This window comes from Promicromonospora sp. NPDC050880 (assembly GCF_044456525.1).
Classification (GTDB): domain Bacteria; phylum Actinomycetota; class Actinomycetes; order Actinomycetales; family Cellulomonadaceae; genus Promicromonospora.
In genome coordinates this window covers 54,178-110,300 of the sequence record NZ_JBITFV010000011.1, presented here as the reverse complement: position 1 = coordinate 110,300, position 56,123 = coordinate 54,178, and the positions used below count along the sequence as shown (strand labels likewise).

The window sequence follows — 56,123 nt, the reverse complement described above, 5'->3', positions numbered from 1 at the left end:
CCGCCACCGTCCGGACGGCGGCGGGCCTGGCCGCCGACGAGCGGCCCGACGGCGCCTGGCACGCCGAGTGGCCCGCCCTGCGCGACCTCGCCCGGCACGCCGTCGCGGCGTCCCGGCTGGGTGCCGAGCTCCTCGACGGGCTGGAGGTCGACGCCGAGGCCGCCGCCCGCACCCTGCGCGCGGCCCTGCCCGACGCCCACGGCGTGGGGCTGGCTCCCGCCCTCGTGGACCGGGTGCTCGCCGCCGCCGACGACCGCACGGAGGAACCATGACCGCCGACCCCGCGCTCGGGGTGGTCCCGTTCGCGCTCACCGACGCCGCCCGGCCGCTCCTCGTGCTCGGCCCCTCGCTCGGCACGAGCGTCACGGCCCTGTGGCAGGACGTCGTCCCGCTGCTGCCGGACGTCGACGTCGTGGGCTGGGACCTGCCCGGTCACGGCTCGGCGCCTGCACCCGACCCCGGAGGCCTTGCCGGGCTCACCGTGCCGGACCTCGCGCGCGCCGTGCTCGACGTGGTCGCGCGGGCGCAGGCCGAGCGCGGTGACGTCGGCGCGCCGTTCTGGTACGCGGGCGTGTCCGTGGGCGGCGCCGTGGGGCTGCACCTGCTGCTCGACGCGCCCGGCCGGCTGCACGGCGCCGCCCTGATCTGCACCGCCGCGTCGTTCGGGGAGCCAGGGCCGTGGCTCGACCGGGCCCGGCTCGTGGAGTCCGCGGGAACGCCCACCCAGGTCGAGGGGTCGGCCCGGCGATGGTTCGGCCCCGGGTTCGTCGAGCGGGAGCCGCGGGTCGTGCTGCGCCTGCTGGGCAGCCTCCAGACGGCCGACCGGTTCGGGTACGGGGCCGTGTGCCGGGCGCTGGCCGCCTGGGACGTGCGACCCGGGCTCGCCGGGGCGGGCGGGCACGTGTCGTCCGTCCCCGTGTCGTCCGTGCCGGTGGTGACGATCGCGGGGGAGCACGACCTGCCCGCGCCGCCCGCCGCACTGGCGGAGATCGCCCGGGGCGTGGGCGCCGTCCGCTCCGAGGTGCTCGACGGCGTGGCGCACCTCGCGCCCGCCGAGGCGCCCGCGCGCGTGGCCGAGCTGGTGCGGGATCTCGTGACGGCGGGGGTGGCACGATGAGCGGGGACACCGGACACGGCACCGGGGCCGAGCGAGCCGAGGCAGGCATGCGGGTGCGCCGTGAGGTGCTCGGCGACGCGCACGTGGACCGCGCGACCGAGCGCACCACCGACTTCACCGCCGACTTCCAGGACCTCATCACCCGGTATGCCTGGGGCGAGATCTGGACGCGGCCGGGCCTGGACCGGCGCTCCCGCTCGATGATCACGCTCACGGCCCTGGTGGCGGGCGGGCACTGGGGCGAGCTCGCGATGCACGTGCGCGCCGCCCTGCGCAACGGCCTGTCCGTCGACGAGCTGCGCGAGGTGCTGCTCCAGAGCGCGATCTACTGCTCGGTGCCGAGCGCCAACCACGCGTTCGCCGTCGCCCAGGACGTGCTGCGTGAGGAGGGGCTGCTCTGAGCGCCGGACGGACGGACCCGGGCCGCGCGGGGGTCGGCGGCGGGCTGGTGCTCGTGGGCGTGCTCGCGATCGCGGCCAACCTGCGTGCCGCCATCACCGTGGTGGGCCCGGTCGCGGACGACGTCGCGGCCGACCTCGACCTGTCCTCGACCGAGGTGTCCCTCCTGGTGTCGCTGCCGTTGTTGTGCTTCGGCGCGTTCGCGCTGGTGGCGCCCCGGTTCCTGGCGCGCTGGGGGATCGAGGCGACCGCCGTCGTCGCGCTCACCGCGCTCGGGGTCGGCATCGTGGCCCGCTCCGTGCCGCTGCCCGGCGCGCTCTGGGCGGGCACCGTGCTGCTCGGCGCGGGCGTCGCCACCCTGAACGTCGCCCTGCCCGCCCTGGTCAAGCGGGACTTCCCGCACCGGGTCGGGCGCCTGACGGGCGCGTACTCGGCGACGCAGTCGGCGTTCGCCGCGATCTCCACGGTGGTCGCGGTGCCGCTGGCGGGGACGCAGCCGGAGGGATGGCGGATCGCGTTCGGGGTGTGGGTGGGCACGACCCTGGTGGCGCTGGGCGTGATGGTGCCACGGTGGCGCGCCGCCCGCGGGCTGCCGGTGCGGGGCGGTGCGGGCTCGTCCGGGGAGCTGGGCCGGGCGCCGGACGGACCGGGCACGGAGTCCGGCGCACCGCCGAGGAGGGGCCCCGCGCCCTGGCGCACCCTGCTGGGCTGGCAGGTGGCCGGCTACATGGGTCTCCAGTCGACGTTCTACTACTCGGTGGTCACGTGGTGGCCCTCGGTCGAGACCGGCGCGGGCTTCACGCCGGGCGCGGCGGGTGCGCACCAGGGCCTGCTGCAGGTGACCGGCATCCTCGCGTCACTGCTCGCGGGGCGGCTCATCGACCGCAGCCGGGCGCGCGGGCAGAGCGGTCTCGCGGTGGCGTTCTCCGGGGTGTCGGCCGTCGCGGTCGTGGGCGAGCTGCTCGCGCCCGGCTGGTGGCCGGTCTGGATCGTGCTGCTCGGGATGGGCACCGCCGCGGCGTTCGTCACCGCCCTCTCGCTGTTCGGCCTGCGCACCGAGCACCACGCCCAGGCCGGGGCACTGTCGGGCATGGCCCAGGCGTTCGGCTACGGCCTCGCGGCGCTGGGCCCGCTCGTGATCGGCACCCTCCACGACGCGACGGCGGGCTGGACCGTCCCGCTCGTGGTGCTGCTGGCGATGAAGGTCCCGGAGGTGCTGGCCGGCGCGCTGGCGGGTCGGCGGCGCACGATCGCCTAGATGGTTGGTCCCGGTCAGGTGGGGTGGGTCCAGGTGAGGTCGGGCTGCTGGGGCCTGGTTGATGTTCGGCCGGGCGTCCGGGTCGGTGGCCGGTGTCGTGGCCGGTGTCGTGACCGGCGGGGTGGTGGGCTGGGTCGGTAGGCGATCGCGCCGTGGTGGTGGGTGGTGTGGCAGCCGATGGTGTAGCGGCTGCGGGGGATGCGGCCGGGTGCTGGGCCGGTCATGCCGACCGCGGGGGTCCATTCCAGGGCAGGGGTGCGATCGCGAGCCATGGCGGGGTTCTGGGCGTGGTCGGTCGACCCGGCCGTGGGTGGGTTCTGGGCGTGGTCGGTCTGCCTCTGGTCGGCTTGGGTCTGGTTGGTCTGCCTCTGGTCGGTCTGGGGCTGGTCGGTCTGGGCCTGGTCGGTCTGGGGCTGGTTGGTCTGCCTCTGGTCGGTCTGGGGCTGGTCGGTCTGGGCCTGGTCGGTCTGGGTCTGGTCTGTCCCGGTGGATGGCGACGGGTCGCTGTCTGCGGGCGCGCCGGCATCACGCGCCCGACCTGTGTTCCGCTCTCGGTCTGGTTCGGTGTCGTTGATCCTGGCCGGCATCCCACCCCGGTCGGTGCGCAGGGGTGTCGGTGGCTTGGGTGCTACCGAGAGGTGGGTGTGTCCGGTCGGGGTGGTGGTCTCCACGGCGTGGCGTCCGTCGTGCTGGGTGCTCTTCTGTACCCAGCCGGGTGCCTGCTTGGCATGATTGCACCGAGCGCACAGGCCTTGACCGTTGTCCAGGCTGGTAGGGCCGCCCTGGGCGTGCGGGGTGATGTGGTCCAGGTGCCGGATCGGCGCATCACACCACAACGTGGCGCACACACCCTGGCCCCGGGCGCGTAGCAAGCCCGCCAGGCCTTGGGGGTGGAACCGGGAGGTGGAGGTCGTGGCCACCAGGCGACCGTGTGGGTCGGTGTAGATGCTGCGCAACCACGCCGCGTTCGTGTCGATCGCGTGCGCGACCAGGTTGCGGGCCGCCGGGGCCGGGACCACACCCCCACCCACCGCAGCACCCTCGGTGATCACGCCAGGCTGGGTGCCACCGGCCAGGAGCGTGTCGTCGGAGACCAGGAGGTTGATCGCCACCGGCACATCCGCCGCCCGACCCGGGCCACGCCCGGTGACCCGCTCGATCAGGGTGTCTGCCATGATCTGACCGGTCCCACGCTCGTCCCCACCCGCCTTCGTGGCCTCGGCGTGGTGCTTGAGGTGGGCGTAGGCCTGTACTCCCTGCCCCATCGGCACCAGAGCGGTCAGGTAGACCATCAGGTCCGGGGCCGGGCGGATCGAGACCCGCCGCTGCGACACCGCACGAGCGTTGCGGTTCACGCACGCGTGCACATCCAGGCTCGCGGCGAGCTCCTTGATCCGGGCCACCAACCGCCGCGTCCCCATCCCTACCAAAGCATCCAGACGCGCGGGGCCGCAGACCTGCTCGTCGATCACGGCACGGTGCTCCACCGACAGGTGCGACGTCTCCCGCACCAACAACGTGGCCCGCCACTGCGAGAGCACCCCCGTCTGCAACGCCGCGAACGTGTGCGGCATCTGCATCACCCACACCCGGGACGTGTTGAGGAACCCGGCCCCGGCGTGCGGGGACACCCGCAACGCCGCACCCACCTGGCACGACACACCACGACCCTGACGCTCCACCCGAACACCCTGCGCAGCCTCCTCAGCCCGCGTCGCCTCGTCCAGGGCGACCACCAGGCGGGCCTGCGTCGCAGTCACCGCAGCCTTCACCGCCTCCAACTCACCCAACACATCCACCCACCCCGCCTGCACCTCCCGCGAGACCAAGCCCGACCCAGACGTGTCAGAGGCACCCGGCAGAATCATCCCCGCCAGCGCCTCCCGCACCACCCGCACACCCGCGGCCCCGATGCCTGCACCAATCTCACCGAGCAGGGGCGCACCAGACACCCCGGCATCACCGGGCAGCGCACCACCAGGCAGCCCACCACCGACAGGCTGCCCGCCCGCCAATCCCGGCACCCCACCCGATCGCGTCATGCCACCAACCTATCGTACACCCGTTCGATACGCGCGCCGAGTCCGGGGGCTCTGCCGACAGCAGAACCCGACGTCAGCCGTCGTGGTGGTCGTGGGTCTCGATCTCCCCGGTCAGGGCGGCGACGGGTGCAGCGCAGGCCTCACCGCGCCACGCCTCCACCCCCTCGCGGACCGCGAAGCCGGCGATCATCAGCGCGGCCACGGCGTCGGCCCATGTCCAGCCCAGCAGGCCGTTGAGCAGCAGCCCCGCGAGCAGTGCCGCGGACAGGTAGGCGCAGATCAGGGTCTGCTTCGAGTCGGCCACTGCGCTGGCCGAGCCGAGCTCGCGGCCGGTGCGCCGCTCGAACCAGCTCAGGAACGGCATCACCAGCAGGCTGACGGCGGCGAGCGCGATGCCCACGGGGCTGTGCTCCGGCTCGCGCAGCCCGGTCAGGGACAGGGTGGCGTCCACGGTCACCCACGCGGCCAGGCCGAAGAAGGACACGGCGATGACCCGCAGCGCCGTCCGCTCGCGTGTCTCCGGATCGGGTGCGGCGAACTGCCAGGCGACCGCGGCCGCCGACAGCACCTCGACCACCGAGTCCAGGCCGAACCCGACCAGAGCGGCCGACGACGCCACGCTGCCGGCCGCCAGGGCGACGACCGCCTCGACGGTGTTGTACGCGATGGTGGCGCCCACGACCCACCGGATCTGGCGGCGCAGCACCAGCACGCGGGCGGAGGCGAGCGCGGCGGTCACGCGCCCGCTCCAGGGCCGCAGCACAGCGGGACGTCGCAGTGCTCGTCCCGGCACGGGGCGCCGTCGTCCACCGCGAGCACCGTCTCGACCAGCACGCCGATGGCCCGGGTGAGGTGCGGGTCGGCGATCTCGTACCGGGTCTGCCGGCCCTCCGGGGTGGCGACCACGATGCCGCAGCCTCGCAGGCAGGCCAGGTGGTTCGACACGTTCGTGCGCGTCAGGTCCAGGTCGCGGGCCAGCTGCGCGGGGTAGCCGGGCTCCTCGATGAGGCTCAGGAGGATCCGGGACCGGGTGGGGTCGGCCATGGCCCGGCCGAGGCGGTTGAGCACGTCCAGCCGCGAGGATATGGTCAGCATGTGCTGACCATACAGTGATCACTGACCTATGGCGAGGCCGCCCGCGACGGCTCCGCGGCGAACGGCAGCGGGTCGAACACGCCGAACCGCGCACGGAACTCGCTCGCCCGCCCGGGCCACAGCAGCGTGAGCCGGCCCGACCGTTCGTCGACGTACCAGCTCCGGCAGCCGCCCCGCAGCCACACCGTCCCCGCGGCCAGCCGGTCCACCTCGCGGGTGTAGGCGACCTCGGCCGCCGCCGAGACCTCCAGCGGGCCGCCGGTCGCGTCCAGGTGGTCGAGCGCACCGAGCACGTAGCCGATCTGCGCCTCGATCACCTCCAGCGCCGAGTGGTGCCCCAGCCCCGCGTTGGGGCCGTCCAGCACGAACAGGTTCGGGAACCCGTGCACCACCGTGGAGGCGTGGCTCGTCATGCCGTCCGCCCAGTGCTCGGCCAGCGTGCGCCCGTCGCGACCCGTCACCAGGTCCGCGAACGGCGGGCGTGTGGTCTCGAACCCCGTGGCCAGCACCAGCACGTCCACCTCGTACCGCGCGCCCGACGCCGAGACGACCGTCGACCCCTCGACCGCCACCGGGGCGCTGGGCTCCAGCGTGACGTGCGGCCGCTGGAGGGTCGGGTACCAGTCGTCGCTGAACAGCGCGCGCTTGCAGCCCACGGCGTAGTCCGGGGTGAGCAGCGCCCGCAGGGCCGGGTCCGGCACCTGGGCGTGCAGGTGCGCCCGGGCCTGCTCGCGCAGCACCGCCTCGGCGGCGCTCCCCGCCACGCGCGCGTCGAACAGGTGCTCCGCCTCCTCCGCGAGCGCCGCCCGGTCGGGCGGGGCCTCGCCGGGCGCGTACGCGCGGTCGCCGCGCGGCAGCACCCACGGCGGCGTGCGCTGCAGCACGACGACGGACGCCGCCCGCTCGGCCACCTCGGGCACGAGCTGCACGGCGCTGGCGCCGGTGCCGACCACGCCGACCCGCAGCCCGTCCAGCGACCGGGCGTCCCAGCGCGCGGAGTGGAACATGCGGCCGGGGAACGTGCCGAGCCCCGGGATGTCGGGCACGCGGGGCTCGCTGAGCCGCCCGACGGCGGTGACCAGCACCCGAGCCGTCAGCGGCCCGCGGGACGTGGACAGGTGCCAGGCGGCGGCGTCGTCGTCCCAGCGGGCGGCCGTGAGGCCGGTGCCCAGGCGCAGGTGCGGGCCCAGGCCCTCGGAGCGGGCCACGTCGCGGACGTACCGGTGGATCTCGGCGCCCGGTGCGAACACCCGTGACCAGGCGGGCTGGGGCAGGAACGAGTAGGAGTACAGCGCGCTCGGGATGTCGCACGCGACACCGGGGTAGACGTTGTCGCGCCAGGTGCCGCCCACGTCGTCGGCCCGTTCCAGGACGGTGAAGCCGGGGCGTCCGGCGCGCCGGAGGCGGGCGCCGAGCCCGACGCCGGCCAGGCCCGCGCCCACGATCGCCACGTCGACGTCGGGGCCCGGGCCCTCGGGGTGGGCCGTGCCGCTGTGCTCCGGGTGCGCCGTCGTCACCTCACCTGCTCGTACGTGGTGGTGCGCTGGCGGACGGGGCGGCCGAGCTCGGCGGCCAGTCGGGTCACGTCGGCGACCGTGAGCTCGCGGCCCTGTTCGGGGCCGGCGTCGGGGTCGAGCACGCCGTCGAGGAGCACGCCGCCCAGGTCGTCGGCACCGCCCGCGAGCACGCGTTGTGCCCCGCGCATGCCGAGCTTGGTCCAGGCCGCCTGCACGTGGTCGATGCGGCCGGCGAGCAGGAGGCGCGCCACGGCGTGCAGGGCGCGGCTCTCGCGCGGGGTCGCGACGCGGGCGCCGGGCACCGGCACGGGGGACTCCGTGGGGAGCCACGGCATGGGGATCAGCTCGGTGAAGCCGCCGGTCGCGTCCTGGACGCGCGCCAGGGTGCGCAGGTGCCGCACCTGGTCGCGGGCCGACTCGACGTGGCCGTACACGATCGTCGCCGTCGAGCGCAGGCCCGCGGTGTGTGCCGCGGCGACGAGCTCGACCCAGCGGTCCGCCGGGATGTCGGTGCCGCCGGTGAGCAGGTCGCGGACCCGGTCGTCGAGGATGCGCGCGCCGGTGCCCGGCACGGTGTCGACGCCGGCCGCCCGCAGCTCGGCCAGCCAGTCCGCGAGCGGCAGGCCGGCGCGGGCGGCGCCGTCGGCGAGCTCGGCGGGGCGGAAGGCGTGCAGGTGCAGGCCGGGGCCGCCGCGCTTCACGGCGCGGGCCAGGTCGAGGTAGGCGTCGGCGCCCTGGTCGGCGGGCGGCACTCCCTGCGCGCACACCTCCGTGGCGCCCAGCGCGACGGCCTCGGCCGCGAGCTCGGCGACCCGCTCGGGCGGCAGGCCCAGCGACGCGTCGATGTTGCGGTTCACGGCGTAGGTCACGGCGTCGCCCACCCGCTCGCGGCGCACCTGGTCGGCGAGCGCGGTGAGGTCCTCGAGGTCGGCGCCGTCGGCCCCGAGCAGCTCGACCCAGGCGGCGTCGTCCGCCCCACGGGGGTCACTCCGGACGTCGCTCAACAACGCCCCCAACCGCCTGCCTCCGTCGAGTGCTGGGAATTCGCCCTTGTGGGGCGCGGAGGAGGGGAACTCGCCCAGGAGGGCGTCGTGGCGGGCCAGGCCGTAGTCGTCCGCCTGGGCCAGGACGCGGTCGCGGAGGCGGTCGTCGATCCAGTCGGCGCCGGCGCGGGCCTCGCGCAGGTAGTGCGGATGGGTGGTCAGGCGCTCGCGCAGCGCGTAGCCGCCCTCGGCCGTGAGCCGGGCCAGGTCCTCGATGTGCGGCCAGGGCCGTTCGGGGTTCACGTGGTCCGGGGTGAGCGGGCTGACGCCGCCCCAGTCGTCGATGCCGGCGCGCACCAGGAGCTGGAGCTCGGCGGCGTCGGTCAGGTTCGGCGGGGCCTGCACGCGCATCCCCGGGCCGAGCAGGACCCGGGTGACGGCGACGGCGGCCGCGTACTCCTGCGTCCCCAGGTCGGCGGCGCCCATCATGGCGGTGGCCGACTTGGCGCGGAAGTTCTGCACGATCACCTCCTGCACGTGACCGTGCCGGGCGTGCGCGTCGCGCAGGGCCAGGATCGAGTCCACGCGCTCGGCGTAGTTCTCGCCGATGCCCAGCAGCACGCCGGTGGTGAACGGGATGCGGGATCGGCCCGCGTCCTCGATCACGCGCAGCCGTAGGGCCGGGTCCTTGTCGGGGGACCCGAAGTGGGCCTCGCCCTTCTCGGTCCACAGCCGCGACGAGGTGGTCTCCAGCATCATGCCCATCGACGGGCCGACCGGCTTGAGGCGCTGCAGCTCCGCCCACGACATGACGCCGGGGTTGAGGTGGGGGAGCAGGCCCGTCTCGTCGAGGATGAGGCGGGCCATGTGCCCCACGTAGTCGAGCGTCGAGGCGTAGCCGTGGTCGTCGAGCCACTGCCGGGCCACCGGCCAGCGGTTCTCCGGCCGGTCGCCGAGGGTGAGCAGGGCCTCCTTGCAGCCCAGCGCGGCGCCCTGCCGGGCGACCTCCAGCACCTCGTCGGCCGACATGTACGGCGAGATGCCCGCCTTGGCGAGCTTGCCCGGCGTCTGCACGAAGATGCAGTAGTGGCAGCGGTCCTGGCACAGGTGCGTCAGCGGCACGAACACCTTGCGGGAGTACGTGATGACGCCGGGCCGGCCCGCGCCCCGCAGACCCTCGTCCCGGAGCGCCCCGGCCACGGCGAGGAGCCGGTCCAGGTCGGTGTCGCGCGCGTGCAGCAGCAGCTCGGCGTCGGCGCGACCGGGCGGCGCGCCCCCGCCGTCCTCCAGTCGGCCGAGCGCCCCCGCCAGGACGCCGGGTTCCGGGGGAGGTGGCTGGTCGGCGTCGCGGGAGGGAACACGCAGGGACAGCGGAACGGTCATCAGCCCACCTCGGGTACGGGAACCGGATCGTGAGGGTCCGGAGGGGACGAGGCGACACTACGTCATCGGGCGGGGCGTCCACGGGGGCGCCCGGGAACCGGCGCCCCCGCCCGACGACGGCGACCTCACCGCAGCAGGCTCTCCAGCCCGGCCGGCGTGACGGTGTGCGCGGGCGCGAAGTCCGGGCCCGCCAGGTACTCCAGCAGGCCCCGCCGGAACTGGCGTGCCGCGAGACGGTCCCCGCCCGGGTCGAGGTTCAGCGAGCTGACCATGATCCTGCCGCGGCCGAGCCGGGCCTCGACCAGCGCGCCGAGCCGGCGTGCCTCGAACCAGGTGTCGATCGGCTGCACCACGGGGCGCAGCGCCGGCGGCAGGCCGTCGAGCAGCATCGCCCGGGCGCCGTGCAGCAGCTCCCACCACTGCCAGTCCGTCCAGCCGTCCGTGGGGAAGTGCCGGAACACCGGGTGCTCCGGGTCGTGCAGGATCCCGAGGGTGTGCGGCGCCTGGCCCCCGGTCCATGCGGTGTTCCAGAAGGCCGGGGTGAAGCCGAGGGCCACGTCGTTGCCGATGTCCTGCGGCGCCACCTCCAGCAGCACGGTCGCGCCGTCCGTGGCACGCCGGACGGCCTCGTCGAGGCGTCCGGTGACCACCACCCCGTCCGGCACGGCGACGTGCTCGTCCGGCGGGTACACCCACAGACCCCAGTCGTTCTCGAACCGGTCGCCGGACGCGTCCTCCACGGTGACCACGAGGGTCAGCCGCGCGGCCCCGGAGGCGGGCGGGGGCACCTGCACCGGCGCGAACCGGGTGTCGTTGCCGACCGGGATCGTCGTCCCCTCGGCGATCGTCCCGGCCGCGAGCTGCGCCCCGCCGTCGTCGAGGACGCTCCAGCGCACGTCGGCCTCCAGAGGTCCGGCGCCGAAGTGCGCGACCTGCACCTCGAACCGGATCTGCTCGTCGGCGGACCACACCCGCCGCGGCAGGCGCGCCAGGGGCACGGTGGGACCGCAGAAACGGGCGAACTCCTCGGCGGTCGCGTACCCCTTCGACTCCCAGAACGGGTTGAGCACACCGACCAGCGCCGTGCCCTGGCCGGGGAAGTCGCTGAGCCCGAGCAGGTGGAACCCGCCGAACCCCGCCGTGCGCAGGGCTGCCTCGACGTCCTCCTTGTAGCAGAGGGTCTGCAGCTTGCCCGAGGCGTGCAGGAACGCCTCCGCCTGGTCGCCCATCCCTGCCTCGTCCAGGAAGTCGGCGAAGATGCCGAAGTTGCGGGCCTCCATCAGACCCGTGTACCGCACCCGCTCGCCGAGGTCGGGGTAGGCGCACCACTGGCCGATCTCGTGGCTGACGATCGGGCGGGGCCGCGACCGTACCCATTCGGCGTAGTCGGACTCCGTCTCGGGCGGGCGTCCGTTCAGGCGGGAGGCCAGGCCCTCGCCCCAGCGGTGCGCGCGCGGGTCAGGGATGTTGTCGTAGTCGTTCTCGGCCAGGGCGGGCCAGCCCGCCCCGCTCGTGTACAGGCGTCGGGGGTCGTAGGTGCGCCAGGTGGTGACCCAGGAGGCCAGGAGCTCCGCGTCCCGGCCGCCGGGCTCGTTCCCGTGCGCCATCATGACGAACGACGGGTGGTTGCCGTAGGCGTCGAGGATGCGCCGGGTCTCGTCGAACAGGAAGGCGTCGACCGGCCCGCCCTCTCCGAGCGCGGCCCCCTGGTTGGCCCAGACCGGGCCCTCGACCTGGAGGTAGAAGCCGGCCTCGTCCGCCGCCGTGAACGCCGCCTCCGGCGGGCACCAGGAGTGGAACCGGAGCAGGTTCAGGCCGTGCGCCCGGCAGACGGCGATGACCCGGCGCCAGGACGCGACGTCGGTCGGCGGGTACCCCGTCAGGGGGAAGACGCACGACTCGAGGGTGCCGCGCACGAAGGTCCGGCGGCCGTTGACGGTCACCTGCGTGCCGTCCACGCCGACCTCCCGCAGCCCGAACACGGTGCGCGCCACGTCCCGGTGCTGCTGCCCGTGCACGTCGGCGACCAGCTCGACGGTGAGCTCGTACAGCGCCGGCTCGAACTCGTCCCACGTGACCGCGCCGGCCCCCAGCTCCAGGAGCACGTCCACGTGGGCGCCGCCGGCGGTCAGCCCGCGCTCGCCCAGGTCCCGGCTGTGCTCCGCCTCGAAGGCGGCGGTCGCCGGACCGGCCTCGTGCGTGCCGGCCACGTTGAACCGCCGCGCCGAGACCCGCACGGTCCCCGTGCCCGCACCGGCCGTGCCGGCCGCGATGTCGACCTTCACGAGCGCGGACCGGGCGGCGACGTCGGGCACCACGCGGACCCGCCGGACCGTGACCGCCGGCACCGCGGTGAGCGACAGCTCGCCGATGATCCCGTTCCAGTTGCCCTGGGTGTGGTCCGAGACGCTGTGGGCGTTCGGCCCGACGTCGACGACGGTCCGGTTGTCGACGCGGACGGTCAGCCGGTGCCGGCCCGGTGCGAGCCGGCCCAGGTCGAAGCGGTGCGGGGTCGTGAGGCTGCGCGCCGAGCCGACCTCGTGGTCGTCCAGCCACACGGTCGACTCCCAGTGCACCCGCTCCAGGTGCAGCACGACGTCACGAGCCGCCCAGTGCTCCGGGACCAGCACCTCCCGCTGGAACCACGCCGCGCCGCGGTAGTACACCCGCGGCTGCAGCCAGAACGGCACCGAGACGGCGCCCGGCTCGCGGTAGGGGGCGTAGCGGTCGTCGGTGAAGTAGGAGCGGTCCACGATGCTGCCGGTCCACGGGGTGTCCACGCCGACCGGGTCGCCGATGCCCTGGTGCTGGAGGGAGCCGGGCAGCTCGGCCGTCGCGGGGGTGCCGGGCAGACCGTGCCGGAACCACTGGTCGAGGTGCCCGACGCCCTCGGGGTCCAGGGCGTAGGCCCAGCGGCCGGCCAGGTCGAGGGACCACCGTTCGTCGGGGCGGTCGTCGGGGCGTGGCGTGGCGGACTCAACGGTGAGCATGGCTCGACACTAGGTCGGCCCCGGGCTCCGCTGAAGGGACGAACCCACGCACTTGCCTGGACGGATCCACGGTCCGGGGCGGGGTGATGTCGGCCGGACGGGCTTGCCCGCGGTCCCGGCCCGGAGTACCTGTGGGGCATGGCAGAACGGCTCACGACGGCCGACGCCGCGAACATCCTGCTGGACACGCCGGAACACGTGAACGCGTTCCTGCTGGCCGCCGTCCTCGCACCGGGCGGCCCGGTCGGGGCCGACGGCGAGGTGGACCTCAGCGCCCTGCGGTCGGTGCTGGCCGGCCGGCTCCCCGCGGAGCCGAGGCTCGCGCGGCGCGTCCGCCGTGCCGGGCGGGCGTTCGTGTGGGAGCCGGTGCCGGTCGATCTGACCCGGCAGGTGCGCCGCCTGCCGGCCGTAGACGGCCGGCAGGGGCTCGAGGCGTTGTGCGCGCGGCTGGTCGTCACCCCGCTCCCGCTCGACCGGCCGCCGTGGGAGCTGCTCGTCGTGGCCGGTGTCGCGCCAGGGCGCGCGGGCGTCGTGATCCGCGTGCACCACGCACTGGCCGACGGCGTGGAGGCGATCCGGCTGGCGCGGGCCCTGCTGGACCCGGAGGAGACCACTCCGCGGCGTCCGGACGCGCGGACGACGTCGGCGGGACGCGTGGCCGGTGATGCGGAACCGCTGGTGCGCCGGTGGCGGAGGGTGCGTGCGGTCGCCGGCGGTGCCGCGCGCACGGCGGCGGTCCTGCGTCGCGCGGTGCCGCGCACCGCGCTGCTCGGCCCGGTCGGACCACGGCGGGCGGTGGCCTTCGTCGACGTGCGGCTGGACGCGGTCGCGGCCGGGGCCGCGACGGCGGGTGCGACGGTCAACGATGCGCTGCTCGCCGCCGCCGGGGTGGCGGCGAGGTCGGCGCTGGCCGCCCGTGGCGAGGTGGCGCCGCGGACCCTGCCCGCCAGCGTGCCGGTGGCGCTCCCGGACCGGGGACGGTCCGGCAACGCAGTCGGTGTCATGCTCGTCCCGCTGGAGGTGGACGATGCCGGCACGGCGCAACGGCTGCGCCGGGTGGCCGCGCTGACCCGGGCCGGCAAGGACCGGGCGCGGGCGCGCGGCGTGCACGAGCTCACCCGGACCCGGCTCGGTACGCGGCTGTTCGTGCGGCTCGCGCGCCACCAGCGGCTGATCGCCCTGTTCGTGACGAACGTGCGCGGCCCGCGGCGCCCGCTCGCCCTGGCCGGTGCTCCGCTGGAGCACGTCTGGCCCGTGGCCTCGCTCGGGGGGAACGTGCGCCTCGGCATCGCGGCCGTCTCGTACGACGGCGTGCTGCGCTGCGCGGTGCACTGCGACGCGGACGCGCTGCCCGTCGCGCCGGTGGCACGGGCACTGGGGGAGGAGCTGACGCGGATCGCGGCGCTGACCTGAGCGCCGATGAGTCCGCCGCGCCGGCGCGGTCGACCACTGCGGGATCCCACACAGGAACGAGGCAGGCACATGCGCACGCTGATCTACGGCATGAACATCTCGCTGGACGGCTACGTCGCCGCACCCGGGGACGACATCGGCTGGAGCGTCCCGAGCGACGAGCTGTTCGGCTGGTGGCTCGAGCAGGAGGAGGCGAGCAGCCTGACGCTCTACGGGCGCAGGCTGTGGGAGACGATGAGCTCCCACTGGCCGACCGGCGACCAGCACCCGGGGGCGACCCCGGCCGAGGCCAGGTTCGCGCAGAACTGGCGGGACACGCCGAAGGTGGTGTTCTCCTCGACGCTCACCGAGGTCGGCTGGAACGCCCGCCTGGTGCCCGGTGACGCGGTCGCCGAGATCGCCCGGCTCAAGGCGGAGGACGGCGGGCCGATGACCATCGGCGGCGCGACGCTCGCCGGCGCGGCCGTACGGGCCGGGCTGATCGACGAGTACGTCCTGGCCGTCCACCCGGTCCTGCTGGGCGGCGGCCAGCGGTTCTTCACCCCGCTGGACGGCCGGACCGACCTGAGGCTGACGGAGACGCGGACGTTCCTGGGCGGCGTGCTGGCGACCCGCTACGAGGTGCCTCGCTGACGGCAGCGCCCGCGATCACCGCTGCCGCGAGCCACGTCCGGTGGCGTCAGCGCCGCCGCAGCCCGTCGAGCACGATGTGCAGGGGCCGGTGCGCACGCCGGTCCCACTCGTCCTGGTCCAGCCGGGAGAGGTAGCCGATCAGCACGATCACGTCGCCGGCGTCCACGTCCTCGCGGATCTGGCCGGCAGCCTTGCCCGCGTCCAGCAGCAGGGTGATCGCGTCGCCGATGGGCCCGAGGCTGTGGTGCGTCAGGTCGCGCCAGACCGAGGCCTCCACGGCGGCCAGGACGCCGCGCTTGACGCGCGCGTACTCGGCGACGCGGTCGAACCAGCGCGCGAGGGCGTCGACGGGTTCGGCCTCCTCCAGGAGCTGCGGGGCGAGGCCGACCAGGTCGTCGACCTCCTGCCGGTAGACCTCGACCAGCAGCGCCTCGCGCGTGGGGAAGTGCCGGTAGAGGGTGCCCTGCCCGACGCCGGCCTCCTTGGCGATCGCGTTGAGCCGCAGGTCCGTGGTGCCGGAGGCGGCGACCTCGCGCCGTGCGACCTCGATGATGCGGGCGCGGTTCTCCACCGCGTCCTTGCGGACGGTCCTGGTCATGGGCTCCCCGGCTGCTCGACAAACGGACACGTGTCCGTTACGGTCGTGGAAACGGACACGTGTCCACGATAGCGTCGAGGAGCAGGACATGAAGCAGAGCACGGCCCCGGGCGGGGCGGGAATCGCGGGCAAGGTCGTCGCGATCACGGGCGCCAGCAGCGGCATCGGTGAGGCCACCGCACTCCTGCTGGCCGAGCGCGGCGCGAGCGTGGTGCTCGGAGCCCGGCGGACCGACCGGCTGGACGACGTCGTGGGCCGGATCCGCGCCGGCGGCGGCCGGGCCGTCTCGCGTGCGGTCGACGTGACCCGGCGTGCGGACCTGGAGGGGCTGGTAGGGCAGGCCGTCGAGGAGTTCGGGCGGCTCGACGTGCTGGTCGGCAACGCCGGCATCAGCAGGCTCAGCCCGGTGGCCGACCTCGACGTCGACGGGTGGCAGGCCATGATCGACGTCAACCTGAACGGCGTGCTGAACGGGATCGCGGCCGCCCTGCCGGTCTTCCGGCGGCAGGGTGCGGGACACCTGGTGACCACGGTCTCGACGTCGGGCCTGAAGATCGTGCCGACCCAGGCGCTCTACGCCGCCACCAAGAACGCGGTGCGCACCCTGCTCGAAGGGCTGCGCCAGGAGTCCACCGACGGGGTGCTGCGGACCACTGCCGTCTCGCCGGGCTATGTGCGCACGGAGCTCGTCGACTCGATGGACATGCTCCCGGAGGTGCGCGACGAGGTGCGTCGCACCATGGCCGAGCTCGGCATCGACCCTGCGGCGGTCGCGCGGGCGATCGCGTTCGCCGTCGAACAGCCGCACGACGTCGAGATCGGCGAGATCGTGGTGCGGCCTACGCGCCAGGGCTGACCGCGTCGACCGCCGAGCGCATTCTTGACCGATTGGTCCACCATCCTTATGGTGGACCAATCGGTCAAGAACTAGCGGGAGGCAGGAAGCACATGGGAACGCTCGACGGCAAGGTGGCGATCGTGACGGGTGGGTCGCGGGGGATCGGGGCCGCGTCGGCGCTGGCGCTCGCGGACGAGGGGGCCGACGTCGCGATCAGCTACTCCTCCTCGGCGGAGCGGGCCGAGGCCGTCGTCGCCGACCTGACCGCGAAGGGCGTGCGTGCGGCCGCGTTCCGGGCCGACCAGGCGGACGCGGGACAGGCGGCCGGTCTGGTCCGCCGCGTGGCCGAGCGGTTCGGCAGGCTGGACGTCCTGGTCAACAACGCGGCCGCGAGCGGTGGCGGACTGGTCGGCAGCGAGCCCGTCGACCAGGCCGCCATCGACCGGCAGCTCGTCGTCAACTACACCAGCGTCGTGGCGGCTGTCGAGGCCGCGCTCCCGCTGTTGCCCGACGGCGGGCGCATCGTCAGCATCAGCACGGGTGCGGCAGCTCGTGCCGGCTTCCCCGGCATGGCGTACTACGCGGGCACGAAGTCGGCCCTGGAGGGCTTCAGCCGCGGTGCGGCACGCGATCTGGCGCACCGCGGCATCACCGTGAACGTGATCCAGCCCGGTTTCATCGACACCGAGGGCAACCCGGCCGACGGCCCCGGCGCGGCGATCTTCCTGCCGACGACCGCCCTGGGACGGTACGGCAGGCCGGAGGAGATCGCCGCGGGGGTCGTCTTCCTCGCCAGCCCGCAGGCGTCCTACGTCACCGGTGCGGTGCTGCGGATCGACGGAGGCTACGGCGCGTGACGACGCGCCGTCGGGTCGCGGTCAGCAGATGACGGCCGAGGTGTGCACCCATCCGGTGGTGCGCACCTTGGTCCGCTCGTCCATCCACTCGACCTTGGCGCTCGCGCCCACGCTCGTGCCGCACGGCACCGGGAGCGCCCTGGTCGCGATCCACTCGTAGGTCTCGTCCCAGCCGCTGTCCCCGTCGGTCGAGACGGTCGTGCCGGCCGGCGGGTTCCCGTCGCGCACGTAGGAGTAGCTGACCTGCAGCATCCGGACGCTGTAGTCGCCGGGGCGGTCCGCGTCGTCCCTGCCCGACCCGCGGGCGTACACCGTGCCGTCGGAGTTCCTGCGCAGTGACACGCACCGGTCGACGAGGTCGCCCACGCAGTTCTTCGACTCGTAGGTCCACGCCGACGCCGGAGCAGCCGTGACCAGCCCCACCGTCGCCGTCAGCACGAGCCCCAGCGCCATCCCCATGATCCGTCGCATCATCGCCAGTCCCCTGTCCGTGCCGGGACCTGTTCCCGGCGCCGCCTCGACGCTAACCGACCGGGGCTCCGCCGTCCTGCAGGAACCTGCAACGACCGGGATGGTGCGGCAGGCACACGGTGAACGTGGTCCCGGCCGGTCCGGGTTCGCCCGTCGTCGCGGAGCGCACGTCGATGCTCCCGTCGTGGGCGGCGACGATCGACTCGGCGATGGCGAGCCCGAGGCCGGTTGACCCGCCCGCGCGGTTGCGCGCGGTGTCGCCGCGCGTGAAGCGACGGAAGAGCGTGCCGCGCAGCTCCGCCGGGATGCCGGGGCCGTCGTCGGTGACGGTGAGCCGGACGGCGTCGCCGGTGCGCCCGAGCCGCACGTCCACGTGGGTGCCGGCCGGGGTGTGGGTGCGCGCGTTGGCGAGCAGGTTCGCGAGGACCTGCTGGAGCCGGGCCTCGTCGCCGGTCACGAGCAGGTCGCCCGCCGCGTCGGCCGGCCCGTCCGGCAGGTGCAGCGTCCAGGTGTGGTCCGGGCCCGCCACGTGCGCGTCCATGACGGCGCCGACGGCAAGGGCCGCGAGGTCGACGGCAGCACGGTCGAGCCGGCGTCCGGCGTCGAGCCGCGCCAGCAGCAGCAGGTCCTCGACGAGGGCCGTCATGCGCACCGCCTCGGACTCGATGCGGTCCAGCGAGCGGGCCGCGGTGGGCGGGAGCTCCTCGGCGGACCGGTGCACGAGCTCGGCATAGCCGCGGATCGAGGTCAGGGGCGTGCGCAGCTCGTGGCTCGCGTCCGCGACGAAACCGCGCACCTGCGTCTCGGAGTCGTGCCGGGCCTGGAGCGAGGTCTCCACGTTCTGGAGCATGCGGTTCAGGGCGGCGCCGACCTGCCCGACCTCGGTCCGCTCGTCGGTGAGGTTCTCGGGGACACGGGGGATGGTGCCGATCGCGCCCCGGGACAGCTCGAGCTCGGAGACCTGGCGCGCGGCGTCCGCGACGCCGTCGAGGGGGCGCAGGGAGCGACGCACGAGCCACGCGCCGACGACGACGGCGGCCAGCACCGCCGCGACACCCAGGGCGGTCTCGACCAGGACGTAGCTCCGCACGGTCGCGTCCACGGTGCTCGTGCTCGCGGCGACGACGACCGGCTGCCCGTCGTCGGTGGTGCGGTGCACCGCACGGAACGAACCGAGGCCACCGAGCTGTACGTCGTGCGCGCGCCCGTCGGCGGGCACCGCGAGGAGCTCGGCCACCTGTCCGTCGTCGAGGTCCTCCCGGTCCAGGGAGGTGGTGACGTGGTCGGCGAGCACGGGCTCGCCGTCGAGGTAGCGCACGACCACGCTCCCGGGGCTCAGGCCGGGCGGGAACGCGGGCGGCGTGCCGTCGTCCGGGCGCGGGGGCACGGGTGCCTCGTCTCCGGCCGGCGGCCGCGCGGGCCCACGAGAGAGCGCCTGGCTCGCCTGGTCCAGGTCGCCGTCGAGCCGGTCCACGAGCTGCGAGCGCAGGCCCGCCGTCGAGGCCACCGCGAGGGCGACGGTCACGGCCAGCACGACGGTCGCGAGCACGAGTACCAGCCGTCGTCGCAGGGTGACGGCTCGTCGTGGCCGCGGGGCGTCAGCCACGAGCCGCCCGCGCGCCGTGGGCCGGCCGGAGCGTGTACCCGACCCCGCGCAGCGTGTGGATCATGGGCTCGCGCCCCCGGTCGATCTTGCGGCGCAGGTAGGACACGTACAGCTCGACGATGTTCGCCTGCCCGCCGAAGTCGTAGTGCCACACGTGGTCGAGGATCTGCGCCTTGGACAGGACCCGGCGCGGGTTGCGCATCAGGTAGCGCAGCAGCTCGAACTCGGTGGCCGTGAGCCGGATCTCCGCGCCCGCGCGCCGCACCTCGTACGCGTCCTCGTCGAGCTCCAGGTCGCCGACGACGATGACGGCGCTCTGGGCGTCGGTGGTCGCGCCGCGCCGGCGCAGCAGGCCGCGCAGCCGGGCGACCACCTCCTCCAGGCTGAAGGGCTTGGTGACGTAGTCGTCGCCGCCCGCGGTCAGCCCCGCGACGCGGTCCTCGACCGCGTCCCGCGCCGTGAGGAACAGCACCGGCATCCGGTCGTCCAGGGCACGCAGCCGCCGCAGCACGGTGAACCCGTCCGTGTCCGGGAGCATGATGTCGAGCACGACGGCGTCCGGGCCGGTCGCGCGTGCCGTGCGAACCGCCGAGATGCCGTCGTGAGCCGCCGAGACGTCCATGCCCTCCAGGCGCAGCGCGGACGTGAGCAGCTCGGTGAGGTTGGGCTCGTCGTCCACCACGAGCACCCGGACCGGTGAGCCGTCGGGCCGGCTGAGGCGGGGCTGGTGGGGGTGGCCGGCGGCCGGGCTGGTCGTGGTCATCGACCCACGATGTCCCCGCGACCGGTGACCATCCTGTGCCGCGCCTGTGCGTTGCCTATGACTCCGGACACGGCTCCGGACACGGCCCCGGACACGGCTCCGGCACGCACATGAGATGCATAGGCCGGCCACAGTTTCACCCGGGGGTCGGCCGCGAACGATCGTCGGCATGAACTCATCGCTCTCCTCCGACGCCGGTCCCCGGCCGGCTCCCGACGTCACCGACCTGCCGCCCGGTGCACCCGTGCTCGACCTCGTGATCCCCGTCTACAACGAGGAACGCGGGCTCGAGCGTGCGGTGCGTGCCGCCCACGCCTACCTGACCACCCGCTTCCCCTACCCGGCGCGGATCACCGTGGTCGACAACGCCTCGACCGACGGCACCCTCGCTGTCGCGCAGCGCCTCCTGGCGGAGCTCGACGGCGTCCACGTGCTCCACCTGGACGCCAAGGGCCGCGGCCGTGCGCTGCACACCGCCTGGCTCGCCTCCGACGCGCAGGTGCTCGCCTACATGGACGTCGACCTGTCGACCGACCTGTCGGCCCTGCTGCCCCTGGTCGCCCCCCTGGTCTCCGGCCACTCGCACCTCGCGATCGGCACCCGGCTGGCCCGCGGCTCGCGCACCGTGCGCGGACCGCGGCGCGAGATCATCTCCCGCGGGTACAACATGCTGCTGCGCGGCACGCTGGCCGCCCGGTTCACCGACGCGCAGTGCGGTTTCAAGGCCATCCGGGCCGACGCCGCCCGTGCGCTGCTGCCGCTGGTCGCCGACACGCAGTGGTTCTTCGACACCGAGCTGCTGGTGCTGGCCGAGCGGGCGGGCCTGCGCATCCACGAGGTGCCCGTCGACTGGGTGGACGACCCGGACAGCCGGGTCGACATCGTCGCCACCGCGCTGGCGGACCTCCGGGGCATCGCGCGCCTGGCCCGCGACCTGGTCTCGGGGCGGCTGCCGCTCGCCGAGGTGCGCGCGCACCTGCCCGGCGCCGTCTGGGCACCGGGCGCCGGGCCCGATGCCGGGGCCGCGCTCGAACCCCGCCGCGCCCTGCTGCTGCACCAGCTCGTCCGGTTCGGCCTCGTCGGGGTCGCCAGCACCGTCGCCTACGTGCTGCTCTACCTGCTGCTCGCGGGCGTCACCGGGCCCCAGGCGGCCAACTTCACCGCCCTGGTGCTCACGGCCGTCGCCAACACGGCGGCCAACCGCCGCGTCACGTTCGGGGTGCGCGGTCCGGACCGGCTCGGCACCCACCACGGGCAAGGGCTGGTCGTCTTCGGCCTGGCCTGGATGCTGACCGCCGGGTCCCTGTGGCTGCTCCACACCGTCTCGCCCGGCACCGGCCGTGCCGTCGAGCTGGCCGTGCTCGTCGCGGCGAACCTCGTCGCGACCCTCCTGCGGTTCGTGCTGCTGCGCGTGTGGGTCTTCCGGCCGCGCGCCGCAGCTGTCCCGGCCGGCACCGGGCCGGCTCCGTCCGCCCTACCGGCCGACCGCGCGTCCGCACCGGCACCGACCACCGCGGGACCCGCCCGGACCGGCGCGCCCGCCCCCGCCTCCGAAGGGAACCCCTCATGACCACCCCAGCACACGTCGCCCCGGCGCTCGCCGGCCCCGGCGTCCCCGTCCTCGTCCGCCCGCCCGCGGACGCCGCCCCCGAGGCGCCGGACCACGCGACCCGGGCGCGCTGGGAGCGCCCCGCGCTGCTCGGTCTTCTGCTCGTCACGGCGCTGCTCTACCTGTGGGGGCTGTCGGCCTCCGGCTGGGCCAACTCGTTCTACTCCGCGGCCGTGCAGGCCGGTTCCGAGTCGTGGACGGCCTTCCTCTACGGGGCGTCCGACGCCGCCGGGGCCATCACCGTGGACAAGCCACCCGCCTCGCTGTGGGTCATGGCGCTGTCGGTGCGGCTGTTCGGGCTCTCGTCGTGGTCGATCCTGGTGCCGCAGGCGCTGATGGGCGTGGCCACCGTCGGCGTCCTGTATGCGACGGTGCACCGCGCGTTCTCCGCCCGGGCCGCCCTGCTCGCGGGCGCCGTCCTCGCCCTGACCCCGGTCGCGGCCCTGATGTTCCGCTTCAACAACCCCGACGCGCTCCTGCTGCTCCTGCTCACCGGCGCCGTGGCGGCCGTGCTGCGCGCGGTCGAGGGACCCCGCACCACGCGGTGGATGGTGCTCGCCGGCGCCCTGGTGGGGCTCGCGTTCCTCACCAAGCAGCTCCAGGCCTTCCTCGTGCTGCCCAGCCTCGCGCTGATGTTCCTCGGGGCGGCGCCGGTGGGCCTCGGCCGGCGGATCCGGGACAGCCTGCTCGGCATCGCGGCCATGGTGGTGGCCGGCGGCTGGTGGGTGGCACTCGTCGAGCTCGTGCCTGCCTCGATGCGGCCGTACGTCGGCGGCTCGCAGACCAACTCGTTCCTGGAGCTCACGTTCGGCTACAACGGCCTGGGGCGCATCACCGGCGACGAGGAGGGCTCCGTCGGCGGGGGCGGCGGCATGGGCGGCGGGTTCGGCGGCTCCACCGGTCTCACCCGCCTGTTCGACGCCGAGAACGGCGGCCAGATCACGTGGCTCGTGCCCGCCGCCCTGATCCTCGCGGCGGGTGCGCTGTGGGCTCGCCGCCGGGCGCCCCGCACCGACGTCCGGCGTGCCGCCGTGCTGGGCTGGCTCTCGTTGCTGCTGGTCACCGCCCTGACGTTCTCGTTCATGGCCGGCATCTTCCACGCCTACTACACCGTGGCGCTGGCCGCTCCGGTCGCGGCCCTGGTCGGGATCGGGGGCTGGACCCTGTGGGGCGAGCGGCACGCCCCGTGGGCGCTCTGGCTCCTCGCGGCGGCGAGCGGCACGACGACGGCGTGGGCGGTGGTGCTCCTCGGGCGCAGCGCCGACTGGCTGCCGTGGCTGCGCTGGACCGTCCTGGCCGTGGGCGCCCTCGGCACGCTGGCGCTGGTCGCGGCGGCCGTGCGCCCGGGGCGGGCCGCGGTGGCGCGGGCCGGGGCGGCGCTCGCGCTGGTGGCCGGCCTCGCCGGACCGGCGGCGTACACGCTGCAGACGGTCGCCACGCCGCACGCCGGGTCGATCGTGACCGCGGGGCCGTCCGTGTCCGGCGGGTTCGGGGGCATGGGCGGCGGGATGCCCGGGGGAGGGATGGCTGGGGGCGGGACGGCAGGTGCCGGCGGTCAGGCCGGCGGGGGCCAGATGGGCCGGCCGCCTGCCGGCGGGCAGATGGGTCAGCCGCCGACCGGGGGCCAGATGGGTCAGCCGCCGACCGGGACCGGTGGCACGGGCGGCATGGCCGGTGGCATGGGTGGCCTGCTGAACGGCGCCGAGGTGTCCGAGGAGCTCGCCGCCCTCCTGCTCCAGGACGCCGACCGGTACACCTGGGCCGCGGCGGCCGTGGGCTCGCAGAACGCGGCGTCGTACCAGCTCGAGACCGAGCAGCCGGTGATGGCGGTCGGTGGCTTCAACGGGTCCGACCCGTCGCCCACCCTGGAGCAGTTCCAGGAGTACGTCGCCGCCGGGGAGATCCACTGGTTCGTGGGCGGGGGCGGGTTCGGCGGGCAGAACGGCGGATCGTCGTCGTCGAGCGAGATCGCCGCGTGGGTCGAGGAGAACTTCACGGCGACGACCGTCGACGGCGTCACCCTGTACGACCTGACCGGTGCGGCGGCCGCGCCGTCGACGGGGACGGGGACGGCGGACGTCTGACCTTCGGTCGGGTTCGACCCCGCGGCGGCGTCGTCGGGGTACGGTCGGTGGTCGCGTCGCGAGGCGCGACCACCGACCGGGCGCTCGCCGCGCCCACGATCGTCGAGGAGAGGCCGATGACCCAGGAGACCCGCACTGCCACGATCGGCGCCGGCCCGGTCACGCTCGGTACGTCGGGACTCGGTGCGCGCACCGCGCCGGGGTCCGCGGACGAGGAGGCGGCGGTCGAGGTCGCGCTCGACCTGTTCGCCGGCGACCACGCCTTCCTGGACACGTCCAACAACTACGCCGGGGGCCGGTCGGAGGCCGTGCTCGGGCTGGCCCTGGCGCGCCTCGCACCGGAGGCGGCCGCCCGTGTCGTGTCGAAGGTCGACCACGAGCCCGGGACGCGGGTGTTCGACCGTGACCGCGTGCTGCGCTCGTTCGACGAGACCACGGCGCGGCTGGGTGTCGACCACCTGCCGCTGCTGCACCTGCACGACCCCTACTCGGTGACGTTCGAGGAGGCGGTCGGCCCCGGTGGCGCGGTGGAGGGGCTCGTCGAGCTGCGCGAGGCGGGGCGGGTGGGGGCGATCGGCGTCGCCGCGGCTCCGGTACCCCTGATGGCCAGGTACGTGCGGACCGGCGTGTTCGACGCCGTGCTGATCCACAACCGGTTCACGGTCGTCGACCAGTCGGCAGCCCCCGTCTTCGCGGAGGCCAAGGAGCGAGGGATGACCGTGTTCAACGCGGCGCCGTTCGGCTCGGGCCTGCTCGCCAAGGGCCCGCACGACGGCGCCGTGTACGACTACCGGCCCGCGGGTGCCGACCTGCTGGCCTGGACGCGACGGCTGCAGGAGACGTGCGCGGCTCACGGGGTGTCCCTGCCGGCCGTGGCGCTGCACTACTCGCTGCGCTCGCCGCTGGTCGACTCGACGGTGGTCGGCGTCGCGTCGCCGGGGCGCCGGGCGCAGCTCGACCGGCTCGTCGCGACCCAGGTCCCGGACGAGCTGTGGGACGCGGTCGACGCGCTCGGGCCGGCGCCGTCGCCGGTGGACGACAGCGCCTACGCCTGACGCCAGGCGTCCGCGGCCTCCGGGCCGGCGACGTCAGCCGCCCGCGGGTACGCGCGCGCCGATGGTCCGGGCGGCACGGCAGACCTCGCCCGGCAGCGGCGACGTGTGCACATCCGTCATGGCGCTGGTCGCGCCGCTGAGGCCCAGCGAGCCCAGCGGCCGGTCGGTCACGTCGGTGATGAGCGCGGCGACGGCGGTGGTGCCGAGCTGCCGTTCGTTCACCGAGACCGCGAACCCCTGCTCGTGCGCCGCCGTGAGGTCGGCGCGGACCTCGTCGGCGTCGAGGGCCGTGCCGTCGGCCAGGCGGACCGACGGCGCACCACCCGTCGCCGTCCCGACGGCGGTGGTCAGGTCGTCGGCGGCGAGGAAGGCCTTGCCGGCCGCGCCGGGGTACAGGGGGAGCCGCTCGCCGATGGGCAGGGAGTACTCGGGTCGCCTGCCGCCCTCGTGGCGGTCGATGAGCACGCGGGTGTCCTGGATGCGCACGTACAGCGAGGCCGTCAGGCCGGTGGCGGCCGCGAGCTGTTCGAGCACGGGACGGGCCACGAGCCGCAGGGGACTGGTCGTGGCGAACGCGTGCGCGGTGGACAGTGCCGCGGGGCCGGCCGTGTAGCCGTGGCTGTTCCGGCTGGCGTAACCGTGCTCGACCAGCACGTTGACCAGGCGCTGCGTCGTGGCCAGGTGGAATCCCGCGCGCTGCGCCAGGTCGGTCAGCCGCAGCGGCTGCTGGGCCAGCTCGAGGGTCTTCAGCACGGAGAACGCCCGGTGCACCGACCGCATCGGGCTGTTGCTCGTCTCGCTCACGCCGCCTCCTTCGTCGCCGGGACAAGCTATCACTGTGTGAGAGCACCGCTCGCATGGTGGTCACTGATTGACGTCGCTCCGAGCGCTTGCGTAGAAATCTCGCACAGCAAGTGTGGCTATCACACTATGAGAACTAGGAGCGATCAATGAGGCTCGCAGTACTTGGCCTGGGCGAAGCAGGAACCATCTACGCGCAGGGGTTCACCACCGCCGGCGCCGAGGTCGCCGGGTTCGACCCCGGCGACACCGCCACCCCGCCCGGCGTCCGCCGAGCGGGTTCCGTGGGGGACGCCGTGGCCGGCGCCGACCTGGTGATCAGCCTGGTCACCGCGGCGCACGCCGTCGACGTGGCCCGCGAGGCGGCGCCGGCACTGGCGCCCGAGGCGCTGTACGCCGACCTGAACGCCGCGTCCCCCGAGCTCAAGCACGAGGTGGCGGCGGCGCTGGGCGGGGCGAGCGGGCGCTTCGCCGACGTCGCCGTCATCGGCTCCGTGCCCCAGAACGGGCCGCGGACCTCCCTGCTCGTGTCCGGTCCGGCCACCACGGGCGTCGCGTCGTCCTTCCGCGAGCTCGGCGCCCCCGTCGAGGCGATGGGCGGCGACCCGGGCGACGCCACGCGGCGCAAGATCCTGCGGTCCGTCTTCATGAAGGGCCTCGGCGCCGTGATCACCGAGGCGATCGACGCCGGCGTCGCCGCCGGCGAGGAGGCGTGGGTGCGGGACCAGATCACCGCAGAGCTCGCCGGCGGCCGCGCCGCCGCGGAGCGGCTCGACCTCGGCACGCGCAAGCACGCCGTGCGCCGCTCCCACGAGTCCGCGGCCGCGGCCGGGCTGCTGTCCTCCCTGGGGGTCAACCCCGTGGTCACGACGGCGGCCGCGGAGCGTCACCGGTACCTCGGCCAGTTCGCGGGCGAGGCACCCGACCGGCTGGAGGACCTGCTCGCCGCCTACTCCGGCGTGCCCACCGCCGCGATCGGCGACGCCCGGGACCGGCTCGGCGTCGTGGACCCGCGCGTGCGGACCATGTGGCCCGGCGCGCACGTCGCCGGCCGGGCGCTGACCGTCCTGTGCCGCCCCGGCGACAACCAGGGCATCCACCAGGCCCTGACCGTCGCGCGTCCCGGTGACGTGCTCGTGGTCGACGGCGGTGGGCACCCCGCCCGCGCCCTGATCGGCGAGCTGATCGCCCACCGGGCCGTCAACCGCGGCATCGCCGGGATGATCATCGACGGCGCCGTCCGCGACGTCCCCGCGCTGCAGGAGGCCCGGTTCCCGGTCTGGGCCGTCGGCTCCTCGCCGGCCGGCCCCTACAAGTCCGGCCCGTACCGCATCGGCACGGCGGTCTCGGTCGGCGGAGCGGTGGTCCACCCCGGCGACGTCGTGGTCGCCGACGCCGACGGCGTCATCGTCGTACCGCTGGCCGAGGCGGCACGTACCCTCGCCGGGGCGCGCGCCGTCCTCGCGGACGAGGCCGCCCGCTACCGGACGATCCTCGGCGAACGTCCCGCCTGACCCGCAGTCACCACCCAGCCGTCCTTCCCGCTCCGACGCTGTAGAGGGAGAATCATGCCCATCGGGCTCATCGCACTCGGCGTGTTCATCGCCGTCATCGTCCTCGGCAACGTGGTCCTCAGACGCAACATGGGCGAGGCCATGCTGCTCGGACTGCTCGCCACCACCCTGTTCGCCGGCACGGGCGCACCCCAGGCGCTGCTGCACGGCCTGCGCGCCGCCCTCGACGAGGAGGTCCTGTACGCCGCCCTCGCGTTCGTCTTCATGGCCTACGTCGTGGACCGCACCGGACTCATCCAGCGCCTGCTGGAGATCCTCAACTCCGTCTTCGGCAGGTTCCGCGGGGGCCCGGCCCTCGTGGACACCGTCGGGTCCGCGGCCATGGGGGCGCTGTCCGGGTCCAACTCCGGCAACACCGCCACCACCGGCGCGTTCACCGGCCCCTGGATGGTCCGCACCGGGTGGACGCCGGCACGCAGCGCCACGGTGCTGGCCGGCAACGGCGGCCTCGGCGCCGCGATGCCGCCGAGCTCGTCCATGGTCATCATGATCGGGTTCGCCGGGTCGCTGGTCACCACCGGCCAGATCTACCTCGCCCTGCTGGCCGCCGGCCTGTACCAGGTGGTCTGGCGGGCGCTGCTCGTCATGTACTTCGTGCGGCGCGACGGGATCCAGCGCGTGCCCGGCGACCAGATCAAGCCCCTGCGCCAGGCCCTGCACGACGGCGGCAGCGCGACGCTCATCATGTTCGGCGCGCTGATCCCCATCGTCGTCACCATCGGCCCCCTCGCGACCTTCCTGGAGGACGACGCCCGGCTCGGCGCCGCACTCGAGGACGTCTCGCTCCTGACCTGGATCCCGGTGCTCATCACCGTGATCGCCCTGGTCCTCGGGCGCCGGTCGCTGCCCCGGAGCAGCGGTCAGTGGTTCTCGTGGCTCGCGGAGTCCATGCCGCGGTTCTCCAGCATCGGCGCGCTGCTGTTCTTCGCCGTCGCCGCCAGCCAGGTGCTCAGCGAGCTCGGGCTCGAACGCGACATCGACCGCCTGCTCGGCGAGCTGCACCTCAACCCGTACGTGTCCGTGCTGATCGTCGGCGTGCTCATCGCGGTCGTGGCCGGGCCGCTGTCCTCGACCGCCACGCTCACCGCCGTCGGCCAGGTGTCGCTGCTCGCGCTCGTCGCCGTGGGGATCGACCCGGTCCTGGCCGTCACCGCGATCCTCGTCTTCGCCTCCACCGAGGGCGCCTCGCCGCCGGCGTCCGGCTCGATCTTCGTCGCCGCGGGGCTGACCGGGGCCAAGCCCGAGCAGACGTTCCTGCCCCTGATCGTCTACTACATGGTGCCCATCATGCTGATCGGCTGCCTCATCGCCTGGGGTGTCCTGCCCGTGTTCGGCACCTGATGCCCCCCGTCCCGCACGAGAAACCGGCTCACGAAAGGACACCCATGACCTCCACGGCAGTCCCCGCCACCCGCGCTCAGGCCCTGTGCCGCAGCGCCTTCGTCGTCACCCTGCTCGTCTTCCTGGGGCTCGCGGCCACCCTGGTCGCCGTCCAGCTGCTGGGCGTGGTCCTGCTGCGCCCGGACTGGGTGTCCGGCGCGTCGCAGGCGCTGCTCGTCCCCGCGATCACCGCCGGCGTCGTCTTCGGCCTGGTGGGTTTCGTCGGGAGCTACCTGACGCCCGGCACCGGCGACGACTGACGTCGCGGGGCGTCACTCCCAGCGCCGGCGCAGCGGGGGCAGCGGGAGCCCCCGCTCAGATCAGCAGCAAGGACTTGCCCACAGTCGCGCGCTCCGCGAGCGAGGCATGTGCGGCGGACGCATCGGCCAGCGCGTACGTCGCACCGACCGCCGGCCTGATCCGGCCCTGAGCCGCCAGGTCCAGCACCCGCACCAGCAGGGCGCGGACGAGGGCCGGGTCGGGGGTCCCCGCGGCGAGCTCGTTGACCACCTCGATCCGCCGGGACCTGGCCAGGTGCGGATCGACCGTGGTGAACTGCCCGCCCGACGTGCCGTAGGTGACGAACCGGCCACCGTCGGCCACCGTGTCGAAGACGGCGGGCCCGAGCGCGGCACCTGCGCCGTCCAGGGCCAGGTCGACGCCGGTCCCGCCCGTCGCCGCCCGTACCCTCTCCACCCAGCCCGCCTGCGTGTAGTCGACGACCACCTCGGCTCCGAGCTCACGCGCCAGGTCGAGCTTGCGCTCACCGCGGGCGGCGCCGATGACGCGCAGCCCGGCGTCGTGCAACAGCTGGACCAGCAGGGACCCGGCGCCGCCGGCTGCTGCGGCCACGAGGACCCACGGGGCACGTCCGCCGGCCGCGGGTGCGTGCCGGACCAGCCGCAGCGCGGTGACCCCGTCCGTCATCAGGGCCGCCGCCTCGGCCAGCCCCACCCCCTGCGGCACGGGGACGACGTCGTCCAGGTCGCTCGCGAGCAGCTCCGCGTACCCCGGCCCGTGCGCGACGACGTCGCGGCCCACCCAGGCGGGGTCGACGCCGTCCCCGACGGACGTCACGGTTCCCGCGCCGCCCGTGCCGGGCACGTAGGGCAGCTCCAGCGGAAAGATCTCGCCGCCCCACCCGCCGCGCAGGAGCGTGTCGAGGAAGATGACGTCGGCGGCGGCCAGCCGGACCACCACCTGGCCAGGTCCGGCCACGGGGTCGGCGACCTCCCGCAGCACCAGCACCTCGGGCCCACCGAACTCCTGTACCTGGATGGCTCGCACCGGCGCTCCTTCGTCATGGCTCGGCCCGTGCGGCCGGCGTCCAGGAGCGACGCTAGAACCTTCACCTTGGTTGAGGTCAAGGAGTCGCTGCCGCGCCGGTGCGTCACGCCTGCCGGCGCAGCACGGTGTCGATGGCGCGCCGGGCGTGGGCGCGCGCCTCCTCGTACGAGGGCGCAGGCGCGAGCCCGAGCAGGCGCCTGCGGTGCGGCTCGCCGAGCAGGAGGGTGTAGATCGCCTCGGCCGTGCCGGGCGCGTCCGGAAGCGGGCCGCCGGCGGTCGTCCGCCGGCTGTCGAGGCTCGCGGCGAGCACCTCGATCGACCGGGCCGGACCCTGCTCGTAGAACGTGGCCGCGAGCTGCGGATGCTGGCGCGACTCGGCGATGACCAGGCGGTGGAGGGTGACGGCGTCGTCCCCGTGCAGGATGTGCACCATCCGCGTGGCGAGCTGTTCCAGGTCTGCGGTGCCGTGGACGGCGGGCCGCTCGTGGACGTGCAGCCGTTCCACGGCGGCGAAGAACAGCCCGGTCTTGTCCGTGAAGTGCCGGTAGACGGTCCGCTTGGTGGCGCCCACCGCGAGCGCGACCGCTTCGATGGTGGTGCCCGTGAACCCGCGTTCGGCGAACAGGCGGACGGCGGCCTCCAGGATCTCCGCACGCCGGGCGTCGACGTCCTCGCGGCGTGGGCGGCCGGGGCCGCGCCGGGTCGCAGCGGGTCCTGTGGCGTCCGTCTCCTCGGGCTCTCTCCTCACGTCAGTAATGATACGTTGCCGTTTCATTGATTGCTGGCCGATGGACGGGGAGGACGACCGATGGCCGAGGAACGACTGCTGCACGTGGCCTTCAGCGACGACTGGGAGGCGTGCGAGCGGTTCGGTGAGTACGACGTGGCGACGCGCAGCACGCTGTTCGACGACACCGGATTCCTCCACTCCACCACCGCGCGGGGCCTGCCGGCCGTGCTGCGCGACGTCTACGGCGACGCGTCCGAGCCACTCGTCCTCGCTGTGATCGACGAGGCGGCCCTGGCTGCTCAGGGGATCACGGTGCGGTGGGAGGCGGGCGCCGGTCCGGACGGCACGGCGGCGCCGCGCATCGAGGGCGTGCTGCCGATGGACCGCGTCACCGTTCCCGCCGTGCTGCCCGTGCGACGAGGCGCGGACGGATGGGTCGCCCCCGACCTCGACGGGTGGCACGTACGCAGCACGCCGCCGCCCGGCGTCGCCTAGGGCCTGTTTGGGATTGGTGTTTTGACCTGCGAGTTCGCCATGATGCGGGGTCGTGAGCGATCCGGCACGTCATGATCTGACCGATGAGACGTGGGCGGTGCCGGAACCGCTGCTGCCCGGCGGGCGCCAGCATGCTTCGTCGGACACAGAACGTCGAGGACGGCGTCGTAGAGCTCGGCGACGCTGCGGGGGTTCCTGGATGGGGGGCGCGCCGGCAGGGACAAGGTCACCACCTGCTGGTGGCCCTCGCGATGGCCGCTATGCCCTGCGGAGCATCTCCGCCAGTCGCGAGAGCGTGTCTTCGTTGCGCTTGTAGTGGACCCACTTGCCGATCCGTGTGGACCGCACAAGGTGCGCCCGTTCGAGGATCGCCATGTACGAAGAGATTGTCGATTGTGCCAACCCCGACTTGGCTTGCAGGTGGCTGACACAGACCCCGACCTCGTCCCGGTCGGCGATCGGTTCCCACTGCGCGAACTCGCCGTGGGGGTCTCGCAGCCAGTCCATGATCTGCAGCCGTGCAGGGTTGGCCAGGGCCTTCAAGGCTTCGACCGCGTCCAGCGGGGCATCGTTTCCCGTCTCGCCCTCTGGGCCCGTCGCCCGTGCCTTCGCCACGCCGTCTCCTTTCTCCTAGACACCATCGTATCTCGATGTGACGAACTGAGTTCGCTCCCTGCAACAAGTTGACGAATCGCGATATGACGATATGTGCGGTGTCCACGTCCTCGGTGTCGCGGCCGCCCGGCTGCGGGCTGCCGCGAACGCCGGGCATACACAAGAGGAGTGCACAGTGCCTGAGAACAGCAAGCCGTTGATCGTCGTCGCGGGTGCCACCAGCAAGCAGGGCAGGAGCGTTGCCACGTCCTTGCTCGAGAGCGGCAAGTTCCGGGTGCGAGCCCTGACCCGGGACGCCGATTCTGCCCAGGCCCGAGGCTTGGCGGGGATGGGGGCGGAGATTGCCGAGGTTCCCCTCGCGCCGGGTCACCAGCGCGAGCTCGTGGACGCGTTCGGATCGGCCGAGGGGGCTTTCCTGATGACGCCGCCCCTCCTGCCGCCCGACTCCGAGGAGTACCTCATCGGGAGCCAGCTTGCCGATGCCGCAGCCGAAGCCGAAGTAGGTCACGTCGTCTTCAGCACCCTGGAGAACGTCGAGGAGAGGACGTCGGGCACGAAGTGGGCGCCGCACTTCACCGACAAGGCGCTCGTCGCCGAGCACATTCGGACTCTGCCGATCTCGCACACCTTCGTCTCGCTCTCGTTCTACTACACCAATGCGCTGGAGTACTACGTCCCGCACGTCGACGGTGACACGGTGGTCATGCCCTTCTACTTCCCCGAGGACTTCCGCGTCCCGTTCGTGGACCCGCTCACCGCGGCCGGTCCCGCCGTCCTGGAGGTGTTCTCCGACCCCGACTCGTACCGCGGCGCCTGGCTCCCGGTCGTCGGTGACGTGATCTCCCCGGCCGAGATGGTCGAGACGTTCTCACGTGTTACCGGACTCAAGGCCGAGTACCGCAACGCCTACACGCGCGAAGGCCTTCTGGAGTACTTCCCGTTCCTGGGCGTGAACCCGTTGGCAGCCGACGAGACCATCGGCATGGTCGAGTACGCGGTGGAGTACGGATACTTCGGCGACGACCGCGACCTCGAGTGGAGCCGACGCATCGATCCGAGCACGCTGACCTGGGAACAGTTCCTGCGCAACACCGGCTGGCGCGGGGAACGGGTCGCCTTCGGCAACTAGGGCCCTAGGTCAGGCGGAGGGCGTCGGCCCGCGGCGGCAGGCGGTACTCGTCCCGCTTGCTCGTGCCCACGCCCATCCGCACCATCCCGGACACGAGGCCCACGGCGGCGGCCACCCCGTCGACGACCGGCACCCCCGTGTGCCGGGTCAGGTCGGCGCAGAGGTCGGTCATGCCGGCGCAGCCGAGCACCACGGTGTCGGCGCCGTCGAGCACCGCGCGCTCGCAGAGGTGGGCGATCCGCTCGCGGGCGGCCGAGCCGGCGACCTCGAGGTCCAGCACCGGCACGTCGGCGGCGTGCAGGGCGACGCACGCGTCCTGGTACCCGTAGCGCCGGACCAGGTCCTGCGCGCGGCCCAGGGTGCGCGAGAGCGTGGTGACCACCGCGAACGTGCGCCCGGACAGGGTCGCGACGTGCATCGCTGCCTCGGCGATGCCGACCACCGGCCCGGTGGCCTGCTCACGGGCCGCGTCGAGGCCGGGGTCGCCGAAGCAGGCGACGACGTAGCCGTCCGCGGGGTGGTCGCCCGCCTCGCAGGCTGCGACGTCGTGCGCGACCACCAGCGCCGCCCACGCCTCGTCGGTGTGGCTCTCGACGGCGGCCGGGCCGGAGCCCGGCTCGGGACACGTGGCGACGACGGCGACGTCGGGGCCCGCCACCTCCCGGGCGGTGGCCGCGATCTTGCCGGTCATCGCCCGGGAGGTGTTGGGGTTGATCAGCCGGATCTGCACGGTCAGGCCGTGGCGCCGTCTGCCACGCCCGCGGTGCCGCCGTCGAACGACGGGACCTGCGGGCTGAGCCGCTCCAGCCACCAGAAGGAGGCGAAGCCGAGGGCGCACCCGATGAACCAGGTGAAGTTGCCGATCCAGGAGATGTCGAAGTACCCGAGGTCGGCGACCAGCTTGGGCACCACGCCCAGCAGGACCGTCGGCACACCCGCCAGCACGACGGCGAGGACCCCGTTGCGGTTGTAGCCGTTGGTGTACCAGTAGGCGCCCTCGGGGGACATGGTGAACATGTCGTCGACGAGCACCCGCTGCCGCGCCGCCACGTAGTAGCCGGCGATCAGGATGCCGAACAGGGGACCGATCAGGGCGCCCAGCACACCGAGCGTGTAGTGGATCGCGTCGGCGTCGTCGTACCAGTTCCAGGGCAGCAGGAGCACGGAGCCGACGGCGGCGATCATGCCGCCCATGCGCCAGCTCACCTTCTGCGGGGCCACGTTGGAGAAGTCGAACGCGGGGGAGATGAAGTTGGCGACGATGTTGATGCCGACCGTGGCCGTCACGAACGTGAGGCCGCCCAGCAGGATCGCGAACGGGGTGTCGATGCGCTCCACGGTGTGGATCGGGTCGGTGACGAGCTCGCCGAACACGGGGACCGTGGCGGACGCCGTGATCACCGTGAGGATCGAGAAGAACAGGAAGTTCACCGGCAGGCCCAGCAGGTTGCCGCGCTTGACGGCCTGGAACGAGCGGCCGTAGCGGGCGAAGTCACCGAAGTTGAGCATGGGGCCGGAGAAGTACGACACGACGATGGCGACGGCCGTGCAGAACACGCCCACCGAGGCCCAGCCGGTGAGCGGCTCGCCCTGCACGAGGCTCAGGCTGATGTTCGACCAGCCGGCCTCCGAGACCAGGTAGACGGCCAGCACGATCATCACGACGTAGACGGCCGGGCCCGCCCAGTCGATGAACCTGCGGATCGTCTCCATCCCGTTCCAGAACAGTGCGGCCTGCGCGAACCAGAGGACCGCGTACGAGATCCAGCCCAGCGCGCTGAGCCCCAGGAAGGTCGGCTCGACGAGGGCCGCGGCGGCGGGGATGAACTTGAGGAACACGATGTTCAGCGACTCGGCGGCGAGGAACGTCTGCACGCCGTACCAGGCCACCGCGATGAGCCCGCGGATGATCGCGGGGATGTTCGCGCCCTTGACACCGAACACGGCCCGGTTGATCACGGGGTAGGGCACGCCGGTGCTCTGGCTGGGCCGGGCGACCAGGTTGGTGAACACCTGCACGATGACGATGCCGACCACGAGGGCCAGGAGCACCTGCCAGCTCGCGATGCCGAGGGCGAAGAGGCTGCCGGCCGTGACGTAGCCGCCGACGCTGTGCACGTCGGACATCCAGAACGCGAAGATGTTGTACGCCGACCACTTCTGCTCGCGCAGCGGGGCGAGGTCCTCGTTGGCGAGGCGCGGGTCGTACCCGGGCTTGACGTCGCCGGAACCCACCGGGTGCCCGGCGGCCTCCACGAGGTCGTGCTCACCGGCGGGGGAGTGGCGGGGGTGGTCGGGTGCGGCCGCCGTGGAGGCCGTCACCTCCGTGTTCTCGGTCATGAGCGGCCTTCCGAGGGAGTGGTCTGCGAGGTCCCCATGAAGTTATGGGTTAACGCGAGCGCACCGGTTTCCCGGGCGTAACCAGGTCGTAAGGCTCATGTTCAGTGATGGCTTCACGGGTGTTTCAGGGTGTGTCGGGCACGTGACGCCAGGCGTGTCGCCGGTGTGTCGCACTGCCGCGGGCGCGGGCCGGGCCTGCGCGCTCGTACGATGCGGCGGTGTCCTCCGAACCGTCGCTGGGTGCCCGGCTGCGCTCCCTGCGTGAAGCCCGAGGTGTGTCGGCGCGCAGTCTCGCCGCGACGCTCGGCATCTCGGCCAGCGCCGTGTCCCAGATCGAGCGGGACGTGATGCGCCCGTCGGTGGTCCGGCTGCTGGCCATCACCGACGCGCTCGGCGTGCCGTTGTCCGACGTCTTCGAGCCGCCGGAGGCCGCCGCCGGACCGCGCGGCGGGGCGGGGGAGCTGGAGCAGGCCGGGATCGCCGTCACCCGGGCCTGGGAGGCGTCACCCGTGACGCTCGACGGCGGGGTCACCTTCCGCAGGCTCTCGGCCCATCCCATGCCCGGGCTCGACTTCTTCGAGTCCGTGTACCCGCCCGGCGCGACGGCGACGCTCGGCGACTCCGAGCTGTTCCGGCACGAGGGGTACGAGATCGGCAACGTCGTCTCGGGCGAGCTCACGGTGGAGCTGGCCGACGACGTGGTCGTGCTGGCGGCCGGTGACTCGATCAGCTACCCCTGCTCGGTGCCGCACCGGATCCGGAACGCCGGGGTGCGGCCGGCGGTGGCGACCTGGCTGATCGTGCATCCGTAGTCGCGGGGTCAGGCAGCCGGGATGGTCGTCCTGGTCAGCCGCTCGGAGACCTCCCAGACGCGTGCCGCCTCGGTGAGGCTGCGCAGCGGGCGGTACATCCGCTGCTCGGCCGGTGCGCCGCTGGTGTTGCCGAGCCCACGGGGGCTGTAGAGGGCGCCCGGCTTGGCCTGCGGGTCGGTGGCCGCCATGAGCGCGGGCTGCGCCGCGCTCTCGACCGTGCCGGCCAGGACACCGCGGGCGGAGAGCCAGCGGATCATCCGCCGGCCGGGGGTCTCCTGCGCACGGCCCAGCTCGGGCCGCGCGGCGAGCAGGTTGGTCGGGGCGACGCCGGGGTGGGAGAGGTTGCTGGTGATGCCCCAGCCGTGGGCCCTGCTGCGGCGCTCCAGCTCCAGGCCGAAGAGGCCGAACGCGATCTTGGACTGCCGGTAGGCGTGCATCCCGTCGTACTCGACGTCCCAGTTCAGGTCGTCCCAGTGGATGGAGCCGCTGCGGGCGGCGACGCTGACCTGCGAGGTGATCCGCGCCCCGCCGGCGCGCAGGAGCGGCATCAGCTGCGCGACCAGGGCGAAGTGCCCCAGGTGGTTGGTGCCGAGCTGGAGCTCGAACCCGTCGGCCGTCCGCTGGTGGTCGGGCGGGGTCATGACGCCCGCGTTGTTGATCAGGAGGTGGATCGGGTCGCCCTCGGCGCGCAGGGTGTCGCCGAGAGCGGCCACGCTCTCCAGCGAGGAGAGGTCGAGGGTACGTGTGGAGACCTGTGCGCCCGGCACGGCTTTCTGGATGGTGGCGATCGCGGCGTCCCCCTTGGCGGGGTTGCGGACGGGGATGACGACCTCCGCTCCGGCGGCGGCGAGACGCCGGGCCATGACCAGGCCCATCCCGTCGCTCGCGCCGGTGACCACGGCCCGCTTGCCGGACAGGTCGGGGATCGTGATGTCGAGCGGTGTGCGAGGCATGTGGTTCTCCTTGGGATCGTGCGTACCTCTGACTGTGCGGGATCGCCGGCGCGTTATGCAGGGCCCGTGGATCCCCCTCTGGCGGCTCGTCCCGGCTTGCGGGGCGGGCCGCCTCGTGCGGGCGAGGTTCAGCCGAAGGACACCTCGGCGAGCTGTTCCACCGTGTCCCAGTAACGCGATGCCATGTCACGATCCTGGGCCTGCTCGGGGACGACGGCGAATCCCGGCAGCCCGCTCAGCCCGCGCAGCTGCTTCGGGCCGTAGTAGCCGCCGCCGGTCGCCTGGGGCGAGGTGGCTGCGTACAGGGCGGGGAGGGCGCCGATGGCCGGGTCCTGCCACAGGAACGGCAGGTACTGGAAACGCCGGCCCTCCGGGCTGTCGGCCCCCGGACCGTCGAGGACGAGGTTCGTGCGGCACACCCCGGGATGCACCGCGATGCTCGTGATGCCCCAGCCGCCCGCCTTGCTGCGCCGCTCGCACTCGAATGCCATCAGGAGGGCACCGAGCTTCGTGTCGTCGTACGCGGCCCCGTACTCGTAGTGACGCTCCTTCTGGAGGTCGTCGAGGTCGATCGAGCCGACGCGCGAGCTCGACGTCCAGACGATCCGGGGTTCGGAGCCGTTGCGGAGGATCGGGAGGAGCTGCGCCGACAGGGCGAACGGGCCGCGGGCGTTGGTGGCGAACACCCGCTCGAGACCGTCTACGGTCTCCTCGCGTTCGATCCGGCCCTGGACGCCCGCGTTGTTGATCAGCAGGTCGAGCCGGTCGCCCGCGTCCTCGACCCGGGCGACGAACGCGCTGACCGATGACAGGTCGGTGAGGTCGAGCCGTTCGAACCGCACGGTCGCCCCTGGCGCCGCGGCGCGGATCCGGCGCACCGCCTCCTCGCCCCGCTCGGCATGGCGGGAGGCGATGGTCACGTCCGCACCCGCGACCGCCAGCGCCAGGGCCTCGTGGTAGCCGAGCCCGCTGCGGCCGTCGCGGGGGTAGCCGTTCGCGCCGGTGACCACCGCGCGCCGGCCGGCCTGCGACGGCATGTCCGCGGTGGTCCAGTCGGGCAGCTCCGCACCCGGGGCGGTGAGGCGTCCCGCGCCGAAGGAGAGCGCGCCGGCCGCGACGCCGACGGCAGCCATGCGCAGCACGGCGCGGCGCGAGGGTCCGCGCCGGTGGCCCGTGCGGTCGTCTCGTCCGCTCCGAGGTGGCTGGTCGGGCGGGTCGGTCGGTGGGTGTGACATGTCCTGCTCCTCGTTCGGCGTGCACCGCGGCGCTGTCTGTCGTCGATCGTCGGCGGACCGTTCTCGTGTATCCAGGACCCGCCGATCACAGGCTGGCGAGGTGGTGCGGCGGCGTCGGGCCCGATGAGGCGAGCGACCCGGACGTGGTCGAGGCGCGCCGAACGTCGTCTGGTCGGGCGCAGGCCCTGAGGTGGGGTAGTATTTCCGTCGGCCCCAAGGGGTCGAACCGGTAGCCTTGAGCATGCTCAAGAACACCGCGGGCTGTGGCGCAGCTTGGTAGCGCACTTGACTGGGGGTCAAGGGGTCGCAGGTTCAAATCCTGTCAGCCCGACCGATCGCCCCTCACCTGTTGTTGCAGGTGAGGGGCGTTTCTTGTTCCCCCGGGAGTAGCCATGTGACCGGGCTCGACGGCGGAAGTTGTCCCCATTCCGTCCCCGGCCACACACGAGTTCACACAAGAGGCCACCGAAGCGCGGGATCACGCTGTCTCTCCCGTGTCGGCGCCGGCAGGTCGTGTTCCTGCCAGGTCCGCCTTCCACCAGGCCCCCGGACCACCAGGTCACCCCAGCACACTGACACAGTGACCTCGCGATCCTGGGATCGGCGGGGCCTGTATGGGCCTGAGCAGCGCGCGGGAGGATCGGTGCCGTCGCCGATCGTGCGACGCGAGGGAATGGGCACCACATGACAGGGGCAACTCTGGACACGGGGGAGGCGACCTGTGGACTGTGCAGTTGCTGCCTGTGGTACTGGCCCTGTCCGCAACCGATGGACAGATGATCTTCTGCAGCTGCGAGGGTGAGATGACGATGTCGGAGGAGAGTACGCCGGACAGGTCGCCAGGCCGGGGCGTGATCGAAGGGGCATTCCAGCTCCTTCACGCGTTGCCGCAGACGACGCCGAACGGCCAGGTGGCGCAACTTGTCCGGCTTACGCGGATTCCGCGGCCGACGGTGCACCGGTTGCTGGCGCAGCTGCGTGAGGCCGGTGCCGTGGATCTCATCGAGGGTCACTGGACGTTGGCGGCCGGGCTCATGGGGTTGGCGCGTCAGGTCGAGCCGTACGCCGGGCTGCGCGAATCGGCTGCCGACGTTCTCCGGACGTTGCGGGCGGGCACCGGCGCCACGGCTTCGCTGGTGGTCCCGGACAGCTCGTCCTTCGTCGTGCTGGAGACGGTGCCCGGCCAGACGAGCCTGCCGGTCGGGCACCGCCCGGGTGACACCATGCCGCACTTCAGCGCGCCCGGCCTGGTCCTCGCCGACCAACGCGGGCCTTCGTCGCAGCACCGCAGCATCGGTGTCAGTTCCGATCACAGTGCCGTGCAGGAAGGCTTCACCTGCTACGCCGTCCCGGTATTCCTGCCCTCGGGGCGACGGGCGGCCCTGCAGATCGCTTCCGTCGAGCCGCGGTCCACGGACCGGTTCGCCCCGATGGTGCACCGGGCAGCGGCCTCGCTGCAGCGCCTCACGGCGTTGCCGAGCTGACCTCCGCTCCGTGGGACAGGCCGTGGTCGGCTCGGATGAACTCCGCGGCCTGTTCGCCGATCAGCACGCTGGACGCCATGGTGTTGGCCACCGTCACCCGGGGCATGGCCGAGGCGTCGGCCACCCGTAGTCCCTCGCACCCGATCACGCGGAGACGCGAGTCGAGCACGGCCATGTCGTCGCGGCCCATGCGTGCGGTTCCGCTCTGGTGCCAGAAGGTCTGCACCGCGTCACGCAGGTAGTCGGCGCGGGCGTCGCGGCCGACGGGGCCAGGCAGGGCTTCCTCTCCCAGAAACGCCCTCAGGGCGTCGGCCCTGCCGATGGTCCGCGCGGTGTCGAGAGCGCGCAGCGCGCTGTCGACGTCAGCCGGGTTGGCGAAGAAGCCGGTCTCGATGATCGGGTTGACCGAAGGGTCGGCCGACGCGAGCCTGACGCGGCCCGTGTCGTGCATCCTGACGCCGAGCAGGAAGGTAACCGCGTGCTCAGGCAGCCCGCCGCGCGCCGCGACCGTGTGCGACACCTGTGCGCCCATCGCTGAGTACAGGATCGACGGTGGATCGCCGGCGGCGTCGGTCAGGTTCCAGAACACCCCGGCCCGGCTTTCGAGGGGACCGCTGAGGTCCGCGTCGGGGGCAGCCTGCCAGACGAGGGGGAGCACAGCGTGGTCGTGGAGGTTACGCCCTACGCCGGGCAGGTGCGCTCGTACGGCGATGCCGTGCCGGCGTAGCTGCGTTGCGTCGCCCACGCCCGACAGCAGCAGCGCTTTCGGCGTACCGACCGCTCCGAGCGAGAGCACCACCTCGGCCGTGGCGTGAATCTCGAGGTTCTGGTCGGAGTGCCGCACCTTGACCCCGACGGCGCGGTTCCCTTCGAACAGCACCTCCGTGACCAGTGCGTCGTGCAGCACGGTCAGGTTGGGCCGGGGCCGCAGAGCCACATAGGACTGGTACGGCGATTGGCGTCGCCCGTCGCGGATGATCTCCTGACGCGGCGCGGTTCCGCGATCGGCCTCCGTCAGAGCCCCGTTGGGATTGGCGTACCGCGGGAAGCCGGCTTCCTGGGCCGCAGCCAGCACGGCTTCACCGTAGGGATGGATGTCCTGGGTGTCCTGCACCCACATCGGGCCGCTCTCGATGCGATCGAACAACCGGCGGACGTTGTCGTGGCTCCAGGCCGGGTCGCCGGTCTCCCGGGCGAAGAAGTCCCAGTCGTCGCCGTGCCCGCGGATCCAGATCGAGACGTTGACGCTGCCGCCGCCACCCAGCACGCGGCCCATGGCATACGGCAACGACCGGCCGTTGACCGCCGGTTCGGGTGCGGTGGTGAAATCCCACACCCTGTCGGTGCCCTGGTTCAACGGCCACATCTCCGGGTTGGTGATGGCCGGGTCCCGGTCGTCGCCACCCGCTTCGATCAGCAACACCGAGACGGCGGGATCTTCCGCCAGGCGCCCGGCCACCGCCGATCCGGCCGACCCAGCGCCGCACACCACGAAGTCGTATTGCGATGCAGTCATCATGCAGTCCCCTCATCCCGTTCACGTTCGACAGGTTGAACAGTGCTGCGAGAGCGACCACCACGGCCAACCGGCGTCCGCTGAGCGGACGACCGGGTCCAGACAGGCGCTGTCGACCACTACGCACACGTGCACGCCATCTACGACGAGCTCGGGACATCAGAGGCCGAGAAGCTCACGTCCCCATCTGGAGACTTGGCACGCTCGACCAGGAACGCGGGCGGGAGTTGGGCCCCCGAGCGGTCGCTGGCCCCGACGGTGAACACGTCTGCGTCAGGCAGTCCTGCCGCTGCCCCGTTCGGACGACAGCTCTGATGCGGGCTCAGCGCCTGACGGTGCGACCGCGATCCCTGCGATGCAGATGTCCGCCACGGCTTCGGCGTGAGCGCGGATGTCGGCGGCGTCAGGGGGTGATGGGGCGCCGAGCAGTGCTGCTTCGACGTCGTTGGCGAAGATTGCGCCGCCACCTCCGACCGCCAGGAAGTGCAGGGTCGCGTAGGGCACGGGGCGGATCCGTCCGGCTGCGACGAGGCGGGAGAGCAGGTGCTCGACGCCAGGGCGCAGCGGGTTGACGAACCGATCGACGACGAACCGCACGCGCGGGCTGTCGATCGACCCCTCGCGATTCATGATCCGCAGCACCTGGGGGTGCGTGGCGGAGAAGATCACCTGGCGCACGAGCGCCTGTCGGAGCGCCTCGAGGTCGTCGAGGGCGGGCGACTCGTCGATGTCTCTCCAGGTCCGTTCGGACTGGGCCAGGGCGTGCTCCATCGCCGCGAACCAGAGGCCCTCCTTGGAGCCGTAGCGCGCGGTCAGCAGGGCGTGGCTGACGCCGAGGCGGCGGCTCAGCTCGCGCACGGACGTGCCGTCGTAGCCCTGGTCGGCGAAAGCGTCCAGGGCGCCCTGCAGCAACCGGTCCGAGTCGGGTTCCTGTCCGGTCCGGGGGCGCCCTCGTCCGCGCGGTGCCGTCGGGAGGGCCGATTCATCACGCCGCTTGTCTGGACCCGGCACGTGGGTCATGCTGTCGGTAGGCAGATAATAGACACATGGATATTTAAGCACGGATCCGTTCCCACAGGAGGTAGGACCATGTCTGTCACCGGCACTGTCGTCCCGGCTCGCCTCGGCAGCACGCCCGAGGACTACGCCCGGCTCGGCATCGCTCCGGGCCACATCGAGCCCAGGGAGGACGGGATGCGCACCGACGGCTCCGCGGGCACCTACGAGTGGTGGTACTTCGACGCCCATCTGGCCGACGGCGCCAAGCTGGTCGTGGTCTTCTTCACCAAGCAGTTCACCGACCTGAAGAAGTCGCTCGACCCGACGATCCGGATCGACCTGACCCTCCCGGACGGCACCGCGATCCAGAAGCTCGTCGAGTTCGATCCCGAGGCCTTCTCGGCCTCCACCGAGGCCTGCGACGTGCGCATTGGCGACAACGTGTTCGCCGGCGACCTGCACCGTTACACGATCCGCGCCACGCTGGAGGACGTCGAGGTCGACATCACGCTGACCGGTCAGGTGCCGGCCTGGCGCCCCGAGACGGGGTGCTGGTACTTCGGGGACGACGGCGACTACTTCGCCTGGCTCCCGTCGGTGCCGCAGGGCGCCGTCGACGTGACCTACAGCGCGGGTGGACGGGCGGTCACCACGAGCGGCGTCGGCTACCACGACCACAACTGGGGCAACGCCTCGATGCTCGACCTCATGCACCACTGGTACTGGGCGCGCGGCGCGGCCGGCCCGTACTCGGTCATCGCCTCCTACATCACCGCGGAGAAGCGTTACGGGTACGCGGAGCTGCCGGTGTTCATGCTGGCCCGCGACGGACGGCTCATCGGCGACGACGGCGCCAAGGTGACCTTCGAGGAGCTCGGCCCGTACACCGACCAGCACACCGGTAAGCCCGTGGGCAACGTGACCCGCTACACCTACACGGACGGCGACGAGCGCTACGTCGTGACGTACAACCGGTACCACGACCTGACGGCGTCCAAGTTCGTCGACAACCTCGAGGGGCCCAAGAAGGCCGCCGCCAAGCTTGCCCGGTTCGACGGCGCCTACCTGCGGTTCACCGGAGAGATGCGGGTCGAGCGGTACAAGGCCGGGCAGCTGGTCGAGAGCCACGCCGCCGACGCGCTGTGGGAGCTGATGTACTTCGGCAAGGCGCGCCCCTGAACCGGGGCAACGGCGTGATCTGCCTCCCTCGGACCCGCCGCTAGTACCGTGCCGGCAGTCGGGGATCGCCGACGACGGTCACCGAGCGGCCGCCCCGTCTTGAGGCGGTCGATCAGCTCGTCGGGGTGACGGGCGTGCTGAGCACCGGGATGCCGGTGGCCTTGTGGACGCTCGTCCAGGCCGAACCGGTCGAGTGCTTCTGCAACACGGCGCCTCGCCCCGGGCCTCACGGGCGGTTGGCCCGCAGCCCGCACGGCCATGTCCGCCTGGCCGAACTCGGCCTCGTCACGCAACTGGCCGTGTTCGACCTGGATGGCAGATGCGGACCGGGCCGCGCCTGTGAGGCGTGAGGGGGATCGGCAGGGCGTGGCTAGCGCTGCCCGCAACCGATAGACAGACGCCCGAAGAGGCTGTTCGCGCCCGATGGGGTGATCGAGGCGGTCGCCGGTCGAGGCCGCCAGGCAACCTCTTCGCAGAAGAGCAACCGTCACTTCTGACGAAAGAAGGATGCTATGAGCAGACCGTCCCACGGCTACCACGACCCGCGGTTCGAACCCGTCGTTGACGCGTTCGACAAGAGCCTGGATGCAGGACCGTTCGGCGGTGCCTCACTGGCCGTCTACCAGGACGGGGAGTTGGTCGTCGACGTCTGGGGCGGGATCGCCGACGTCACGGCCGGCAGGCCGTGGAGTCGTGACACGATGACCCTTGCGTACTCCTGCACCAAGAGCATCGCAACGATCGTCGTCCTGCACCTCGTCGATCAGGGGCGCATCGACCTCGACACCACGGTCGGGGCGTACTGGCCCGAGTTCGACGCGAACGGCAAGCAGGACGTCACGGTGCGGCAGGTCTTGGCGCACCGCGCCGGGGTCCCGGTGGTTGACGCGCCCCTGACGTTCGACGACGTCGTGGGCGGCGAGCCCGTGTTGCGGGCGCTCGAGGACCAGAAGCCGTTGTGGCAGCCGGGGACCGCGCACGGCTACCACGCCATCACCCTCGGCACGATCCTCGGCGAGGTCGTGCGCCGCGCTACAGGCTCCACCATGGGCGCCATACTCCGGCGCGAGCTCAGCGAGCCGCTCGGGCTGGACCTGTGGATCGGCTTACCGGAGGCTGAGCACCCGCGCGTCGCGACAGTGTTGCCGGCCGATCCACGTGACGTCCCGGAGCAGCTGCGGGAGCAGCTCGCCGTGATGCTCACCGATGACACGGCCATCCGAGCCGTCACGCTGAACGGCGCGGTGCCGATCCCGCTGGTCGGGGTGTCGATGGAGAGCGCCTGGAACGACGCGCGCCTATGGGCTGCCGAGGTGCCCGCGGGCAACGGCATCGGCACCGCCCGTAGCTTCGCCAAACTGCATGCGGCTCTCGTCTCCGAGGTCGACAGCGGCGCCGGCGAACCGCGTGGGCCCCTGCTGCGGCCCGACACGCTCCAAGATGCCCGGCGCGCCCTGAGCTCCGGACCACAGATCACCGGGCCCCAGCTGCCCGCGCCGCACACCGTCTGGGGCACCGGCTTCATGACGGCCTCGCAGGCACACCCGCTGCTCGGCGCCAGCAGTTTTGGGCACGACGGCGCCGCCGGCGGCCTGTGCTTCGCCGACGCAGACGCCCGGGTGGGCTTCGCCTATCTGCCCAGCCAGTTCGGCTCGCTGCCGGACCAGCGGTCCAGCGACATCGTCGCTGCGCTGGTCGAGAGCTTGGGCTGACCCCGGCTGAGCAATCACAGCACCATGTCGCTGCCCGGCTTCGACGAGCAGCTTCGCGACGCCCTGGACGAGGCGATCCGGTGTCGGTCCCGCGACCGTGCGCCAGTGCGCTCTACACGATGGAGGTCAACTGTGTCCGCAACTATCGGTCGTGCCCGGGTCGTGGTCGCGGGGCTTGGTGATACCGGCCTGATCGCCGCGGTGAACCTCGCTCGGTACGACCGCCAGATCGACGTGGTGGGGATCTCCACCACGTCCGCATGGCTCAGCGGACGGGACCTCGGTCTGCGGCTGGCTCGACCCGGCAGGTGGGCGGACCAGTACAACATCGCGTTCTCACGGTTCCGCGCTCTGGACCGGACCCGGGTGGTGCACGGCACGCTCACCGGCCTTGACGAGGGAGCTCGAACGGTGACCGTGCGGTCGGCCGAGGGGGCCACGAACCGTGAGCCCTATGACGCGCTTCTGATCGCCACTGGCGTGCGCAACGGAGCCTGGCGCCGCCCTGACCTGCAGAACCAAGCCGGCATCGAAAAGGGCCTGGCCCTGATGCACGCACGGGTCGCGGCGGCCGAGTCGATCGCTATCGTCGGCGGCGGCCCTGCCGCGATGGGCAGCGCCGCTCAGCTCGCCGAGGCGTTCCGGCACAAGCAGGTGTCCGTCTACTTCCCGGGCGACCGTGCATTGACGAGACATCACCCTCGCGTGTGGGACCTGGTGCGGTCCCGGCTTGAGGGGCTCGGCGTTCGCCTGCATCCCCGTCACCGTGCGGAGGCTCCGTCCGACACGTCACTGTCATCGGGACCCGTACGTTTTGCCACCGGTCAGGCGCCGGCGGAGGCTGCTCTCGTCCTCTGGGCGATCGGCCGGGCCCGCCCCAACACGGAGTGGTTGCCCCGCACCTTGCTGGGTGCCGAGGGTTTTGTGCGGGTCGAGGCGAACCTGAGCGTGCCGGGTCACGACGGGATCTGGGCCGTGGGTGACGTGGCGGCCAGCGACCCGCTGCGCTCCACAGCGCGCAACAACGGTGCCGAGCTGGTCGCCCGCAACATCGCGAGATCGCTCCGCGGGAGAGGGACTCGTACCTGGCGTTCTCCGTCTCATGCGTGGGGATCGGTGCTGGGCCCTCTCCGCGACGGGCTGCACGTCTTCCAAGCTTCCGGCGGCGACATCCGCTACTCCCTCCAGGTTGATGACCTTCTCGAACGTCACGTCATCAGTCGTCTGATCTACCGCGGAGTCCGCGCGAAGTAGATGTGCTTCCGATGGGGTCCAGGGTGGCGAAGGCGCGTGTCTGCCTCGCCCCGTCAGATCGGTCACCTTCTGCTCCTGACGCACGTCGACCACGAAAGTCGTGGGTGTCCGGACTCCACATCTCGCTGATCAGCGGCGTCTTGAGGGGGGAGCACGTTCCGACCACCTCCCATTCCGACGACGCGAGGAGCAAGAAGTGCGTGGCAGAGCAAGAGCGTCCATGACGATCGCGGTAGTGCTGAGCGCGACCACGGCCCTGGGAGGGTACGTCGCGGCGAACGCCGCATCACCCACCACGACATCGACGGCTGACGGGTCGTCGTCAGCCCGGGGTTCCGAGGCCGCCTTGCCGGCCCGGACGGTCACCCTCCTGACGGGCGACCGGGTGGTGGTGTCCACGTCCACGGACGGGCGCCGTACGGCGACGGTGCTGCACGGACCGGGCCGGGAGCACATGGTCGTCCGGCAGCAGGCGGTGGGTGACGCGCTCTACGTCGTACCGGCCGATGTTGCTCCTCTGGTGCCGGAGGTCCTGGACCGCGACCTGTTCGACGTGGCGAAGCTCGCCGACATCCAGCACGACGAGTACCGGACCGACGTCCCGGTGATCCTGGCGAGTGCCGGCGGTCCGGCCGCGCCGGCGTCGTCGGCCAGGACGAGTGCCGGGGCCGAGCCGGACTGGGCGGCCCTGGGCGTCGAGCCGGAACACCGGCTGGAGTCCATCGGCGCGGTCTCTGCCCGCCTGGACGCGGACGGCGCGGGTGACCTCCTGGATGCCCTGCGCGCGACGCACCCTGGCGGGGGTGCGGGCGTACGCGCGATGGCCCGCGCGGCCGCGGGCCGGGTCCCAGCCGCTGCCGAGAGGGCGGCAGGCCGCGTCGCGCACGTGTACCTGGACGAGCCTGTCGAGTCGTCGGACGCGGACTCGATGCCGCAGATCGGCGCTCCGGCCGCCTGGGACGCCGGCCATACCGGGGAAGGGGTCACGGTCGCGGTGCTCGACTCGGGTGTCGACGTGACGCATCCCGACCTCGACCAGTCGATCGTCGGCAGCCGGGACTTCACCGGATCTGGTGGCGTGGCGGACCACAACGGGCACGGAACCCATGTCGGATCGATCGTGGCCGGCTCGGGGGAGGCGTCCGGTGGCGCGAACCAGGGCGTCGCGCCTGGCGCGGACCTGCTGTTCGGAAAGGTCACGGACGGCTACGACGACGAGGAGTCCACGGTGATCGCCGGGATGGAGTGGGCAGCGGCCCAGGGCGCCGACATCGTCAACATGAGCCTGAACTTCGGTGCCACCGACGGCACAGACCCGCTCGCCACCGCCGTGAACGAGCTGACCGCGCAGCACGACACCCTGTTCGTCGTCTCTGCAGGCAACCGGCGCACCAACGGGTCGATCGGGTCCCCCGGCACCGCGGACGCCGCCCTCACCGTCGGCTCGGTGGACGACCACGACGTGCTGGCCGCGACCTCCAGCAAGGGGCCACGGGTGGGCGACGGTGCGATCAAGCCGGACGTGACCGCACCCGGCGTGGGTATCGTCGCCGCGAGGGCCGCGGGGACGAGCATGGGCACGGTCGTCAACGAGTGGTACACCGAAGTGGGCGGTACCTCGATGGCGGCCCCGCACGCGGCCGGGGCGGCCGCCGTGCTGAAGAGCGCGCACCCCGGGTGGGGCGCCGACGAGCTCAAGGCACGGCTGATGGGCTCGGCCCGGCCGGGACCGGCGGGCACGACGGTCTGGGACGAGGGCGCCGGCCGGGTCTGGATCCCTGGGGCGCTCGACCTCCCGGCCACCGCGCAGCCGGCCTCGCTGTCCTTCGGGGCGCTGGAGACCGGCCGTGACGGGGCAGCGACCAAGCCACTGACCTATGCCAACCCGTCCGACCAGGACCTCGAGCTGGCCCTCTCCACGGACTTCCGCGGCCCGGACGGCGCGCCGGTGGACGGCGGGGTCACCCTCGGTACGGAGGTCCTGACCGTCCCGGCGGGTGGTACGGCCTCGGTGGACGTCACGCTCGACAACTCGGTCGGGCCGGTGGGCCGGTACTCCGGTGCGGTCACCGCGACCGTCGTCGGCGGGCCGTCCGCCGGCGCGACGGTGCGCACCGCGCTCGGTTACGAGAAGCTGCCCGAGCGGTTCGACCTGACGATCCGGACCGAGGGCCGGGACGGCGAGCCCATGGACGGCTGGTCCTCGCTCTCCCTGATGAACCTCGACGACCACACGCGGTACAGCGAGTCCTTCGATGTCTTCGACGGGGAGCTCACCGTGCGCGTCCCCGCCGGGACCTACGGCGTCGTCGGCGCGCTGAGCGAGGGCGACTACGACACGTGGCAGTTCGACGCCGTCACCGGTGTCGCGGACGCAGACGTCCGGGTCACCGACGACACTACCGTCACCCTCAGCGCCGAGGGCGCGATGCCGGTCTCGGTCAGCACGCCGAGGCCCGCGGAGGCGGTGCGGAGCGTGTTCAGCTACCTGATGCTGGACGAACATGGACGCACCAACATCTACCCGTACGACTACGGAGTGTCCGGTGAGACGGAGCTGTACCTCGCCGACTCGGGTGCCGCGACGGCCGGCGAGGTCCGGCTGATGAACCTCTTTGTGCTGCGGGAGCCCGTCGACGCGGGACACGAGCCCACCTACACCTATGACCTCGCCTTCCAGCATCAGGTTGGCACGGACCTCGAGTTCGACGTGCGCCGCGATGAGCTGGCCACCGTCCGCACCGGCTACGGGCACGCCCCGCAGGGTGCGACGGCGTGGGTGTCCAGCTTCGCGGCGCTGCCTGGGTTCCCCGCCAGCTTCGGCCTCAGTGACACGGTGGCACCGGGCACGGCGCGGACCGAGTACCTGCTCGCGGGTGACATCGAATGGACCAAGCGCGCGACGTTCGACGAGGAGACGGAGGACGGCGACATCGTCGACCACGGCGCGTACGAGTCCGCACCGACGTCCTACGTGGCGGGCAGCCGGTACACGACCGTGTTCGGCGGTGCGGTCCACTCCAGCAGCGCACAGGTCCGGGACAGCAGGGAGAACCTCCTGGTCACCCTCTCCGGCTGGACCGACGGCGACGCCCACTGGAGCAGCCTCTGGGACGCGGACCACCGGGTGCGCCTGTGGCAGGACGGCGAGCTGGTCAGCGACACCCAGGGCGCACGGGTGGTCGTCCCCATGCCGCAGGAGCCGACGCCGTTGCGCCTCGAGTACTCGGGCACGCGCGACGACGGCTGGCCCACAGCCCCGCGGGTGACGGGCGTGTGGGAGTTCACCGCCGGCCCGGCCGGAGAGCTCGACTCCCTGTTGCCGCTGCTCGACGTCGACTACGCCGTCGCCGGGCTCGGCCTGGACGGGATCGCACCGCGGCGCACGACGATCACCATCGATGCGCGTGCGTCCGACGGCGGAGCCGGCTCGGCGGCGACGTCGGCCCAGGTCCGATGGTCGTCCGACGACGGCGCGACCTGGCACCGTGCCGTGGCCAGGCCGAAGGGCGACGGTACCTTCGTGCTGACCGTCGCGGCGCCGTCGGGAGCGGAGCAGATCTCGCTCGACGTCGAGGCGTCGAACCCGCAGGGCTCGGTCCACGAGACGACGATCGGGGCCTACCAGGTCGGACAACCTGCCGCGGGCCTGCGGGTGCCCGGCAACTGACGCCACACGCGGGAGCCCGGCGGACGGCCGGGCTCCCGCGTTGCTCCGGACCGGGCTGCCTGCGCCCGCGTCAGATGCCGATCGACCGGACGAGACGGCCGGAGCTGATGACGGCTTGGTGGTGGCGTGGATCGATCAGGTGTGAGATGTCCGTGTGCGGGTCGGCGTCCAGGAGCAGGGCGTCGGCGACGGCGCCCACGGTCACGGTGCCGGCGCTGTCCCGCTTGCCGACCCGTTCGGCGGCGTGGCCGGTGGCCGTGGTGACGACTTCGGACAGGGGCAGCCCGGCCTGGGCGAACAGCTGCAGCTCGCGCAGCAGGGCGCTGCCCGGGGTGGGCATGCCGATCGTGATGTCGCTGCCGGCGACGAGCTTGACGCCGGCCTCGTGGAAGAGGGGCAGTGTGCGCACGGCGTGGTCGAACCGGGTCAGTGACTCGTCGGCCGGGTGATGGGGGAACGGCATGCCCCAGGTGGGGCGAGCCGCGATCGCGGCCGCGTCCTCGGCCGAGGAGATGCCGTCGACGACGAGCTCGTCGAGGTGGGCGGGGTCCCCGCTGCGGCCCAGCTGCTCCCAGGTGACGAGCGTGGGGCAGTAGAGCGTTCCCGTGCGGCCGAGCAGGTCGGCGATCTGCTCGGCCTCGCTCGTGTCGGTGGGGTCCTGCGGAATGAAAGCGTGCTCGATGCAGTCGGCTCCGGCCGCGACCGCGTCCCGCAGGTCGGTGCCGGTTGCCACATGGACCAGTACCTTCTTGCCTGCACCGTGCGCGGTCTGGACGACCGCCTCGAGTGCGGCCACGGGGAGTCGCTCGCCGCCGGTGGGTCGTCCGTCGAGGATGCACTTGACGAAGTCGACCTGATCGAGCAGCTTCTCGACCTGCCGACGTGCCTCGTCGGCACTGCCCACCTCGACGGCCATGGAACGCTCGCCGTGGAACGACAGGGGCCAGCCCTGGACACCGGTGAGGACCGGTCCGGCGAAGAACAGCGATGCCGCGGTGTGGCCGGCCTGGCGGGCCTCGCGGATGGTACGGCCCTGCGTGACCGGGCCCCCGAGGTCACACACGGACGTGATGCCCGAGTCCAGGTAGCCGGACAGGGTGCTCAGGACCTGCGGTAGCCGTTCGGCCTCCGGAAGGGACATGTCGAGCCCGGTCAGGTGGGTGTGGCTCTCCCACAGGCCGGGCAGGAGATAGCCGCCGCGCCCGTCCAGGACCACTTCGCCGTCGTGTGTGCCCTCGCTCGACGGCCTGGCGGTGTCCACGCCGGAGGGACGGATGTCCTCGAATCGCCCCTCGGCGATACGGACGTCCATGGCCGGCAGGCCGACGGCGCCGGTGCCGTCGATGACGGTCACGTTCTTGATGATCATGTTCGGTTCCCTTGGTTGGTGCTGATCGAGGGCTGCCCCCAAGGCTGGCGATCGGGAGCGGGATCATCCAGGCTCTGCCGATCCCAGGCTGAGATCGGGGCGGTTCATCACGAGGCCGGCGTGGTGGAGCGTGCCGTCCAGCAGCTCACCGAACGCCCAGAAACCGCTGTCGTCCAGATAGGTGATCCTGTCGTCGCGGACCCAGTACCGTCCCGTGTAGGCATCCGCGCGGCCGCTACGGGTCTCGGAGTAGCGTCCGTCGGCCAGCAGGTGCTGCTCCACGTCACGCGCGGGGTCCACCCACGTCCCGACCCAGGTCTGCGCCGCGGCCGGGTCGGTCAGGTCTGCGCCGGCCGGGCGAGTCGGCCGTCCGTCGAGTGCCTCCAGGTGCCCGGACACGTAGACCGCTGCCAGGTCAGCGGGGTCGATCACGAGCATGGTGCGGACCTGCACCTCGCTGACCGGGCGGCGTACGAGCGCGAACGTCGCCCGGTTGCCGGGAACCAGGTCATGGATGTTCCGCTGCGACACGGGTCGTCGGGACACTGCGCTCTCGACCGTGAGCGGGACCGCGTACGTGCCCGAGGCATCGACCACGGTGTGCTCGTCCCGGGTCGGTTCCACGAGCACTCCGTCAGCGACATACAGGTCCTCGCGCACCGAGGTGGTGGGAGTCCTCATGACCGTCGCACCCCGGAGGACGAACGGATCGTCGGTGCCCCGCTCGTCGGTCTGCCCCGCGGGAGGTCGCTCCGTGCCCTGGACCGCGGGCGGGCGTGACCGCTGCGCTGCGCCGTCGTCCGTGCAAGCAGCGCCGAGCGCCGCGACGGCGACAGCAGCGGCGGCCGTCAGGGCCATCCGCCGGCGCGCGGGCGTGTTCGTCGTCATGGCGGCACCCTGGCAGCCGGGTGCCGGCCGAGGAAGGCTGCCGGGTTCCTGGGTGCGACGCACCCAGGACCGCCGGGTCGGACCGCGGGCACGAGCCGACGCGACGACCGGCCCTCCTGACGCTCTCCCGACCGTGCTGCCAGGTCTCCCCGTACCCTGCTTCGTCAGGTCGAGGGGAGGGGTGCGGCGGCGTCGACCTCCCAGCGTTGCACGTAACCGGCGACGGAGTGGAGCGCGTCGATGAGATCCAGCCCCTGTGCTGTGAGCCGATAGCGGATCGTGACTGGCGTCGTGGGGATCACGGTGCGCTCGACCAGGTGAGCGGCTTCCAGCTGCTTGAGCCGGAGGGTGAGCATCCGCGGTGAGAGGCCGGCCGTCATCGCGATGATCTCGCCGAAGCGCTCGACGCCGCGCCCCAGCGCGAGCAGGATGCTCGGCGACCAACGCTGCCCCACCACCTCGAGGACCTTGCTGGCGTGCCGGCACTGCGCCTCGTCGGCGTGGCGCCAGGAGGTGGAGGGCGGGGATGCTGGCGAGGAAGTCACTTACCAATAGTAACTCAGTTACTCTGGCTTTGCGGGCCGGGTGCGCTCTGCCGAGACTGACTGCATGCCTGATTACGGACATCCGCTGCGGTTCGGCAGCTTCATCTCGCCCCTCGCCGCACCCGCTCGGCACGCAGCCGACCTGGCGGTCCTCAGCGAGGACATCGGCCTGGATCTTGTGACGTTCCAGGATCATCCCTATCAGGCGGTGTTCCACGACACGTGGACGTTGCTGTCATGGGTCGCTGCGCGTACCGAGCGCATCCATGTCGCAGGGAACGTGCTGAATCTTCCGCTGCGGCAGCCCGCGGTGCTCGCTCGCGCTGCGGCGAGCCTGGACCTGCTCAGCGGCGGCCGGTTCGAGCTGGGGATCGGGGCGGGCGGCTTCTACGAGGCGATCGCCGAGATGGGTGGCCCGCTGCTCACCCCGCCCGACGCCGTGTCGGGCCTGGACGAGGCGCTGGAGATCGTGCGTGGCATCTGGGACGTCGACGATCCGGCACCGTTGCGGGTGGCTGGTCGCATCCACCATGTCGACGGCCCGCGCCGTGGCCCCCGGCCTGCGCACGACATCCCGATCTGGGTCGGTGCGGTCAGGCCCCGCATGCTGCGGATCATCGGACGGAAGGCCGACGGATGGCTGCCGAGCCTGCCGTGGCTGCAACCCGGTGACTTCGCCCGTGGCAACCGGACGATCGACGAGTCCGCCCGGAAGGCCGGACGCTCTCCGAAGCAGATCGTGCGGCTGCTGAACGTCAGCGCACGAGACCGCGCGGACGAGCTCGCCCGGCTCGCGATCGAGGACGGCGCAAGCGTGTTCATCCTCGCGAGCGACGACCCCGACGAGCTGCGCCGCTTCGCCGAGGTCACCGCCAAGGAGGTCCGGGAACGGGTCGCGGAGGCCCGTGACACCCCCGGTGCGGCCGGGGCCTCGGCCAGCTCCCGAGCGGCCGGTGCCGGGATCGGCGGCGACCCTGTTCCCGCCTCGCTCGCCGACCGTGCGCTCACGCCGCAGGAGCGCGGGTACGCCCGCTACACGCACAGCTACTTCCGGGGCGCGCGCCCCGCGCTCGTGCTGCGGCCGCAGTCGGCCGCCGAGGTGCAGGACGCCGTGCGCTACGCCGCGAAGCACCGGGAGGTGCCGTTGGGCATCTTCAGCGGAGGGCACGGCCTGTCGGGCAGGTCCCTGAACGACGGCGGTATCGTCATCGCCGTCGACGCGCTCGACACCATCGAGCTGCTCGACGGCAACCGCATCCGCTTGGGACCCGGAGCCGTCTGGGGCGACGTGGCGCGTGCCCTCGCCCCGCGCGGCCTCGCACTGACCTCCGGGGATGCCGGCACCGTCGGGGTCGGCGGGCTCGCCACCGCGGGCGGCATCGGTTGGTTCGTGCGTGAGCACGGGCTGACCATCGACCATCTCCGCTCGGTCGAGGTGGTCACGGCCGACGGTGAGCTCGTGCGGGCCAGCGTGGACGAGAACCCCGACCTGTTCTGGGGGATGCGCGGAGCCGGCGCGAACTTCGGGATCGCGGTGTCCTTCGAGTTCGACACCGACCCCGTCGGCCCTCAGGTCGGCTTCGCGCTCCTTCTCTACGTCCCCGAGGACATCGCTGTCTTCCTCCAGGACTGGGGCACCGCGATCGAGCATGCGCATCCCAGCGTCACCGGAACGCTCATGATCGGCCCCGGCGGACGCCAGACCGCGGTGCAGGCGGTCATCGTCGTCGATTCCGACGACCCAGACACGATCGTCGAACGACTCCGGCCCTTCGCCGAGCTGGCTCCTCTCGCGAACCAGTCCGTCCAGCTCGTCCCGTACAGCGACCTGCTCGTCCCGCCACCCGGGACCGAGACCCAGCACGGCCACGGCGAGCCCCACGGACACTCCGCCCTGGCGCGCCACCTGGACACCGACGTCGCCAACGGCCTGGCGGAACTGCTCGCCTCCGACACCAGCTTCATCCTCTCCGTACGCTCGGCGGGCGGTGCCACCGCGAACGTCCCGCCGGATGCGACCGCCTACGCCTGGCGTGATGCGAACTTCCTCGTGGTCACCCTCGGCGGAGGAACCGCGGACTTCGAGGAGCGGTGGACGCGGCTGCAGCAGCACATGGAAGGGATGTACATCAGCTTCGAGACCGACACCGGCCCCGAGGCGGTTGCCCGTGCCTTCCCGGCCGCTCACCTGGAACGGCTACGTGACCTCAAGGCCCACTGGGACCCTGCCGGTCTGTTCCGGGACAACTTCTTCATCGACCCGGCCTGAACCGCAGCTGGCCCGCCGACCTAGCGGCTCCTGGCGTCGATGACGATCTTGCCGCGCACCCCACCCTGCGCGAGGTGGTGGTGCGCGGCAACGATCTCATGCATCGGGAGCACGTCGTGGACGACCGGGCGGATCGCACCGGACTCGACGAACCCGCGCAGGCGATCGAGGTCGGCGGGCGTCGGGTCGTTGCTGAACGCTGTCAGCCGTGTCCTCCTGTCGAGCCCGTCGACGGCGACGGCCAGCGCGGAGCGGATGGGGCGTCGTGAGTCGAGGGCGAGCGCCACCATGACGCCCTTCGGGACGAGGCGCCGGCGGAATGCGCGGAGCTCGGTTCCGACCAGGTCGACGATGACGTCGAACGTGGCGAGGTCTTCCGGCCGCGTGGTCCGGTAGTCGAGGGCCTCGTCCGCGCCGAGACTGCGGATCCAGTCGAGGCTGTCGGCACGGGCCAGGGCTGTGACATGTGCTCCGAGCGTCGCGCCGAGCTGAACGGCGACGACACCGACACCACCGGTCGCGCCTCGGACGAGGAGCCGTTGACCTGGGCGGAGGTCAGCCTTGGCGATGAGCGCATGCAGTGCGGTGGTGCCGGAGGAGGCGAGAGCGGCCGCCTCGATCTCGGAGACGTTGCTGGGTGCTGGTGCCACGCACCGCTGCGGGACGACGACTCGTTCGGCGACCGCGCCGAACGTCAGGTGCGGCATGACGCCCCACACGGTGTCGCCGGCCGAAACCCGTGTCACGGCTGGTCCGACCAACGTGACCGTGCCCGCGAAGTCGACACCGGTGCCGGCGGGCATCCGCTGGCGGACAACTCGCCTGAGGTTCCCGCTGCGGACAGGTATCTCGGCGCCGCTGACGCTCGCACCACCCACGGTGACCTCTACGTCTGTACGGCCCACCTGCGGCACCTCGACCTCAACCGTGCGGAGGACCTCCGCCGGACCATAAGCCTCGTACCGGACAGCACGCATCGTGTCCTCTTTCGTCACTCGTTCAATGGTCATCGGATCGACAGAGGTCCATCCAACAGGTGCCGGGGCGACTGCTCTGCGCGGTAGAGGGGGCTTGTCAGTCCGTGGCTACCGTGCTCCGCACAAGGTAGGAACGAGGCGGAACTCTCAGAAGGGGGAGTGTCGTGATCGATCGTGCCGGGTTGGCCGGGTTTCTGCG

The 56,123-nt window shown here is 72.8% G+C and carries 49 protein-coding genes and 1 tRNA gene (2 of these 50 only partly in view); 26 read left to right on the top strand and 24 right to left on the bottom strand.

Annotated elements, in window-relative coordinates:
* The 4 genes in view from ACIBBF_RS17815 to ACIBBF_RS17800 are tightly spaced (at most 47 nt apart) and all read left to right on the top strand, a layout consistent with a single transcriptional unit that may run on beyond the window.
* Positions 1–272 carry the 3' portion of a lyase family protein gene (locus tag ACIBBF_RS17815; RefSeq protein ID WP_397415817.1) on the top strand. It extends 925 nt beyond the left edge of the window, so 272 of the gene's 1,197 nt are visible here — the last part of the coding sequence; its start codon lies beyond the left edge, outside the window; its stop codon occupies positions 270–272.
* On the top strand, positions 269–1,117 hold the full coding sequence (locus ACIBBF_RS17810; protein WP_397415815.1) for an alpha/beta fold hydrolase: 849 nt from the start codon (positions 269–271) through the stop codon (positions 1,115–1,117). Before ACIBBF_RS17815 ends, ACIBBF_RS17810 begins: the two co-directional genes overlap by 4 nt.
* Entirely contained in the window at positions 1,114–1,518 is a 405-nt protein-coding gene (gene pcaC / locus ACIBBF_RS17805; RefSeq protein ID WP_397415813.1) for a 4-carboxymuconolactone decarboxylase, read from the top strand. The genes ACIBBF_RS17810 and pcaC overlap by 4 nt, the downstream gene beginning before the upstream one ends.
* 47 nt (positions 1,519–1,565) lie before the next feature.
* Positions 1,566–2,774 (top strand): MFS transporter, encoded by a 1,209-nt coding sequence (locus ACIBBF_RS17800; RefSeq protein ID WP_397415811.1) that lies wholly within the window; start codon positions 1,566–1,568, stop codon positions 2,772–2,774.
* A gap of 14 nt (positions 2,775–2,788) precedes the next feature.
* On the opposite strand, the gene ACIBBF_RS17795 is transcribed toward ACIBBF_RS17800, so the two are convergent.
* The 6 genes from ACIBBF_RS17795 to ACIBBF_RS17770 form a co-directional block, all read right to left on the bottom strand.
* Positions 2,789–4,642, bottom strand: coding sequence for an HNH endonuclease (locus tag ACIBBF_RS17795; protein WP_397415961.1), 1,854 nt, complete (start codon positions 4,640–4,642; stop codon positions 2,789–2,791).
* A gap of 247 nt (positions 4,643–4,889) precedes the next feature.
* Entirely contained in the window at positions 4,890–5,555 is a 666-nt protein-coding gene (locus tag ACIBBF_RS17790) for a cation transporter (protein WP_397415809.1), read from the bottom strand.
* Positions 5,552–5,911, bottom strand: coding sequence for an ArsR/SmtB family transcription factor (locus ACIBBF_RS17785; RefSeq protein WP_397415807.1), 360 nt, complete (start codon positions 5,909–5,911; stop codon positions 5,552–5,554). The genes ACIBBF_RS17790 and ACIBBF_RS17785 overlap by 4 nt, the downstream gene beginning before the upstream one ends.
* 26 nt (positions 5,912–5,937) lie before the next feature.
* Complete coding sequence (locus tag ACIBBF_RS17780; RefSeq protein ID WP_397415804.1) at positions 5,938–7,428, bottom strand: flavin-containing monooxygenase; 1,491 nt, start codon at positions 7,426–7,428, stop codon at positions 5,938–5,940.
* On the bottom strand, positions 7,425–9,794 hold the full coding sequence (cofG, locus tag ACIBBF_RS17775; RefSeq protein WP_397415802.1) for a 7,8-didemethyl-8-hydroxy-5-deazariboflavin synthase CofG: 2,370 nt from the start codon (positions 9,792–9,794) through the stop codon (positions 7,425–7,427). Before cofG ends, ACIBBF_RS17780 begins: the two co-directional genes overlap by 4 nt.
* A 125-nt stretch (positions 9,795–9,919) precedes the next feature.
* A complete protein-coding gene (locus tag ACIBBF_RS17770; RefSeq protein WP_397415800.1) occupies positions 9,920–12,784 on the bottom strand; it encodes a sugar-binding domain-containing protein in 2,865 nt (954 codons plus the stop codon).
* A gap of 138 nt (positions 12,785–12,922) precedes the next feature.
* On the opposite strand from ACIBBF_RS17770, the gene ACIBBF_RS17765 reads away from it, so the two are divergent.
* Positions 12,923–14,197, top strand: coding sequence for a wax ester/triacylglycerol synthase domain-containing protein (locus ACIBBF_RS17765; RefSeq protein ID WP_397415798.1), 1,275 nt, complete (start codon positions 12,923–12,925; stop codon positions 14,195–14,197).
* Positions 14,198–14,266: 69 nt separating this feature from the next.
* The gene (locus ACIBBF_RS17760; protein WP_397415796.1) at positions 14,267–14,830 is read left to right on the top strand and encodes a dihydrofolate reductase family protein; all 564 of its coding nucleotides are present in this window, start codon (positions 14,267–14,269) and stop codon (positions 14,828–14,830) included.
* Between the two features lie 46 nt (positions 14,831–14,876).
* On the opposite strand, the gene ACIBBF_RS17755 is transcribed toward ACIBBF_RS17760, so the two are convergent.
* A complete protein-coding gene (locus ACIBBF_RS17755) occupies positions 14,877–15,428 on the bottom strand; it encodes a TetR/AcrR family transcriptional regulator (RefSeq protein ID WP_397415794.1) in 552 nt (183 codons plus the stop codon).
* Between the two features lie 88 nt (positions 15,429–15,516).
* Here ACIBBF_RS17755 and ACIBBF_RS17750 point away from each other — a divergent pair, with 88 nt between their 5' ends.
* Together ACIBBF_RS17750 and ACIBBF_RS17745 are read left to right on the top strand one after the other, a co-directional pair.
* Positions 15,517–16,284, top strand: a complete 768-nt coding sequence (locus ACIBBF_RS17750) for an SDR family oxidoreductase (protein ID WP_397415792.1) — start codon at positions 15,517–15,519, stop codon at positions 16,282–16,284.
* Between the two features lie 92 nt (positions 16,285–16,376).
* Complete coding sequence (locus ACIBBF_RS17745; RefSeq protein ID WP_397415790.1) at positions 16,377–17,123, top strand: SDR family NAD(P)-dependent oxidoreductase; 747 nt, start codon at positions 16,377–16,379, stop codon at positions 17,121–17,123.
* A gap of 21 nt (positions 17,124–17,144) precedes the next feature.
* Here ACIBBF_RS17745 and ACIBBF_RS17740 read toward each other — a convergent pair whose 3' ends face one another.
* The 3 genes from ACIBBF_RS17740 to ACIBBF_RS17730 are packed head-to-tail and all read right to left on the bottom strand — an operon-like array spanning position 17,145 to position 19,963.
* Positions 17,145–17,597 carry a hypothetical protein gene (locus ACIBBF_RS17740; protein WP_397415788.1) on the bottom strand — a complete coding sequence of 151 codons (453 nt, stop codon included), beginning with the start codon at positions 17,595–17,597 and terminating at the stop codon, positions 17,145–17,147.
* A 49-nt stretch (positions 17,598–17,646) separates the two neighbouring features.
* A complete protein-coding gene (locus tag ACIBBF_RS17735) occupies positions 17,647–19,200 on the bottom strand; it encodes a sensor histidine kinase (RefSeq protein WP_397415786.1) in 1,554 nt (517 codons plus the stop codon).
* Positions 19,193–19,963, bottom strand: coding sequence for a response regulator transcription factor (locus ACIBBF_RS17730; protein ID WP_397415784.1), 771 nt, complete (start codon positions 19,961–19,963; stop codon positions 19,193–19,195). The genes ACIBBF_RS17735 and ACIBBF_RS17730 overlap by 8 nt, the downstream gene beginning before the upstream one ends.
* Before the next feature lie 169 nt (positions 19,964–20,132).
* Here ACIBBF_RS17730 and ACIBBF_RS17725 point away from each other — a divergent pair, with 169 nt between their 5' ends.
* The 3 genes from ACIBBF_RS17725 to ACIBBF_RS17715 all read left to right on the top strand — a co-directional run bounded on the left by ACIBBF_RS17725 (position 20,133) and on the right by ACIBBF_RS17715 (position 24,711).
* The gene (locus ACIBBF_RS17725; protein WP_397415782.1) at positions 20,133–21,533 is read left to right on the top strand and encodes a glycosyltransferase; all 1,401 of its coding nucleotides are present in this window, start codon (positions 20,133–20,135) and stop codon (positions 21,531–21,533) included.
* Positions 21,530–23,656, top strand: a complete 2,127-nt coding sequence (locus ACIBBF_RS17720) for an ArnT family glycosyltransferase (protein ID WP_397415780.1) — start codon at positions 21,530–21,532, stop codon at positions 23,654–23,656. The genes ACIBBF_RS17725 and ACIBBF_RS17720 overlap by 4 nt, the downstream gene beginning before the upstream one ends.
* A gap of 116 nt (positions 23,657–23,772) precedes the next feature.
* A complete protein-coding gene (locus tag ACIBBF_RS17715) occupies positions 23,773–24,711 on the top strand; it encodes an aldo/keto reductase (protein WP_397415778.1) in 939 nt (312 codons plus the stop codon).
* 33 nt (positions 24,712–24,744) lie between these two features.
* Here the strand turns inward: ACIBBF_RS17715 and ACIBBF_RS17710 are convergent, their stop codons facing one another.
* The gene (locus ACIBBF_RS17710) at positions 24,745–25,515 is read right to left on the bottom strand and encodes an IclR family transcriptional regulator (protein WP_397415776.1); all 771 of its coding nucleotides are present in this window, start codon (positions 25,513–25,515) and stop codon (positions 24,745–24,747) included.
* Between the two features lie 146 nt (positions 25,516–25,661).
* On the opposite strand from ACIBBF_RS17710, the gene ACIBBF_RS17705 reads away from it, so the two are divergent.
* Genes ACIBBF_RS17705 through ACIBBF_RS17695 form a run of 3 tightly spaced genes read left to right on the top strand, consistent with a single transcriptional unit; the run spans position 25,662 to position 28,726 of the window.
* The gene (locus ACIBBF_RS17705; RefSeq protein ID WP_397415773.1) at positions 25,662–27,026 is read left to right on the top strand and encodes an NAD(P)-binding domain-containing protein; all 1,365 of its coding nucleotides are present in this window, start codon (positions 25,662–25,664) and stop codon (positions 27,024–27,026) included.
* Positions 27,027–27,080: 54 nt separating this feature from the next.
* On the top strand, positions 27,081–28,427 hold the full coding sequence (locus ACIBBF_RS17700; RefSeq protein ID WP_397415771.1) for a TRAP transporter large permease subunit: 1,347 nt from the start codon (positions 27,081–27,083) through the stop codon (positions 28,425–28,427).
* Between the two features lie 44 nt (positions 28,428–28,471).
* Positions 28,472–28,726: a hypothetical protein gene (locus ACIBBF_RS17695; protein ID WP_397415769.1), complete on the top strand. Its 255-nt coding sequence runs from the start codon at positions 28,472–28,474 to the stop codon at positions 28,724–28,726.
* Positions 28,727–28,781: 55 nt separating this feature from the next.
* On the opposite strand, the gene ACIBBF_RS17690 is transcribed toward ACIBBF_RS17695, so the two are convergent.
* Positions 28,782–29,753 (bottom strand): zinc-binding dehydrogenase, encoded by a 972-nt coding sequence (locus ACIBBF_RS17690; protein ID WP_397415767.1) that lies wholly within the window; start codon positions 29,751–29,753, stop codon positions 28,782–28,784.
* 103 nt (positions 29,754–29,856) lie between these two features.
* Positions 29,857–30,501: a TetR/AcrR family transcriptional regulator gene (locus ACIBBF_RS17685; protein WP_397415765.1), complete on the bottom strand. Its 645-nt coding sequence runs from the start codon at positions 30,499–30,501 to the stop codon at positions 29,857–29,859.
* A 60-nt stretch (positions 30,502–30,561) separates the two neighbouring features.
* On the opposite strand from ACIBBF_RS17685, the gene ACIBBF_RS17680 reads away from it, so the two are divergent.
* The gene (locus ACIBBF_RS17680) at positions 30,562–30,978 is read left to right on the top strand and encodes a DUF952 domain-containing protein (RefSeq protein WP_397415763.1); all 417 of its coding nucleotides are present in this window, start codon (positions 30,562–30,564) and stop codon (positions 30,976–30,978) included.
* A 258-nt stretch (positions 30,979–31,236) separates the two neighbouring features.
* Here the strand turns inward: ACIBBF_RS17680 and ACIBBF_RS17675 are convergent, their stop codons facing one another.
* A complete protein-coding gene (locus ACIBBF_RS17675) occupies positions 31,237–31,593 on the bottom strand; it encodes an ArsR/SmtB family transcription factor (RefSeq protein WP_397415761.1) in 357 nt (118 codons plus the stop codon).
* 175 nt (positions 31,594–31,768) lie between these two features.
* On the opposite strand from ACIBBF_RS17675, the gene ACIBBF_RS17670 reads away from it, so the two are divergent.
* The gene (locus tag ACIBBF_RS17670) at positions 31,769–32,722 is read left to right on the top strand and encodes an NmrA/HSCARG family protein (protein WP_397415758.1); all 954 of its coding nucleotides are present in this window, start codon (positions 31,769–31,771) and stop codon (positions 32,720–32,722) included.
* Positions 32,723–32,726: 4 nt separating this feature from the next.
* On the opposite strand, the gene ACIBBF_RS17665 is transcribed toward ACIBBF_RS17670, so the two are convergent.
* Positions 32,727–33,452: an aspartate/glutamate racemase family protein gene (locus tag ACIBBF_RS17665; RefSeq protein WP_397415755.1), complete on the bottom strand. Its 726-nt coding sequence runs from the start codon at positions 33,450–33,452 to the stop codon at positions 32,727–32,729.
* Positions 33,453–33,454: 2 nt separating this feature from the next.
* A complete protein-coding gene (locus ACIBBF_RS17660; protein WP_397415753.1) occupies positions 33,455–35,062 on the bottom strand; it encodes an NCS1 family nucleobase:cation symporter-1 in 1,608 nt (535 codons plus the stop codon).
* Positions 35,063–35,280: 218 nt separating this feature from the next.
* On the opposite strand from ACIBBF_RS17660, the gene ACIBBF_RS17655 reads away from it, so the two are divergent.
* Positions 35,281–35,874 carry a helix-turn-helix domain-containing protein gene (locus ACIBBF_RS17655; RefSeq protein ID WP_397415751.1) on the top strand — a complete coding sequence of 198 codons (594 nt, stop codon included), beginning with the start codon at positions 35,281–35,283 and terminating at the stop codon, positions 35,872–35,874.
* Between the two features lie 8 nt (positions 35,875–35,882).
* Here the strand turns inward: ACIBBF_RS17655 and ACIBBF_RS17650 are convergent, their stop codons facing one another.
* Together ACIBBF_RS17650 and ACIBBF_RS17645 are read right to left on the bottom strand one after the other, a co-directional pair.
* Positions 35,883–36,827 carry an SDR family oxidoreductase gene (locus ACIBBF_RS17650; RefSeq protein ID WP_397415749.1) on the bottom strand — a complete coding sequence of 315 codons (945 nt, stop codon included), beginning with the start codon at positions 36,825–36,827 and terminating at the stop codon, positions 35,883–35,885.
* A 128-nt stretch (positions 36,828–36,955) separates the two neighbouring features.
* Positions 36,956–38,062 (bottom strand): SDR family NAD(P)-dependent oxidoreductase, encoded by a 1,107-nt coding sequence (locus ACIBBF_RS17645; protein WP_397415747.1) that lies wholly within the window; start codon positions 38,060–38,062, stop codon positions 36,956–36,958.
* Between the two features lie 257 nt (positions 38,063–38,319).
* On the opposite strand from ACIBBF_RS17645, the gene ACIBBF_RS17640 reads away from it, so the two are divergent.
* Both ACIBBF_RS17640 and ACIBBF_RS17635 read left to right on the top strand, forming a co-directional pair.
* Positions 38,320–38,393: transfer RNA gene (locus tag ACIBBF_RS17640), tRNA-Pro, on the top strand.
* 397 nt (positions 38,394–38,790) lie between these two features.
* The gene (locus ACIBBF_RS17635) at positions 38,791–39,546 is read left to right on the top strand and encodes a helix-turn-helix domain-containing protein (RefSeq protein WP_397415745.1); all 756 of its coding nucleotides are present in this window, start codon (positions 38,791–38,793) and stop codon (positions 39,544–39,546) included.
* Here the strand turns inward: ACIBBF_RS17635 and ACIBBF_RS17630 are convergent.
* Both ACIBBF_RS17630 and ACIBBF_RS17625 read right to left on the bottom strand, forming a co-directional pair.
* Positions 39,527–41,065: a GMC family oxidoreductase gene (locus ACIBBF_RS17630; RefSeq protein WP_397415743.1), complete on the bottom strand. Its 1,539-nt coding sequence runs from the start codon at positions 41,063–41,065 to the stop codon at positions 39,527–39,529. The two genes, ACIBBF_RS17635 and ACIBBF_RS17630, sit on opposite strands and share 20 nt — an antisense overlap.
* Before the next feature lie 270 nt (positions 41,066–41,335).
* Positions 41,336–42,073, bottom strand: a complete 738-nt coding sequence (locus tag ACIBBF_RS17625; protein WP_397415741.1) for a TetR/AcrR family transcriptional regulator — start codon at positions 42,071–42,073, stop codon at positions 41,336–41,338.
* A gap of 78 nt (positions 42,074–42,151) precedes the next feature.
* On the opposite strand from ACIBBF_RS17625, the gene ACIBBF_RS17620 reads away from it, so the two are divergent.
* The 5 genes from ACIBBF_RS17620 to ACIBBF_RS17600 all read left to right on the top strand — a co-directional run bounded on the left by ACIBBF_RS17620 (position 42,152) and on the right by ACIBBF_RS17600 (position 49,876).
* Positions 42,152–43,240 carry a lipocalin-like domain-containing protein gene (locus ACIBBF_RS17620; protein WP_397415739.1) on the top strand — a complete coding sequence of 363 codons (1,089 nt, stop codon included), beginning with the start codon at positions 42,152–42,154 and terminating at the stop codon, positions 43,238–43,240.
* A gap of 125 nt (positions 43,241–43,365) precedes the next feature.
* The gene (locus tag ACIBBF_RS17615; protein ID WP_397415737.1) at positions 43,366–43,590 is read left to right on the top strand and encodes a hypothetical protein; all 225 of its coding nucleotides are present in this window, start codon (positions 43,366–43,368) and stop codon (positions 43,588–43,590) included.
* A gap of 162 nt (positions 43,591–43,752) precedes the next feature.
* Complete coding sequence (locus ACIBBF_RS17610) at positions 43,753–44,952, top strand: serine hydrolase domain-containing protein (RefSeq protein WP_397415735.1); 1,200 nt, start codon at positions 43,753–43,755, stop codon at positions 44,950–44,952.
* 132 nt (positions 44,953–45,084) lie between these two features.
* Positions 45,085–46,206: an FAD-dependent oxidoreductase gene (locus ACIBBF_RS17605; RefSeq protein WP_397415732.1), complete on the top strand. Its 1,122-nt coding sequence runs from the start codon at positions 45,085–45,087 to the stop codon at positions 46,204–46,206.
* 220 nt (positions 46,207–46,426) lie between these two features.
* Entirely contained in the window at positions 46,427–49,876 is a 3,450-nt protein-coding gene (locus tag ACIBBF_RS17600; protein ID WP_397415730.1) for a S8 family serine peptidase, read from the top strand.
* A 70-nt stretch (positions 49,877–49,946) separates the two neighbouring features.
* On the opposite strand, the gene ACIBBF_RS17595 is transcribed toward ACIBBF_RS17600, so the two are convergent.
* From ACIBBF_RS17595 to ACIBBF_RS17585, 3 genes are all read right to left on the bottom strand, one after another.
* Entirely contained in the window at positions 49,947–51,245 is a 1,299-nt protein-coding gene (locus ACIBBF_RS17595; RefSeq protein WP_397415728.1) for an amidohydrolase family protein, read from the bottom strand.
* A gap of 63 nt (positions 51,246–51,308) precedes the next feature.
* Entirely contained in the window at positions 51,309–52,133 is an 825-nt protein-coding gene (locus ACIBBF_RS17590) for an Atu4866 domain-containing protein (RefSeq protein ID WP_397415726.1), read from the bottom strand.
* A gap of 164 nt (positions 52,134–52,297) precedes the next feature.
* Positions 52,298–52,678, bottom strand: coding sequence for a winged helix-turn-helix transcriptional regulator (locus tag ACIBBF_RS17585; RefSeq protein ID WP_397415724.1), 381 nt, complete (start codon positions 52,676–52,678; stop codon positions 52,298–52,300).
* 64 nt (positions 52,679–52,742) lie between these two features.
* Here ACIBBF_RS17585 and ACIBBF_RS17580 point away from each other — a divergent pair, with 64 nt between their 5' ends.
* On the top strand, positions 52,743–54,947 hold the full coding sequence (locus tag ACIBBF_RS17580; RefSeq protein ID WP_397415722.1) for an LLM class flavin-dependent oxidoreductase: 2,205 nt from the start codon (positions 52,743–52,745) through the stop codon (positions 54,945–54,947).
* Between the two features lie 20 nt (positions 54,948–54,967).
* Here ACIBBF_RS17580 and ACIBBF_RS17575 read toward each other — a convergent pair whose 3' ends face one another.
* Complete coding sequence (locus tag ACIBBF_RS17575; protein WP_397415719.1) at positions 54,968–55,924, bottom strand: NAD(P)-dependent alcohol dehydrogenase; 957 nt, start codon at positions 55,922–55,924, stop codon at positions 54,968–54,970.
* A gap of 164 nt (positions 55,925–56,088) precedes the next feature.
* Here ACIBBF_RS17575 and ACIBBF_RS17570 point away from each other — a divergent pair, with 164 nt between their 5' ends.
* Positions 56,089–56,123, top strand: the beginning of a protein-coding gene (locus ACIBBF_RS17570) for a helix-turn-helix transcriptional regulator (protein ID WP_397415717.1). Its footprint extends 805 nt past the window's final position; only the first 35 of its 840 coding nucleotides appear in the window; the start codon lies at positions 56,089–56,091; its stop codon lies beyond the right edge, outside the window.

What these genes read in the sequence shown, in the direction of transcription:
- ACIBBF_RS17810 (WP_397415815.1), top strand. Translation starts at nt 269, where the DNA reads ATGACCGCCGACCCCGCGCTCGGGGTGGTCCCGTTCGCGCTCACCGAC.
- pcaC (WP_397415813.1), top strand. Translation starts at nt 1,114, where the DNA reads ATGAGCGGGGACACCGGACACGGCACCGGGGCCGAGCGAGCCGAGGCA.
- ACIBBF_RS17795 (WP_397415961.1), bottom strand. Translation starts at nt 4,642, where the DNA reads ATGATTCTGCCGGGTGCCTCTGACACGTCTGGGTCGGGCTTGGTCTCG.
- ACIBBF_RS17785 (WP_397415807.1), bottom strand. Translation starts at nt 5,911, where the DNA reads ATGCTGACCATATCCTCGCGGCTGGACGTGCTCAACCGCCTCGGCCGG.
- cofG (WP_397415802.1), bottom strand. Translation starts at nt 9,794, where the DNA reads ATGACCGTTCCGCTGTCCCTGCGTGTTCCCTCCCGCGACGCCGACCAG.
- ACIBBF_RS17770 (WP_397415800.1), bottom strand. Translation starts at nt 12,784, where the DNA reads ATGCTCACCGTTGAGTCCGCCACGCCACGCCCCGACGACCGCCCCGAC.
- ACIBBF_RS17765 (WP_397415798.1), top strand. Translation starts at nt 12,923, where the DNA reads ATGGCAGAACGGCTCACGACGGCCGACGCCGCGAACATCCTGCTGGAC.
- ACIBBF_RS17760 (WP_397415796.1), top strand. Translation starts at nt 14,267, where the DNA reads ATGCGCACGCTGATCTACGGCATGAACATCTCGCTGGACGGCTACGTC.
- ACIBBF_RS17755 (WP_397415794.1), bottom strand. Translation starts at nt 15,428, where the DNA reads ATGACCAGGACCGTCCGCAAGGACGCGGTGGAGAACCGCGCCCGCATC.
- ACIBBF_RS17750 (WP_397415792.1), top strand. Translation starts at nt 15,517, where the DNA reads ATGAAGCAGAGCACGGCCCCGGGCGGGGCGGGAATCGCGGGCAAGGTC.
- ACIBBF_RS17745 (WP_397415790.1), top strand. Translation starts at nt 16,377, where the DNA reads ATGGGAACGCTCGACGGCAAGGTGGCGATCGTGACGGGTGGGTCGCGG.
- ACIBBF_RS17740 (WP_397415788.1), bottom strand. Translation starts at nt 17,597, where the DNA reads ATGATGCGACGGATCATGGGGATGGCGCTGGGGCTCGTGCTGACGGCG.
- ACIBBF_RS17730 (WP_397415784.1), bottom strand. Translation starts at nt 19,963, where the DNA reads ATGACCACGACCAGCCCGGCCGCCGGCCACCCCCACCAGCCCCGCCTC.
- ACIBBF_RS17725 (WP_397415782.1), top strand. Translation starts at nt 20,133, where the DNA reads ATGAACTCATCGCTCTCCTCCGACGCCGGTCCCCGGCCGGCTCCCGAC.
- ACIBBF_RS17720 (WP_397415780.1), top strand. Translation starts at nt 21,530, where the DNA reads ATGACCACCCCAGCACACGTCGCCCCGGCGCTCGCCGGCCCCGGCGTC.
- ACIBBF_RS17715 (WP_397415778.1), top strand. Translation starts at nt 23,773, where the DNA reads ATGACCCAGGAGACCCGCACTGCCACGATCGGCGCCGGCCCGGTCACG.
- ACIBBF_RS17705 (WP_397415773.1), top strand. Translation starts at nt 25,662, where the DNA reads ATGAGGCTCGCAGTACTTGGCCTGGGCGAAGCAGGAACCATCTACGCG.
- ACIBBF_RS17700 (WP_397415771.1), top strand. Translation starts at nt 27,081, where the DNA reads ATGCCCATCGGGCTCATCGCACTCGGCGTGTTCATCGCCGTCATCGTC.
- ACIBBF_RS17695 (WP_397415769.1), top strand. Translation starts at nt 28,472, where the DNA reads ATGACCTCCACGGCAGTCCCCGCCACCCGCGCTCAGGCCCTGTGCCGC.
- ACIBBF_RS17680 (WP_397415763.1), top strand. Translation starts at nt 30,562, where the DNA reads ATGGCCGAGGAACGACTGCTGCACGTGGCCTTCAGCGACGACTGGGAG.
- ACIBBF_RS17660 (WP_397415753.1), bottom strand. Translation starts at nt 35,062, where the DNA reads ATGACCGAGAACACGGAGGTGACGGCCTCCACGGCGGCCGCACCCGAC.
- ACIBBF_RS17650 (WP_397415749.1), bottom strand. Translation starts at nt 36,827, where the DNA reads ATGCCTCGCACACCGCTCGACATCACGATCCCCGACCTGTCCGGCAAG.
- ACIBBF_RS17645 (WP_397415747.1), bottom strand. Translation starts at nt 38,062, where the DNA reads ATGTCACACCCACCGACCGACCCGCCCGACCAGCCACCTCGGAGCGGA.
- ACIBBF_RS17630 (WP_397415743.1), bottom strand. Translation starts at nt 41,065, where the DNA reads ATGATGACTGCATCGCAATACGACTTCGTGGTGTGCGGCGCTGGGTCG.
- ACIBBF_RS17620 (WP_397415739.1), top strand. Translation starts at nt 42,152, where the DNA reads ATGTCTGTCACCGGCACTGTCGTCCCGGCTCGCCTCGGCAGCACGCCC.
- ACIBBF_RS17610 (WP_397415735.1), top strand. Translation starts at nt 43,753, where the DNA reads ATGAGCAGACCGTCCCACGGCTACCACGACCCGCGGTTCGAACCCGTC.
- ACIBBF_RS17600 (WP_397415730.1), top strand. Translation starts at nt 46,427, where the DNA reads ATGACGATCGCGGTAGTGCTGAGCGCGACCACGGCCCTGGGAGGGTAC.
- ACIBBF_RS17595 (WP_397415728.1), bottom strand. Translation starts at nt 51,245, where the DNA reads ATGATCATCAAGAACGTGACCGTCATCGACGGCACCGGCGCCGTCGGC.
- ACIBBF_RS17590 (WP_397415726.1), bottom strand. Translation starts at nt 52,133, where the DNA reads ATGACGACGAACACGCCCGCGCGCCGGCGGATGGCCCTGACGGCCGCC.
- ACIBBF_RS17580 (WP_397415722.1), top strand. Translation starts at nt 52,743, where the DNA reads ATGCCTGATTACGGACATCCGCTGCGGTTCGGCAGCTTCATCTCGCCC.
- ACIBBF_RS17575 (WP_397415719.1), bottom strand. Translation starts at nt 55,924, where the DNA reads ATGCGTGCTGTCCGGTACGAGGCTTATGGTCCGGCGGAGGTCCTCCGC.